Raw genomic sequence first — 56,185 nt, 5'->3', positions numbered from 1 at the left:
TGCTGCGAAGAAAGCGCTCACCCCACCTGTTGCCTCTGTCGTGCCGGAGACGATGGCCAAGCCCGAGAATGGCGCCGCTCAGACAGCGGTGTAGCGGGGCGATGACTGGATACGTTCCGCATCGCATTTGAAAGCAAAACGCCCCTCCACTGTGACAGTGAGGGGCGTTTTTACGGGCCGTGCCCGATGCAAAGCGCGGCGTCCTTCTTCACGGTAGGCGTCCTGGCTTCTTTCGCAACAGCAGTGGCGGTTTTTTTCGGGCCCGTGGCGATTGCCAACGGGCGCCCACATGCGCTCCAGAATCAGCGGTTGCCGCAGCAAGATGGCGCTGATCTGCCACCGAATAACATCGGATGGTCCTCCGAGGTTGCTACGACTCCACCACCACACGCGGAATACGGTGAAAGTTTCGTCCGAAGTAAATCAACGCATCGCCATCGTCGCGCATGCGAATGACGTCGGGTTGAACAAACATCACCGAATGCGATCCCACGTCCTTCGCCTCGACGATGCTGCCTTGCAGGCTCGCCAGCGCATCGCGCAAGACGGGCACGCCATGCAAGCCTTCATCCCATAACGGCAGCGAGAAACGCTCTGCCATCGACAATTGCGTGAGACCCGCAAAATGCTGCGCGATTTCTTCGCAATGACCGGGCAGGACATTGACGCAGACACGGCGATTGCGAACGAACGCGGCGTGCATTGCGCTCGAACGGTTCAGGCACACCAGCAGCGTCGGAGGGGCGTCGGTCACGGAGCACACGGCACTCGCCGTGATCCCGCACCGGCCGGCCGAACCGTTTGTGGTGATGACATTGACGGCTGCGCCCAGATGCGCCATCGCCTGGCGAAACTGTTTGCGGGTAGGGTCGATCTCGGGGCGTGCGGCTTCATGATGCGTGGCGGACATAGGGAGGTCTCCGGTTCGATGCTCGATGTGTACTAATGCTATCTGTCACGTTGCGGTTCAAGCGTACGCGTCGTAACAGACGAATAAAATCCGCATGATTCGCCCTTGCGCCTGGCATCGTCACCAAGCGCACTAAAGGATTTACCGACTGCGAAGCCATGAAAGGGACTTTCCTCGTCCGTTTCGGCTGGTTATCATGAAGTTCCAGAAGAATGACGACCTGGCCGCGCGACTGCGAACCCCACGGGGCGCGTGGTCCCCGCGAGCCTGTACTGAAAGAGCCATCGCAATGAACTCTCCCGCTCCGGTGGTGTATATCGTCGATGACGACAATGGCATGCGAACCTCGCTCGCCTGGCTGCTCGAATCGGTGGGTGTGAAGTCGGAGGGCTTTGCGAGCGCGGCGGAGTTCCTGAGCGCGTTCGACGTGAACACGCCCGCTTGCCTCGTGCTCGACGTGCGGATGCCCGAATCGAGTGGCTTCGACGTGCAGTCGGAACTGAATCGCCTCGGCGCGACCTTGCCGATCATCTTCGTGAGCGGACACGGCGACATTCCGATGTCGGTTCGTGCCTTGCAGCACGGTGCGATCGACTTTGTCGAGAAGCCTTACAACTCGCAGCAGATGCTCGAGCGCGTACAGCGCGCCATGAAACTGGCAACGCAGCGCCATGCGAAGGATAAGCGCCAGCGCGAGCTCCGCGAACGCGTAGAGTCGCTCACGGCGCGCGAGAAGGAAGTGCTGCGCGGCGTGATCGAAGGAAAGGGCAGCAAGCGCATCGCCGCCGATCTGTCGATCAGCGTGAAGACCGTGGACGTGCATCGCGCGAGCATCAAGGAGAAGCTCGGTGCGGCGTCCATCGCGGCGCTCGTGCGGGACGTGCTCGAAGTGTGGAGTCCGCCAGGCGACAATCAGGCGTGATGCGTCAGCGCATGTAGAGGCCGCCATTCACGTCCCAGCATGCGCCGTTGGCAAAATACGCATCGGCCGAAGCGAGCAGCACCGCGACGTCGGCGATGTATGCAGCCGAGCCGAGCTTGCCCACGGGAATGCCCGCGATCACTTTCTGCAGCTTGTCGGCGGGCACGCTCTCGTGAACGATCGGCAGATCGAGTGGCCCCGGAGAGATGGCGTTGACGGTCACGCCGTGTGGCGCGAGATCGCGCGCGAATACTTTGGTCAGCGTGATCGCGCCGCCCTTGGCGGCGGCATAGTGCGCACCGGTGGCCGAGCCGCCGTTCTGCCCCGCGAGTGAAGCGATGTTGACGATGCGGCCCGCGCCGCGACCGGCGAAGTACTGGCCGAACACCTGGCAGCCGAACAGGACGCTGCGCAAGTTGATGTCGATGACCTGATCGAATTGCTCAGCCGTGATCTCCATCACGGGGATGACCTTCGACGCTCCCGCGTTGTTGACGATCGCATCGATTGCGTCCCAGCGTTCGAGCAACGCATCGCGCGCTGCTTCAAAGTCCGCTTTTGATGAGACATCGAGCTTGATTGCACATGCGCTCGTCCCATCCTCGCTCAATTCGCGCGCGAGCGTCTTCGCGGCCTCGACGGCGATATCGGCCAATGCGACCTTGTAACCCGCCTCATGAAAGCGCCGGGCGACGACAGCGCCCAGGCCGCGCGCAGCACCCGTGATGAGCACGACTCTATTCGACATGACTGACAGTTCCTTTGGGCGTGTTGGTTTTCATGCAGCAAGCGCCGCTTCCAGATGAGCGGCGACGGAGCAGACCTTCTCGTCTGCGCCCTTGCGCCCGACGATCTGCAAGCCCGCCTTGAGCGCGGATCCTGCAACCGGCACCGGAATGCTCAACGCCGGATGGCCACTGAGATTGAAGGGCCGAATCAGTGACGACATCGCGATGACCGACGTGCCCGCGCGCGCCGCTTCCAGGGTGATCGGAAATGCGGGCAGGGTCGGCAGCACGAGCACGTCCAGGTCTTCGAGCGCGCGCTCTACCGCCGCCGTGAACGTTCGTTTAACGCGCTCAGCCGCTTCGAGATCGGTGGACGTGGTGTTCGACGCTGCGCGCAGCCGCGCGACGAGATCCGCACCGAGCTTGCCCGTGTCGACGAGATGCCCGAACGCCCGCCAGGTCTCCGCATTGATGACGGCGAGGCCCGCGGCGAACGCGTCCGTCATCGCATCCAGTTCGACCTTGCGCGAGACGAAGTCGGCGCGGTACACGGCTGATTCGATCGCGTTCGGGATGCCCGCATCCGCCTGCACCTCAACGATCCCGACTGTGGACTTCGAAGCATTCGCGCGTGCGGTGCGTGTATCGAACGTGGGATCGATGGCCGTCATTACGTCGATCAGCACGCGCATCTCGCGCGCGAACGGGCCGACGCAGTCGAGGGTTGTCTCCTTCGGGGTGATGCCGTCGCGCGACACGCGCCCGAACGTCGGTTTGAAACCGGCCACTCCGCAGCATGCGGCCGGGCCGCGCACGGAGCCGCCCGTATCCGTGCCGAGCGCGGCGTCGGCGAGACGGAGGCCGACGACGGAAGCCGAACCGCTCGACGACCCGCCGGGGATACGTGCGGCGTCTTGCGGATTTTTCGGCGTGCCGGTGAAGCCGTTGATGCCCGTCATGCCGAACGCGAGTTCGTGCATGTTGGTCTTGCCGTTGATGCGCCAGCCCGCATCGAGCAATCCCTGCACGACTTGGGCATGCGTAGCGGCCACCGGCTGGTCCACGAGCGCGCGGCATGCGGCCGTGGTCGCATAGCCCGCGATATCGATGCTGTCCTTGATGGCGATTGTCGGCGCATCGGCCGCCGCGCGCGTGTGCAGATCGAATTCGCTGATGAATGCGCTCATGCAGTGATTCCTTTTCGTGGGTTGACTTGCCAGGGCGCGTCGAAGAGCCGCTCGGTGCGGAAGTGCCGTATCAGCCATTCAGGGCCTCGGTCGTGCGGCGCCGGTGCGAAATCGACTTCCAGGCGCGCGGAAATCAATTCCGCTTTCCCGTCGACGTAACCCGAGGCCTGGAGCATGATCCAGCGGCCCTTCGCCGTGCCGCCTTCGACCTCGATGTGCTCGGACGTCAGGAAGTGCACGTTGGTGGCGAAGTGCGGCGTGGGCGGAAGATACCGCTGGAACATCTCGACGATGCGCTCCGGCCCTTCCAGGCGGCCGAACTTGTGCGCGTATTGCGGACCGATGCCTTCCCACACGGCATCTTCGGTGAAGAGCGCCGCGAGCGCTTCTCCCGCAAGCGCATGTGCGGGCACGTCGCACAGCGCCATATAGCGGGCGATGGTGCTGCGCACCGCGTTCTGTGCTTCCAGCGCGGCGACGCGGGCCTGCAACGCCTCGATGATCGATGGCCTCATGACGTCACGCATTGCTGGAGACGGCGGGCGGAACGGTCAACGCGCGGCCCACACGCGCTTCGATCTTGCCATAGCGCCACAGGTTGTACTCGCCGACAGGCGTCGTGCGATACAGATTGCAGACGGCCACGGCGGTGTCGAAATCGGCGACGTCCGCCATCATGTAGAAGGTCCACGGCGCGCCGTCCGACTGTCCGACGACGAGCCGGTCGTCGTCCATCACGCCCAGCAGGCGCACGTTGTCCATCGCTTCGACGGCACTGAGCATCTTGCCGTACGCTTGCCACACCTCGCCGATCTGCTCGCGCGGCAAGTCAAAGAAGTTCTGCGTGACGCCGCAGCAGAACAGCACGCGCAACGGAAGAGTTCGATTGTCGCTCATGAAGTAAGGTCCTTTTCATGCAATGGAGAGGGCTTAGAGATAGCCCGGAATCGGTGGCACACCGACGAACACGGCGCCCGCGCCGTCGTAGTTGCCTTCGCCGAGGAATGCGTGCTGCGTGACGACCATGGCGTCGCGCATGAGGCGTTGCAGCGGATGGGTGCGATAGATCGCAATCGTGCCGCCCAGGCGATAAGCGCGGTTCACCACGTCCGCGCCTTCACGCGCGATCTGCGTGGCCGACAGGCGCAACAGGCTCACTTGCTCGGAGGTCACGTCGTTGCCCGCGAGGATCGACTGCCATACGGTGTCGGTGGATTCGTAGAAGAACGCCCGTGCGGAGCGCAGTTGCGCCTCGGCCTTCGCAAGTTCGATGCGGTAGTACGCGCGATCGGCGAGCTGCGGTGCGCCAGTCGTTGTCTTGCGCCCGCCCGCCATGTGGTTCGCGACATCGAGCGCCGCGCGCGCGAGACCGAGGTTCACCACGGCAAGCACTTGCGCCGCGTAAGCGATGGTCGGATAGCGATAGAGCGGCTCATCGACCGTGGACGCACCGCCGCGCACGAAGGTCCAGTCCTCGGCGACGAACTGGTCCGTCACGCGCAGATCGTGACTGCCGGTGCCCTGCATGCCGACCACGTTCCAGTCCTCGACGATCTCCACCTGCTCGGGTCTGAACACCGCGGTGCGTGGCTTTCCCGGGGCCTCACCGGGCTTTCCAGTGCCGATCCCCACACCGAGCCAGTCTGCGCCCTTGCAGCCGCTTGCGAACCTCCACGTGCCGTTCACGCGATAGCCACCCGGTTCGGGCGCGGCGTTCTGCACGGGAAAGAGTCCCCCTGCGAACACCTGATCGGGTCCGCCCGCGTAGATGGCGGCCTGCGTCGCGAGCGGCAGGGCGGCGAGATAAAGATTCGCCGACCCGAAGCTCGCGACCCATGCGGCAGAGCCGTCGGCCGTTGCGATGCGCTCGATCATCGCAAGGAATTCCCCGGGTGCGCGCGCATCGCCGCCGAAGCGCCTGGGCGTAGCCGCGCGATAGATGCCCGCCCGCTTGAGTTTGGCGATGACGTCGCGCGGAACGTGCGACAGGCGTTCGAATTCCTCACGGCGCTGCGCGATTTCCGCGATGACGTCGTCGAGCGCGAGCGCGTCGGTTTGAATGGCGTAATCGTCGTTGCGGGCGAGGGCGGTTGCGGACATGAAGACGTCTCCTGTTTGTTCGAATGGCGGCAATGAAGGGATGGAGTGCGTTGCATTGCACACGTCGATGCCAGTCTAGAAGCACGAAAAAAGCGAAACAATTGGGAAGGAGAGCGTGTTCTTCAGTGAAGCATCCCGACTCGCTAAAGAAATCTTTAGGGGCGCGTCGTGCGCGCCGATGCTATGGTTAGGTCTTGAATTCATGTGCGCTCCGCTTCCGATCATGGAATTTCCCGCCGAAGCCGATTTCCGCCTCCTGCTCGATGCGCTCAATCAATGCGTCCTGCTGCACGATGCGCGCACGAAAGCCATCGTGTGGGCCAATCGCGCGGCGTGCGTCGCGCTGGGTTTTACGGTCGACGAACTGCTTCCGCTCAAGGCCCACGACATGACGCGCGACGACCTCAGGTACCGGCGGGAGATCGCCGTGAGCGCGATGGATCGGTCGATCACACAAGGGCCGCAATCGTACGAATGGTGCTATCGCTCGCGCGCGGGCGTCGACATGCTTTCGGAAGCCGTCGCTACGTTTGTGCCGCTGTGCGAGCGCGCGGTTGTCATGGTGCAGTTCCGCGACATCAGCGCGGAGGACGCGATGCGCCATAAGCTGCGCGGCTACGAGACGCGCTTGCGCGAATACATGCAGGACCTCGGCGAGGGCGTCGCCGTTATCACGCCGCGCGGCAAGGCCGGCTACATCAGCGAGTCGGGGCGGCGCGTGCTCGGCCTCGCGCCCGGTGCTTGGCTGGGCACGGCGCTCGACTATTGCATTCCAGCGGATCGAGACCGCCTCGTTGCACAGTTGCGCGGTGCGACAAGCCGCCATTCGACACCAGCGCAGCGCTATCGCATCACACGGCGCGACGGCGTGGAGCGCTGGCTGCGCATCACGTGCAGGCGCGTCAATATCGACGACGAGCTGAACGGCGTGCTCGTGCATTTCCGCGATGTCAGCGACGAGATCGCGATGGAGGAAGCGCGCCGCGTCGAGGCCCGCATGCTCGAATACGCGGGCCGCTACAACGCGATGGGCGAAATGGCGACGGCTATCGCGCACGAGTTGAGCCAGCCGCTCGCGGCGATTCGCAACTTCATCGAAGGCGCGATCCAGCGCCTGAATCAGCCGAATGCGGTCGAGAGCGCGATCTGGGGCCTGCGCGCCGCGGATCGCCAGGCGGAGCATGCGGCGCATGTCATCAAGAGCGTGCGCGAGTTCATCGTGAAGCGCAAACCCGCGGAAACGCAAGCGGACTTGCGCGACGTGCTGGCCGATGTCGCGTATTTCATTGAACTGCGCGCGCGCGACGAGGACGTGGCCGTCAAGATCGAGCAGTGCGACAAGCCGTTGCCGATACGTTGTGAGCGCGTGCTGATCGGCCAGGTGATACTGAATCTGGCCTTCAACGCGGTCGAAGCGTTGACCGGGGCGAAGACGACCGGCGGCACCGTCACGCTCGCTACGTCGATGAACGGCGTCGCAGCCGAAGTGCACGTGATCGACAACGGCCCAGGCGTGCCTGACGATGCGCTCGAACGCCTGTTCGACGGCTTCTCTTCGTCGAAGGCTGGCGGCAACGGCATCGGCTTGTCGTTGTGCAAGAACATCGTCTCGCGCCATGATGGGCGCATCTGGGCACGGCGCCCCGAAACGGGCGGCCTCGAATGCTGCTTCGCCTTGCCGCTCTCGCCGCGCCCGTAAATGCATGCTGAGTCAGCGGCCGAGGGCGCGCGCCGTCTGACCGCCGATGCCGAAGTCCGTGTTGGGGATTTCCTTGATCATCACGCGTGTGGCATCGAGCGGTGTTTCGAGTATCGACGCGCTCGTCTCCGACAAATGCGCGATGAGGGCTTCCTTCTGCGCACCGGTGCGGCCCGCGATCAGGATCGCGATGATGACCGGCAGCGCGGACGGCGTTTGCTTGCCCCCAAGGCCGATGTTTGCTGCGGGCAGCTCGGAAAGCAGAATGCGCACTGATTCGGCGGGCGCTCCGATGGCGTCGACGGTCGCCCGGGTAAGGCCGCTGATCAGCGTTGCCTTGCGTTCGTCGGCATGACCTTGAGGCAGGTGGACTTCGAGTGTCGGCATGATGGCGTGTCACCGGGAAACGCACATCGGCGCTCGCAAGCACCGATGTGCGATTGAACATCAAAGCAAAAAGCCGATCGCGCTCAGTGCTTCGGTCGAATCGATCAGGCGGACGACCTTCTCGACGAGACGCGGCTCGCCGCTTGCCACGCTGATCTTGTGCGCGAGATCGGCGGCGAAGATGGTCGACACGCCACGCTTGTACGCGATGATGATTTGCGAGGACTTTACTTCGACGAGGTCCGCGCTATCGCTCGACAGCGTGAAGCGCGACACGGTCCGCACTGTGCGCGCTGCATCGGACGCCGACGCCGAATAACCTGATGTCATGCGCTGCACGCGCTTTTCGCGCATGTCGTGATCGTCGTACGCGTAGTTCAGCGTTGCCGCGAAGTCGGTCGTGTTCGGGTCGATCGGCACGACATAGAAGCCCGACGGCTCCCACAAATCGAGCCACGCACGATAGTCGCGGCGATCGAGCAGCTCGGCCTCGCGCCAGATGAACTCGATCGCGCGCGCGAAGGTCTGCTGGGAAAAGAGTGCGTTGAGGTTATCCATCATGCCTGCTCCATCATTGCGCGCCATTGCTTGTAGGCTTCGCGCATGCCGGTTTCGTCCGTGGCGTGCGCGGTCTTTTCTCCGTTCGGAGCGGTGGTTTCGCGATTGAGGCCGCGATTCACGAGGATCGGCACATCCGGCCCGGCGTGCGAGCCGCGCTGGACGCGTTCCCAGGCCTCCGCATCGTCGGGGCTGCCGAAGCCGAACGGGCCCTGGAAATGCTCGTGAATGCGCAGACGCACGCGATTCGCTTCCTCGGGGCCGCCGTCCATCGCGAGCGCGACGTGGCGAATCTCCGTCTCGTCCGCCGAGATGGGACGCAGCACGCGGAAGAACGCCATGGAAAGCGCGAGGTTCGGAAAGAGATTCAGGTTGAAGCCGACGCCCATCAGCGAGCGCACGATGCGGCGCACTTCTTCCTGCGTGTGCTGTTCGGCGAGTTGTGCCGCCAGTTCGTTGAAGCGCTCGGGCAGTGGTGCGCCGTCGTCCTGATCCAGATCGACGATCTCAGGGACCAGCACCGCGAGGCTATGACCGTTGCCGAGCGAGCGGCAGAAGGCCTGATCGCTCGTCATGAAACTCGTGATCGCCGCGGCGGTTTCATCGTCGATGGATTTCATCCACGACTTGTGGACCACCGGGAAGTGATAAAGGTCGGTGGTGTTCTCGAGCTGAATCTTCCAGTTGCCCTTGAACTTGAACTTGTGCTCGCCGTTGGCCTTGATCGGATAGCCCGCGCCTTGCTTCATAAAGAGATCGATCCACGGCTTCGCACCGCCGAGAAAATCCTCCAGCGGCTCGATCGTCTCGTTGAAGCTCGCGAAGATCAGGCCCTGGTAGACACCGACGCGCAACTTCTTGAGCGGCAGATCGCCTTTCTCGCAGACGCCTTCGTAGCCGTCGCCGTAGGGCAGCGCACGCAGGGTGCCGTCCAGTGCATAGGACCAGCTATGGTACGGGCACGTGAAGCCCTTCGCGTTGCCCTTGTGCTCTTCGCACACGGTGGCGCCGCGGTGTCGGCAGCGGTTTTGCAGCACGTTCACCGCGCCGGTCTTGTCACGGACCACGATCACGGGCTGGCGGCCGATGGTCGTCGTCACGAAATCGCCGGGCTTCGGCAATTCGCTTTCATGGGCGACCCATATCCACGTCTTGTAGAAGATGCGGTCGAGTTCGACCTCAAACAGGTCGCGGTCGTAATAAAGGGAGGGCGCGATTCGGTCGGCCTGCGCGCGCTTGCCGAGCGCGCTCGTATCGATGGCTTGGTAGGTCGGCGTACTCATTTGTCGATGTGGGGGTAGGTTGATCGGCGCAACACGAGGATGGCAGTCAACAGATCAGCACATCCTCTCGTTGACATCAGTCTCGCTTTACGAAGATCATGCGTCAAATCGATTAAAAAACGTCTGCGCGATAAATTCGACTGATATCTCGAGAGTTTCACCATGACTTCCATCGACCACGTCGACCTCAATCTGCTGCGCGTGTTTCAGGCTATCGTGGAGGAGCGGAGCCTCACCAAGGCGGGCGAACGCCTGGCGTTGTCGCAACCCGCGGTCAGTTATTCGCTGGGACGCTTGCGCACCTTGTTCGACGATCCGCTCTTCATCCGCACGCGCACCGGCATGCAGCCCACGCCCGTCGCACTGGAGCTCGCGGGAATTGTCGGCCGCGCGCTCGATACGGTGCGCGAAGCCTTGCGCTATGCGGAACGCTTCGATGCGGCGACGAGCACGCGCACCTTCCGCCTGTCGCTTTCGGACGCAGGCGAAATGGCGTATTTGCCAGCGATCTGCGCCGCCCTGCACGATGCCGCGCCGCGCGTGAAGCTCTTCGTCGAACCGCTACCCGTGGAGGAAATCGAAGAAGCGCTCCGCTCCAGCCGACTCGACTTCGCCATCGGCAATCTGCCGTCGCTATTGCCGCGCACGTGCCATGCGCTGCTGTTCGAGGAAGCGTACGTATGCATGACGCGCAAGCGCAAAGGCCTGCCCGCCGGCAGCACCATCGGCCTCGATCAGTTTCTGGCCGCGTCGCACGTGCAGGTGCGCTCGCTGGAACATAGCCATCATGCGCTCGACGATGCACTGCGCGCGCAGGGCGTGGGGCGCAATATCGCGCTCGCGCTGCCGCATTTCGTCGCGGTGCCCGGCGTGCTCGCCGTCACGGATCTAGTTGCGACGCTGCCTGAAAGGCTCGCGCATATCCTCAATCGCGGCGACGCGTTTCGCATCTATGCGCTGCCCGTGCCGCTGCCGAAAGCAGCCGTGACGATGCACTGGCACGAGCATTTTCACGAAGACGAAGGCATTGCGTGGATGCGGGGTCTCATGACCGACATCCTCGCGGGCTTCGAGAAGATGTGAGCTTGCTGGTGCGTCAGAGGTCGAGCACGAGCACCGGAGAGCGCGAACGCGAGACGCAGCAGCAAATCACGCTGTTGCTCGCGCGTTCCGCGTTGCTCAGGCAATGGTCGCGATGCTCGGGTTCGCCGCTGACCACGTCGACCATGCAGGTGCCGCAGACCCCTTCGCCGCAAGAGGTATCCACCTCGATACCGATGGCGGCGAGCGCGTCCACGATCGATGTGTTCGCATCGACATGCACGGTCTGTCCGGTGCTCGCGAGCTGCACGTCGAAGCTTTCCGGCGAGGCATTGGCGGCGGGCGTGTGCTCGGCCTTGAAGCGTTCCAGATGAATGGCATCGGCGGGCAGGTGCGTCTGCGCGGTTTCGACGACCCGATCCATGAACAGGGCGGGGCCGCAGGTGTAGACATGCGCGTTGGAGCTTGCTTCGCGCAGGCAGGCGTCGAGTTCGGCTTGCAGTTGTTCGCGCTTGACGCCGAAATGAAGCTTCACATGCCGGTCGAACGGCGCTTGCGTGAGAAGCGTCATGAAGGCTGCATGGGCCTCGCCGCGCGCAAAATAGTGCAGCGTGAAGTGCTCGTTGCGTGCCACGAGCCGATACGCCATCGACAGCAACGGCGTGATGCCGATGCCCGCGCCGATCAGGATGTGCTCGCCCGCGCTTTCCTCCAGCCGGAACAGATTGCGCGGCGCGCCGATGGACAGTTCGGTGCCGACGCCCACATCGTCGTGCAACCAGCGTGAGCCGCCGCGCGACTGAGCTTCCTTCTTGACCGCGAATACATGCGAATCACGGCACTCGGGATCGCCGCACAGCGAGTACTGACGCGTGATGCCGGACGGGCCCACGACATCGATATGCGCTCCAGGCTCATATCGCTCGAACGGCAGACCGTCGAGACGCGAGATGCTGAATGACCGGACGCCGTGCGCTTCCTCGCGCAAGGCGTCGACCCGGACTTTTAGGGTTTGAGCTTGCATGGTGCCTTCCAGTATGTATCTTGGGGACGATATATCGAGGTTAGCGCCGTCGATCGAATAAGTTAAATCGATTAAAAATCGTGGGGTACATCGGCGCAGTTTATTTACTGTGCCGCTTGCGTTGCACGTGGCAGAGTCGCTTCCGGCGTTTCCGGCGTTTCCGGCGTTTCCGGCGTTTCCGGTGCTTCCGGCGCTTCCGCGGTTTCGGCGCTCACACGCGAATGACGCTCTTCGCGTTCGAGACTCGCGCTGAAGTGCCTGCATCCGAACAAGAGCAGCACGGCAGCGAGCGAGGTCGCAAGCGCGTTCACGGCCGTCATCGAATGGCCGACCGCCAGCGGCGAGCCGAACACCTTGTCGGTGATGAGCGCGACCACGGTCGTGCCGAGCCCGAGCCCGATCAGATTGGAGACGAGGAGGAACAACGCCGAGACCTGGGCGCGAATCTGATTGGGGGCGAGCATCTGCATTGCCGTGGCCGACGTGGGCAACGGGAACGACGCGAAGAACATTGCCGCGACGAGCCACGCGAGCGAAGCGTTGAGACTCGTGGTTTGCGCGAAGGCGATCGCGGGTACGAACATGAAGGCGGCGCCGATGCAGGCTGCGCGCATCGGGGCGTCCGCGCGGCCGCGGCGCAGCAGCCAGTCGCTGTACCAGCCGCCGCAGAACACGCCCGCGGTGTTGGCGACGAGCATCACCGTGCCAAGCGTATAGCCGGCTTCGACGGGAGAGAGGCCGAACCGGCGCATGTAGAACGCGGGCGTCCAGCTCATCAGGCAGTAGAGCGCCATCGCGTAGAAAGAAAAGCCGAGGTAATGGCAGAAGAACGTTTTGCGATGGGACGCGAGGAAGCGCAGCGAATCGCCCATCGACACGCGCTTGACGTGCCCGGTACCGTCTTGCGCGAGACCCTTGCGCGCCGGATCGTGCACGGTCAGCTTGAAGACGAGCGCGATGAGAAGGCCCGGCAAGCCGACGATGAAGAACGTGATCTGCCACGCGCGCACGTCGCCGAGCACGGGCAGCGTAAAGACGGTCGCGTGCTTGAGCAGTGCGATCACGTAGCCTCCGACGAGAAACGCGATGCCTCCACCGATGAACGAGCCGAGAGAGTAGATGCCCACCGCGCGTCCCAGCTTTGATTTCGGAAAGAGGTCCGCGAGCATCGAATACGTTCCCGGCGAAAGAGCCGCTTCGCCCACGCCCACGCTCATGCGCGCGACGAACATGTGCGCAAAGCTCTGACTCGTTCCGCACGCGGCGGTGGCGAGACTCCAGAGCGCGATGCCGCCCGCAATGATGCGCGGACGCGCGAAGCGGTCCGCGAGATAGGCGAGCGGCATGCCCATCACCGCGTAGAAGAGCGAGAACGCGAAGCCGTGGAGGAGGCTGAATTGCGTGTCCGTGAGATGGAGGTCACGCTTGATCGGCTCGATCATCAGCGCGAGAACCTGACGGTCGATGAACGAGAACACGTACGCCAGCATGCAGATCAATACGACGTACCATTCGTAGGCGTAGCGCTTGCGTTCGGGCTTCACTGCGTTCGGCGGATTCATCCTTTGTCTCCGGTATGGGTGCGCGAAAGCACTCGCGCTGGCAACCCCTGCGCGAATGCAAGTAGTCGGGTCAGGGGGAAAGAGGAAGAGGCGGTTACTTTTGACGCGTTTCGTGCGTGAACTTCAACGTCACCACGGTGACGAGGCCGAGCGCGATGAGGAACAGCGACACCGGCCAATAGGCGTGATAGCGCGACAGCAGTGCCGTGGCGATCAGCGGAGAAAGGCCGCCTGCGAAGATCGACGCGACTTCATGACCGAGCGCCACACCGGAATAGCGCACCTCGGTGCTGAAGAGTTCGCCAACGAGCGCCGGCAGCGTGCCGATCATCGCGCCATGGCAGACGGCAGTGCCGATTACCAGTGCGAGCCAGATGAGCGGCGTGGAATGCGTGTTCAGCAGCCAGAAGAACGGGAAAGCCATCACGACCAGCGAAACCGCGCCGATCATGTACACGGGCTTGCGGCCGATGCGGTCGGAAAGCTTGCCCCATGCGAGCATCGCCGCCATTTCGACGATCATCGCCAGCATCACGCCGATGAGCATCGTCGAGTTGGGGATGCCGGCGAACTTGCCGTAGACGAGCGAAAACGCGAGAAAGATGTAGGCGCCGCCGTTCTCCGCGACGCGCAGGCCCATCGCCATCAGGATTTCCTTCGGGTGGCGTTTGATCGCTTCGATGACCGGCATGTGCGACGTCTTGCACGCTCGCTCGGCGGTTTCGAAGTCGCGGCTCTCGGGCAGGTTGTGACGGATATACACGCCGAGCGCGAAGATCAGGATGCTGGCGAGAAAAGGCAGACGCCATCCCCATGAGATGAACTGCTCGTGCGGCAGCGCCTGCACGGCGAGGAACGCAGCCGCCGAAAGCACGAAGCCGCCGCCCACGCCCAACTGGCTCCATGCGGCGTAATAGCCGCGCTTCTCGGGCGGTGCGTTCTCGCTGATCATCAGCACGCCGCCGCCCCATTCGCCGCCGGATGCGACGCCTTGCAGGAGCCGCAGCGCGACGAGTGCGGCCGGTGCCCACAGTCCGACATGGTCGTAGGTTGGCAACAAGCCGATCCCGAAAGTCGCGAATCCCATGATGAGAAGCGTCCACACGAGCGACGCGCGCCGCCCGTAGCGGTCGCCGATATGCCCGAATACGATGCCGCCGAGCGGCCGCGCGACGAAACCCATTGCGAAGGCCGCGAACGCACCGAGCGTGCCGATGAGCGGGTCGGCGTTGGCGGGAAAGAACAACTGTCCGAACACGAGCGCCGCCGCCGTGCCGTAGACGAAGAAGTCGTACCACTCCATCGCATTGCCGGCCACGGAAGCAACAACGATTCGATTGAGGGCGCGATCCGGGGTCGCCACGTTGCGCTCAACGGAGGTCGAGGAATGAACGGAAGCCATGTGTGCTCGCATTGAAGGGGACGGGGCTGTGCGGCCTCATGCAAAAGGCTTCGCACGGCAGGCAGTGTCGATGCGACAGGTTTCGGCGTCAAATTCGCCGAAAAGCAGGGCCGTTATCAGTGCGGTGGATATCCGTCACGCATGGATACGCGCCATGCGCAGCAGCCGGATAAGTCGCGCTTATCGACACCCACGCTTTTGGCTGATTTGTCGCACCGAATTCGTGACCTCAGACTTGCGCCCATACAAAACCATCCCCGCAATGGCCCTCATTGCGCCATTCAATCAAAAAACGCTTAAGAAAAGGGAATCGGACGTATGAGACTCACCATGGGTGCATCGATCGCACTGCTGGCGGTGGCAGGCGCGGCACAGGCACAGAGCGCCATCACGATGTACGGTATCGTCGACGATGGCTTCAACTGGACTTCGAATGCCGGCGGCCACAATCTCTTCAACATGTCGAGCGGCGTGATGCAGGCGAGCCGCTGGGGCTTGCGCGGCAAGGAGGATCTCGGCGGCGGCCTCGCGGCGTTGTTCGTGATCGAGAATGGCTTCGATCTGAACAACGGCTCGCTCGGGCAGAAGAACCGCGGCAGCACGGAGGGGCTGATGTTCGGCCGTCAGGCGTATGTGGGCCTGTCGAGCGCGTATGGTTCGGTGTTACTCGGTCGGCAATACGATTCGGTCGTGGACTACGTCGGCCCGTTCGAATCCGGCACGCAGTGGGGCGGCTATCTTGCCGCGCACCCCGGAGACCTCGATAACCTCAACAACGCGTATCGCGTGAATAATGCGATCAAGTACGCGAGCAAGAACTACGGCGGCTTCACATTCGGCGGCGTGTACAGCCTCGGCGGTGTGGCCGGCGACGTGTCGCGCAATCAGGTGTGGTCGCTCGGCGCGGGCTATGCGAACGGTCCGCTGACCGTTGGCGCGGGCTACCTCAACGCACGCAATCCGAACGTAGGCTTCTTCGGCGATAACGGCGCGAGCACGGCGGCGGCGGCCGGCGCGAACTTCATTTCATCGCCGGTGTACAGCGGTTACGCGTCGGCGCGTACGTATCAGGTGGCGGCGGCGGGCGCCGCATACTCGTTCGGCGCGGCCACGCTCGGCGCAACGTATTCCAATATCCAGTTCAGGAACCTCGGCGACACGGTCGCCTCCGGACCGAATCCACGCGGCTATACCGGCAATGCGAACTTCAACAACGTCGAAGTGAATTTCAAGTATCAGCTCACGCCGGCGCTGTTGCTCGGCGCGTCTTTCGACTATGCGAAAGGCAGCGATGTGGAGTCGGCCAGCGGCACGAATCCGGGCGCGAAGTATTACCAGGGCGCGATCGGGGCGGATTACTTCCTGTCCAAGAGAACGGACGTCTATTTGATCGGAGTGTATCAACAGGCATCGGGCACGGATTCGACCGGCACGGCGGCCGTGGCCGCGATCAACAACCTGTCGCCGTCCACGAGCGACAGGCAGAGCACGGTTCGCGTGGGGATCCGGCACAAGTTCTAAAGCGGTCATGTAAAGAGCACGCGGGCGTTGTTCATACACGCTCGCGCACATTTCGCAATCGTGCATGTGAGTGTCGCGCGCGGTCGTCCGGAGAATCGCGCTTACAGGCAGTCGCGTCGAAGCGCCGAAGACGCCATCGAGAGCGAAGCGCATCGCAAGGAGAGGCCATGTACGTGAGCCATGAAACTTTTGAGGATGCTGATCGGCATGCGTATGCGTTGTCGGGCTGGGATCAACGGTACGACCAGGTCGGTGCTGGCGCTTTTCATAGCACCGTCAAGCAGGTCTCGGCAGACGGCGTGCAGGTCTTTCAGGAATCCGCGAGTGTTCGTGTGGTTCAGCGCGGACGATTGCCACCGGGCCGCGCCACATTCGGCCTCGTGCTCGGCAGCGGCGCGCCGTTGTCGTTTCAGGGCGTGAAGATCGATCAAAGCGCGTTGATCTTCAGCGGCGGTGCTGGCGAGTTTCTGCTTCATTCGCCACCGGATATGTCGTTGCTCGGGATCGCCATCGATTCGGGTCTGCTCGCGACGATCGCGGATGCACAAGGCTTTGACTTGCCGGGCGACGCGCACGCTCAACAGGTTCTGGCCATTCCGGCAGCAGTTGGCGCGCGAATGGGAAGGCGCATCGTGGGGGCCGTGGAAGCGGTGCTCGCAAGCCCCACGGAACATGCCGGTCCCGAGGCCGAGCATCGCTTCGCGAATGCGGTGGCCGAGAGCCTTCTGGAACTGCTGACACTCCACGTGCCAGATCGTGAGGACCGGTTGACCCACGCCTGTCGGTCCGAAATCGTGAAGCGTAGCCATGAGCTCGTGCTTTCGCAGCCCGAGCAGCCGGTGTCCATTATGGATCTCTGTGCGACGCTGCGCGTGAGCCGGCGCACGATACAGAACAGCTTCCAGTCAGTCACTCAGATGAACCCCATCGCTTATCTTCGTGGGGTGCGGCTCGCGCAGGTTCGCCGGCTGCTCACCACGACATCGCAACGTGACGTCCCGGTGCGCGAAGCGGCCATGCGCTGGGGATTCTGGAACCTAGGCCATTTTGCGAGCGACTACAGAAACCATTTCGGCGAGCTTCCTTCGCAGACTTTGCGCGCTCGCTAATCTGTAAAGCTCGACTTATGCCGTCTACCGCGTCGCGGCCACTTTTTTCTGAATTCGATCGCCTGTTAAATGCTCTTGTTCACGCGCACCGCGTTATATTGCGTCGCGGTCATGCAGGAAGCGACGGGCCCGGGAATGAGCTTTGATCCCCTAAGCGTGGTGGCTACCTAAGCGCGGATTCGCAATTTGCCTCATTCCACTAGCGACGGGCAATTATCCGTGGCGCGCCGAATCAGTCAAACCTTCCAAGCCCGTCCGTCGAGGCCCTGACCTCGCGAACCTACTTCGCGTGCAGGCGCTCTTTGGTTGCGTCGAGTCACTTTTCCCAATGACCGGGGAGCAGTCGGTCTTCGATCGCTCTTAAGCTGCCCCATAAGCACGCGCGACGCCAAAACGCATTGGACCCCTCCGTTATTTCCTCGAGGCTTATCCGACGCTTGCCCGCACGCACCGCGGCGCACTCAGGGTCGCATGAATGGGGGCAGGCATCGTGACCCTAAGCGACAGCGGTGCGTGAAAATCCCAGCCCGTCCGGTAGTTTCCCTGACGATCAAGCGCGATGTTCGCCTCCTTCGCGGAAGCATGTCGATCTCCGGCGATCTGCGGATTTATTCGAACGCGGACGCCATTCGATCGCCCGGCGCGTAAGCATCTCACGGGTGAGATGTTCAGAAATACTTGTTGCGCTTCTCATTTTTGTCGTTCTAAAGTCCATTCGTCGGTGGCTTACAGATATTCTGTGAGCACCTCACGATTTGCTAATCCTGATATGCGCGTTGACCTTGTTCACGATGCGCAATTGCGTTGGGGCCGAAGTCGACCGCAAGTTGATTTTATATATGCTTAGGTATCCGATTGGTAACATTCACGCGAACTCGAATCCGTCATGAAAAATCCGGTCTTGGCTTGTTCCGCAGTAGTCGTTGCACTAAGTGCCGTTCTTGCGACGCCTGCAAGCGCTGAGGTGACGTTGTACGGGATCCTCGACACATACGTGGGATATACAAACGCAGGCGGAAAGGGCGCGCAGACCGCCATGCAAAGCGGCGGCCTCTCTGCGAGCCGCGTGGGGATAAGGGGAAGCGAGGACCTTGGCGGGGGTATTCACGCTACCTTCGACCTTGAGAATGGCATCCTCACGAATTCCGGTGCGGCGACGGACCCTACACTCGCGTTCAGCCGTAACGCGTGGGTCGGGCTTGGTTCGCAGTATGGTGAAGTGCGCCTGGGGCGCCAAAACTCGACACTCCTGCTCATGCACGGCAAGTTCGACGCGTTTTCTGGCGGCACGTATGGCTCGTTTCTCCACAACGCGTCGACCTTCGCTTTTCGCTACGACAACATGATCACCTACTGGTCGCCGAACGTAGCAGGATTTACGTTCTCCGCCGGGGTCAGCCTGGGAGGAAAGACGTCACCGCACGACGCGCTGAACGCGTACGTGGGATCCATCGAGTATCAGCGCGGTCCCCTGTACCTCGGCGTCAGCCATGCGGAGCAGAACGGCGCGAATGGCGAGATCAACACGAAGACGACATTCGCGGGCGGCAGTTACCAGTTCGGTGCAATGACGTGGTACTTCGGCTATTACCGCGGTAACAACCTCGGCTCCAACACGGCGACCAACGTCGAGGGCAAATACCACAGCGTCTACGAGCTGTCCGCAGGCTACCGCTTCACGCCCGCGCTGCGCGTGGTTGGAGGCGTCGGATACGCGCAGGATAGTTCGGGTCAGCAGAACAACGCAGGCGAAGTCAGCCTCGGAGCGTTCTACAGCTTGAGCAAGCGCACGCTCTTATACGGGACAGTTGAGCGGCTCGTCAATCGCCATGGCGCCACCTACGCGTTGATGGCCAACGGTCCGATTACGCCCAACACGCCTGCGCGTGGAGAGGGGGTAACTGGTGCTCAGATCGGAATTCAGCATTCGTTCTGAAGGCGGGTGAGTCGAACGAAATCGAGGATCCAGCGCGACGAGTCGTACCAACGTCTTGACTGAACAGCCCAGGAATATAGATTTTTTTTCGTGCATTTTTTTAATGGCTGCTCTAAGTTTACTCATCGCCTGCCCACGACTAACACCGTGAGCAGCTTACGAGACTAAGGAGAGGTGTCGTGAAGGATCCAGCAGCTCCGGCGGTGGAATTGATCGACTGTTCTAACGAAGCGAAACTCCTCAGCGAGCGCGCATGTTCTGCAATCCGTCAGGACATCCTGTCCTGCGCGCTGGAACCGGCCGCGACATTGACTGAAAGCGCGCTGACCGCCAGATACGGTATCGGCAAGGCGACTTGCAGGGTCGCGCTTCAGCGTCTTGCACAGGAAGGGTTCGTGCGCATCGTGCCACGTCAGGGATACGTGGTGACCCCCATCACGCTCAAGGACGTCGAAGAGGTCTTCGCGCTTCGCTTGGAACTCGAACCCCTGTCGGCACGTCTTGCCGCGGGCAAGGCGAACATCGAACTGCTGGAACGACTGGAGCGCGCGTGCCGCAACGACGACACGTCGCTCGGCATCAGCAGCCGCATCGGCATCTTTATGGATGCGAACGCGGCGTTCCACATGGCCATCGCGGAGTGTTCCGGTAACACGCGACTGGTCCGCATGCTAGGTGGGCTGCTCAACGAGATGGCGCGCCTCGTTGCGCTGGGCTTTGGTGTGCAGAACACCAAGCCGGAGATTCGGCACGATCACACGTCGATGATCACCGCGCTGGCAAGCGGTGACGGCAAGCGCGCCGAGCAGATCGCGCACCGGCATGTGGCCACGTTCCGCGATATGACGATGGAGAAGGTGATGGCAAGCCTCAGGGATACGCACGCTGGTGCGCCGATCGTTCCGCTGCGAGGCACGCGATGAACGCGATTCTCACTCCTGCCATGCTTGCCAAACCACCATTTGTGCGCAATGCGGTGGAAGTCACGCACGTATCGAAGCACTTCGGGAAGCTCGCGGTGCTCGAAGACATTAGTCTCACGGCGCCGTCCGGTTCGGTGCTCGCGATTGTCGGCGCGTCGGGCTGCGGAAAGAGCACGTTGCTCAACATTATCGCGGGGCTCGCAAGGGCGGATCAGGGCGAGGTTCGGATAGACGGCGTTGCGAGCGAGCCGTCCCTCGACACGCGCGTGATCAGCTACATGTTCCAGGAAGATCGCCTGCTGCCATGGCGCACGATAGTGGCGAACACGGAGTTTGGTCTGGAGGCCGGATCGCTCAGCGCCGCCGCACGGCGAGAACGTGCGCTCGCCGCGCTCAAGATGACAGGTCTCGAGGGTTTCGAAAGCGCATATCCGCACGAATTGTCCGGCGGCATGCGCAGCCGCGTGGCCCTTGCACGGAGCCTGGTCGTCAAGCCTTACATCCTGTTGATGGACGAGCCGTTCTCCAAGCTCGATCCGCAGATGCGCTCGCAGATGCATGAGGAACTTTTGAGGATCCGCGAGCAGTTGAAGATGACCGTTGTGTTCGTCACGCACGATGTGGAAGAAGCCATCGTGCTGGCGGACAAGATAGTCGTTCTTCGCCCGAGGCCCGGGCGTGTTCGCGAGTCGCTCGTGATCGATCTGCCGCGGCCGCGTGATCCACTTGCGGCCGAGGTCGCCGAAACGGTGCGCCGCGTGCGCGCCTTAATTTGAGGAAGATGTTATGGCTTCACTCCCCGCCACGAGTACTGGCTTTCTCGCGCGATCCGGTCGCATGAACGGCTTCGCGAGGATGGCCGGACAACGTCTTTCGCTCCTCGCTGTGTTCCTGCTGCTGTGGTGGCTGGCGGCTCAACGCGTTCCCGCCTTCATTCTTCCGGGACCGGGTAAGACTTGGAGCGCACTGACCGAACTGATCGCCAACGGGACCTTTGCCGAGGATCTCGGCATCACTTTGTATCGCGTCGTCGCGGGCTTTTTGCTGGCGGCGATCGTCGGCACACCGCTCGGCATCCTGCTCGGCTCGAACCGGCGGCTCGGTAACTACTTCGAACCGGTGTTGTCTGTGGTCAACACCGTGTCGGCCGCCATCTGGGCCATCTTTGCGCTGATCTGGTTCGGCATCTCGAACGGCACGACGGTCTTCGTCGTATTCATGGAGGCGATGCCGCTGATTCTCACGAACGTATGGCAGGGGGCACAGAGCGTCAACGCCGAATACGTCGAGCTGGCGCGCAGTTTTCAGATGTCGCGCGCCAAGGTGATGGGCAAGATCTATCTTCCCACCGTGCTGCCGTACTTCTTCTCCGGCGCGCGTCTTGCCTTCGGCTTCGGCTGGCGCGTGTCGCTCGTGGCGGAGACGATCGGTTCGTCGAACGGCGTTGGCTATAGGCTTCGTCAGGCCGCGGACCTCGTACAAACCGATCAGGTATTTGCATGGACCCTGACGATGGTCGTGCTGATGGTGATGCTCGAATACGGCATCCTGAAGCCGCTCGAGAACCATCTTTTTCGCTGGAAGAGGCGTGCCTGAATTGCATCGCGGCGCGTCGATGTCGATGCCGCTATCTGAATGATTTTGTCAAATGCTTGAAGCAGTGGTTTGTTTTTACAGTTATATAAAATAGGAGTACATATGAGTAGCATGATGAAAGCATTGGTCCTCTCCGAGCACGGTGACGTCGATAAGCTTCATGTCGGCGAGCGGCCGATGCCAAAGGCGACGCCCGGCCATGTAGTCATTCGGGTGCGCGCGTCGTCGTTCAACTATCACGACGTTTTCACCGTGAAGGGAATGCCCGGTATCAAGGTCCCGCTTCCCGTCATTATCGGCCTGGACATGGCCGGAGAAATCGTGGAACTCGGAGATAACGTCGAAGGCTGGTCGGTCGGCGCGCGCGTGCTCGTCAATCCGCTCAACAAGAAGAAAGGCCTGATGGGCGAAATGCTCGACGGTGGCATGGCCGAGTATTGCCTCGTCAGCGCGGATCAGTTGATCGCCATGCCGGATGGAGTGACGTTCGAGGAAGCAGCGTCGCTGCCTGTTGCATACGGCACGGCGCACCGGATGCTGGTCACGCACAACACTATCAAGCCCGGTGATCGCGTGGTGATTCTGGGCGCGAGCGGTGGTGTCGGGACCGGGTGCGTGGTGCTCGCCAAGATGCTTGGGGCGGAAGTGATCGCGGCCGCAGGCAGCGCCGACAAGGCGGAGCGGCTGAGGGCGCTCGGCGCCGATCACGTCATCAATTATCGGGACACGGATTTCTCGAAGTGGGTGATCGAGAAATACGGCAAGCCGCAGCGCCGAAGCTATGAGGGCGGCGCCGACGTCGTGATCAACTTTACCGGTGGTGACACATGGGTGCCGTCGCTCAAATGCATCAAGCGCGGCGGCAGTCTGCTGGTGTGCGGTGCGACCGCCGGACACGACCCGAAGGAAGACCTGCGTTACATCTGGAGCTTCGAGATCCGCGTGATCGGCTCGAACAGTTTCTATGACGACAACCTGGCCGCGCTGATGGAACTCATCCGCACCAAGAAGATCGCGGTGCAGATCGACAAGGTACTGCCGCTGGAACAAGCCGCGGAAGGGCTGCGCATGATTCGCGACCGCGAAGTGCTTGGCAAGATCGTCGTCACCCCTTAAATGAAAACGGAGACTTGAATGGCTGAAATGGAGCAACTTACCGCTGAGCAGGTTCAGGCGATGCTGACGCGCGGTCCGTACCATCAATGGCTCGGCTTGCGTGTTCTCGACGTACGCGACGGTACGATCGAGATAAGCGCGACGTGGCGGGAGGAATGGGTCGTCAATCCGGAGCGCCGCTACACACACGGCGGTATTCTTGCCGCGCTCGTTGACCTCACTGCGGACTGGGCACTCGTGTCGAAGACCGGTCGCGGTGTTCCGACGATCGACTTGCGCGTCGACTATCACCGCGCCGCGATGCCCGGGGACCTCACGGCGCGCGGCAAGGTTGTGAAGTTCGGCAGCGCGATCTCCGTGGCGGAGGCGCATGTCTATGACCAGTCCGGTGCGCTTCTCGCGAGCGGCCGGGGTGTCTACTCGACCGCGCCAGCGCCTGCGCCAAAGGCATGATGAGAACAGCGACCTCGACGCTCGACCATGTCGTCGTCAACGCGATGTTCGAAACCGATGCCGCGGCGTCGTGTTTCGAAGCACTTGGTTTCGCACTGACGCCGCGCGGCTATCACTCGCTGGGCTCGGTCAACCACCTGATGATGTTCGACGGGCACTACCTCGAACTCGTTGGCTTGCCGCCCGGCGCGACTACATTGCGACGTGAAATTCTCGAAAGCCGGCTTGGTATCGATGGACTCGTGTTCAGGACAGACGACGCGCAAGCGGCGCATGCGCGGCTCACGGGCGTCGGCGTGCGTGCAGGTGATCCTCAAACCTTCACGAGACCGGTCGATATCGACGGTACCGAGCAGATCGCACGCTTCAGGACTACGCGACTTGAGCCCGGCGAACTGTCCGCGGGACGCGTCTATTTTTGTGAGCACGTGACGCCCGAGTGGGTCTTTCGTCCTGAGTGGACGAAGCATCCGAACGGTGCGATCGGACTGAAGGAGTTGGTCGTCGTTAGCGGTCATCCGAGGCAGGACGCACAACGGTACGCGCTGATCGCCGGAAATTCAGATGCCGCTGCGTCGGCGAAATATGAAACCCGGATCGCGCTCGGTGATTTCGAACTGGTTTTCATCGAAAGCGCCGAGTACGAAGCGCGGTACCGCAGTCTCGTGAGCAACCCGGCCGGACGCGAGAGCTACTTCGGCGCGCTCGTCGTGGAGGTGGACGACATCGCATTCACACGTGCTCGCCTCGATGTGCTCGCGGAACGTTTCGACGAAAGCGTTGTGCGCTTGATGCCGTCCACACACCCAGGCAGCAATGCGCCGTCCGTTGCCGTGCTGCTAGGCGAACTCAATGCCGTCATTGAATTTATCGGAGCAGTTGAACATGCGCACGCCTGAGAATCTCGGCGACCTGATCGACACCAGTGTCGATCCACACAAGCTCGCGTTGATCGCGCTCGGGGAACCGGACGAAGCGGGCGCCTCGCAGGATGCACACGTGACCTTTGGCGAACTCGACGCACTGGCGGACGGCGTCGCGCGTTCCCTGGTTCGCGCGGGGCTGAAGCTAGGCGAGCGCGTCGCCATTCTGTCGGCGAACTGCCCTGAATATGTAGCGGCGTTGCTTGGCATCATGCGCGCAGGAATGGTCGCGGTGCCGGTCAACTTCCGGTTTCCTTCTGCGTTGTCGACGTTCGTGATTCGCGATAGCGGCGCGCGAATGGTGTTCTGCGATGTCGCACGGCTTGCCGATTGTCCGGACGACCTGCCGAAGGTCGTATTCGATTCAGCAGGGAAACAAGGCTTTGCCTCGTTTGTCGATCCGGGACTGTTCGAGACTGTCGTACCCGCTCCCGATGCGGCCGCGATGTTCCTGTATACGTCCGGCTCTACCGGGAAGCCCAAAGGCGTGATGCTTTCGCACAGAAGTCATCTTTGGGTTGCGCGCACGCGGGCACGCGCACAACCGCCGGAGACTCATCGTTTCCTCGTGGCTGCGCCCATGTACCACATGAACGCGCTCACGCTCGTGCTGATGTCGCTGTATGGCAGTGGCACGGTCGTTCTTCTTCCGCAGTTCACCGCGCGCATGTACATCACGGCCATCGAGCGTTACGGCGTCACCTGGCTTACGTCCGTTCCTCCGATGATTGCGATGATGCTTCGTGAAAAGGATCTGCTGGCGCGCACGGATCTCTCGTCGGTACGCTTCATCCGGATGGGTTCGGCGCCTGTCAGCGAAAGCTTGCTTGCTCAAATCGCCGACGTTTTGCCGAATGCGAAACTCACGAACGTCTACGGGACGACCGAGGGTGGACCGATCGTGTTCGGCCCACATCCTGACCGGCATGAACCGCCGTTGCTGTCGGTCGGCTATCCGCATCCTGAAGTCGCCGTGAAACTGATCGACGCGTCGCAGGCGGGACCCGCAACCGGCGTGCTGGCAGTGAAGAGTCCCGCCGTGATGCTCGGTTATCACAATCGGCCGGACCTGCCGCTACCCGTCACGAGCGATGGGTTCTACGTGACTGGCGACGTGTTTCGGCGCGACGAACTGGGCTTCTATGCATTCGTCGGCCGCGCGGACGACATGTTCGTGTCGGGTGGAGAAAACATCTTCCCCGGCGAGGTCGAGCAGGTGCTCGAAACGCATCCGGATATCGCGCAGGCGTGTGTGGTGCCGGTCGACGATGACATCAAGGGAACGAAGCCGGTCGCATTCGTCGTGCGGCGCGCGGATGCGGCGCTGAACGAAGAGGACGTGAAACGGCACGCGCTCATGCACGCGCCTGCGTACCAGCATCCGCGGCGCGTTTGGTTCATCGACGCCTTGCCGCTTGCCTCCACCAACAAGATCGATCGTGCCCTGTTGAGGGCCATGGCGGTTGCATCGCTGCAGGACAGCGAGACCGCGTAGACAGATCGATACCACTGATACCCAAGGAGTTCAGCATGAAAGAGAACTTTCGCGAGTTTCTCGCACGGTTGCGCACAGCGGGGCAACTGATCGATATCCGTCAGCCCGTCGATATCCGGCATGTGGGAACGCTCGTCGACCAGAGTGACAAGGCCTTGCTGTTTCATGACGTGATCGGCTATAGCGTGCCGTTGCTCTCCGGCATCATCCGCACGCAGGAGCGGGCGATGATGGCGATGGGCTGCGATAGCTACTTCGAGATCGAGAAGATGCTGGAGCGTGGCATCCGGAATCCGATTCCTCCGACATATGTCGCCACGTCCGCGACGAAAGAGGTGATCTACAAGGGTGACGACGTCGACCTGTTTCGTTTGCCGATTCCGATGTCGTCGATCTTCGACGGCGGGCCGATGATCACCGCGGGTATCGTCATCTCGCGCGATCCGGAATACGGGCTGAACAGCGGCATCTATCGATTCATGGTGAAGGAGAAGGCGCTGACCGGCATCGATATCGTGACGCCCAACAACATGCGGATGTTCGCGCAGCGCGCTTACGAGCAAGGCCGTCCGTGTCCAATCTCCATTTCGATCGGCAACCACCCGATGGAAATCATGGGCGCCGGCTACCGCGCGCCGATCGGTGTCGACGAAATGGCGATCGCCGGCGGCATTCGTGGGGTCCCGGTCGAACTGGCGCCGTGCGAGACCGTCGATCTGCCGTATATCGCCGACTCGGAAATCGTGATCGAAGCGGAAATCCTGCCGACGGGCTGGACACAGCCGGAAGGGCGATTCGGAGAATTCACCGCGCTGATGGGCGGCCTGCACTGGAACCCGGACGTGCGTATCAAGGCGATCATGCATCGGCGCGACGCCATGTACTACTCGCTGCACATGCCTTGGGAAAACACCTGGCTCGCGGCGCCCACCCGTTATCAGGCCATCCGCAGCGCACTGCGCACGGCCGGCGTGCAGGTGAAGGACATCAACGTGACGCTCGGCGGCCGCGCGTTCTGGCATGCGGTCATTTCGATCAAGAAGCAGGCGGGCGAGGGCAAGAACGCGCTGTTGGCTGCGTTGTCGGTGATGGACCTGAAGCATGTGGTCGTGGTGGACGATGACATCGATGTGTTCAACGGCGAAGAGGTCGAATGGGCGATTGCAACGCGCGTGCAGGGCGATCGCGATCTGATCGTGATTCCCGGCGCACGGGCCAAGCCGCTCGATCCGAGCCTGCCGGTGATGCCCCCGGGCATGGTGCCCACGGGTGCGAAGGTCGGAGTCGACGCGACGATTTCGGAGGGCATACCGCACGAGCGATATGAGCGCATTTCGTATGCGTATGCGGATACGGCGAAGATCGCCGACTACGTTGGCGGCAAGGCCGACACGGTGCTCGTTTCGGACCCCCGCAAGGTGCAGGAAGCCGCCGCGGATGCCCTGGCGCTGGTCGGCGATGTGCCGCTCTACTACACCGAGCTCGCGGAGCGGCTATCGAAATATGACTTCCAGACGCTGGCGCGGGCACTCGGCGAACTCCACGAGCGCAAGCAGTTGTGGAAGACGGCGGAAGGCAAGCTGTGCGTGCGCGGCTCAGCGTTCGATGCGGTCCCCCCGACACGCCGGTGATCCTCGCGATGTCTTCATGCGAGCTGCGCGTGAGCGCAGCGCCTCTCACTCCCTTCGATGAGCAGACATGATGCAACCTTCCATGCGTGCCAGGCGTGCCCTTCTTGCCGTCGCGATGTCCATCCTCACACTGTCCGCGCATGCCGCGACGCTGCGTATCGGCTACTGGACGAGCGGTGTGAGCCTGGGTCTCGGCGCGGTGCTGGAGACAGGCGATTTTCTGAAGAAGGCCGGCATCGACGATGTGCGCTTCGTCCACTTCGCCGAAGTCAACGCGCCGGCGAGCGGGCTGGCCGCGAACGTGATCGACGTCAGCTTCAGCGTGGCGGGCGCGAGTGCGTTCAGCATCGCGGCAACAGGGGTGCCGGTCAAGATCTTCGGTGCGACCGCGCCGGCCGATGTCACCTTCGTCGCGCCAGCCGGTTCGGGCATCAAGTCGCTCGCCGAGTTGCGCGGCAAGAAGATCGGCATGTCCCCCGCCGGAAGCTCGGTTGCATTGATGACGGCCGCGGTCCTGCGTGCCAATTACGGCTTGAATGCCGGTGACTACTCGCTCGTGCCTGGCAATGAGGCACGTCTTGCGCAATTTCTCTCGCAGGACCAGGTCGACGCGGCCGCGCTGCGTTCTGTCACCGTCGCGCAACTTGCGGAAGTGAAGACGCGACGACTGGGCACGCTCGTCGAGGAATGGCACAAACTGACGAAGTCGGACGCGATGCCTTATCTTGGCGTAGGCGCTGCGCGCACGGAGTTGATTCAGAAGGATCCGCAGACCGTAGCGAAGCTGATCGTCGCGATTCACGACGCAATTGCGTGGGGCAGTGCGCATCCCGAACAGGTTGCGGCAACGCTGCAGAAAGTCGCCAATCTGCCCGCGAGCGATGCCCGGATCTACGCGGCGCATTGGGCCGAGCTGAACAGCATTTCGTTCGAATCCGCCGATATCGATACGCTCAGGCGCGAGCAGCAGATCTTTGCGGCGAGCGGCGCTATCAAGGGCACACTCCCGCCGGACGTATTCGTCACGGGCCCGTATGAAATGGCAAAGAAAATGATGGCTGGGCGAAAGCCATGACGCGCCCGGATGCAGAATATACCGGCCGGACAAGCAGAGGAGGTGGAGCATGACTTCGCGATCAGGAGGGCCGCGGCGCATCGTGGTCGGTATCAGCGGGGCGTCGGGTGCGATCTATGGCGTGCGGCTGCTTCGCTTGCTGCGGCAACTCGAGGTGGAGTCGCACCTTGTGGTCAGCCGGTCGGCGCAGGTGACGCTCGCGCAGGAAATGCATATGAAGCTCGCCGATCTGCAAGCGCTTGCGGATGTCTGCTATCCGAACGCCGATATCGGTGCAGCGATTTCGAGCGGGTCGTTTCGCGTGGACGGCATGATCGTCGCGCCGTGTTCGATCAAGACACTCTCGGAGGTTGCCACCGGCTGCACCGGTTCGTTGCTGTCGCGCGCAGCGGACGTGATGCTGAAAGAGCGCCGCCCGCTCGTGTTGATGGTGCGCGAGACGCCGCTGCACGCGGGTCATATTCGCAGCCTGGCAGCGGTTACCGAAGCAGGCGCGATCGTGTATCCGCCCGTACCAGCCTTCTATGCAATGCCGGAAACGCTCGAGCAGATGGTCGATCACACGCTTGGCCGCGTGCTCGATCTATTCGATATCGATTCAGGAACCATACGCCGCTGGAGCGGAACCTCGGGGTGAGGTTCGCCTGTTTGTGGCCTGTTTACTTCCAGATAGGCATCTCCTAGAATGGTGAGGTGCCTACAGCATTGCGTAAGCATAATACCAAGGCACTCCTGGAACGAGGTACAGGTCAATATGGCAGGAAAAGTGATATCTGCGGATAAGGCGGCAACCGAAGGCAAGTTGTTGGGCGAGTCGACTTATCTGGCTATCCGGCAGGCGATCCTGTCGTGTTCGCTGAGACCCGAGAGCATGCTGACGGAGGCGGCGTTGATGGAGCAGTACGCGGTTGGCAAGTCCACATGCCGACTGGCGCTCGCACGTCTCACGCATGACGGGCTCGTGCGTTCGGTGCCGCGTCACGGCTATATCGTCGTGCCGGTTACGCTGAAGGACGTCGAGGAGGTGTTCGCGCTGCGGCTCATCCTCGAGCCCGAGGCCGCGCGGCTTGCTGCCGGCAAGGTGGACGCGAAGGCGCTGATGCGGATCGATCGCGCTGCGCGGGCCAATACGGCGTCGAAAAATCACGGCAACCGTATCGACTTCTTCCTCGATGCGAACCGGGAGTTTCATCTGATGATCGCGATGGCGTCTGGCAATGAACGTCTCGTTCGCAGCATCGCGGTGTTGTTCGACGAAATGACGCGGCTGGTGGCGCTCGGTTTCAGCGGCGAAGACGACAGTCCCGAAATCGCGGACGATCACCGTCTCCTGGTCGAGGCGTTGACGGCCGGCGACGGCAAGGCGGCCGCGCGCATTACGCGCCGTCACATCGAGAAGTTCCGCGACATGACGATGGAACGCGTGCTTCGAAGCATGAAGCAGGACTTTGAACATGCGCCGCTGATGGCGATTGGAAGGTAGGCCGGAATAGAGAGGTTCCGTCATATTTTCGGATTCTCTTTATTGAATAGATTGTGCCGCGCATTTTGTTTTGATAGTAAAAGTTAGTATTCCTCCTGGAAGACGCTAACACAAGCCGATCGCATCCACACTTCGGGCGGAGCACCATGAAGCCATTGCGTACCGTTATCAAGGTTGTTCTCGCGCTTTCTATTATTGCTTGCAGCATTACGGGCGCGTATGCAACGACGCTGCGTGTCGGCTACTGGACGAGCGGCATCAGCCTTGGCTTCGGTGCCGTTCTCGAGGCGCAGAAGTTCTTCGAGAAGCAGGGGCTGCAAGTGCAGTTCATTCACTTTCCGGATGTGAACGGGCCTACCACGGCGCTTGCGTCCAACGCTATCGATCTGGCGTTCGGCACGAGCCTTGCCGGGGCGCTCAGCCTCAGTCAGCAGGGCGTACCCATCCGCATGATCGCCGCTACGCAGATGATCGACGCACAGATTGTCGTGCTCGCGGATTCGCCGATTCGCGCGCCGTCGGAGTTGCGTGGAAAGAAGATCGGCATGTCGCCAGTGGGCAGCGGGACGACAGGTGTCGGCACCGCCGTGCTGGACGGAAACTATGGCCTGAAACTTGCCGATTACCGTCTGGTCGCAGGTGACGAACCGCGTCTCGCGCAATTCCTCCTGCAGAAGAACGTCGACGCGGCGGTCATGCGACCCACCACAGTGGCACAGGTGCCGGACAGCAACCAGAAGCTGCGCGTGATCGCCACGCTCTCCGATCAATGGAAGCAGATGACCAGGGCCTCCACGCCGCCGTACATCGGCGTCGCGGTCATGCGCAACGAATGGCTGGAACAGAATCCCAACGATGCCGCAAAGGTCATCACGGCCATGCGAGAGGCGCTCGCCTTCGGCGCGGCTAATCCTGCCGCAGTGGTGGCGATACTCAGGAAGGCCGCCAGCATGAACGACCAGGGCGCCCGCTTCTACAGTGACCACTGGACAGCCATGAATACAGTCTCGTTCAAACAGACCGATGTCGACACACTCAAACGAACGTTCGAGGTATTCAAGGCTGGTGGCACGCTGAAGGGCGAATTGCCCGCGGACCTCTTTTATCAGAAACCCTATCTCGACTCCGAGGCAGGCAAATGACGACTCCTGGCACGAACAAGTGCCGAGGGTGGCCGGCGCCCGTTGCAGCGTGCCGGTTTTAACGGGAGCAGTGACATGACGGACAAATGCGACGCCATGGTCGCAAGCATTGCATGGCCGGCGAGCAGAATCCGCTGGCCGGAAGAGGGAATTACACGCGTGCCGCTGCGCGTATTTTCCGACGCGGCAACCTACGAGCGCGAACAGGACGCGGTATTTCGCGGGCCGACGTGGAGCTTCCTGTGCCTCGACGCCGAGATTCCGGAGGCAGGCGATTACATCACGACGAAGGTTGGCCAAACATCGGTCATCGTCGTTCGCGACAAGGACGGCACAATCCACGGGCTCGTGAACAAGTGCGTGCACAAGGGATCGGTGCTCTGCTACGAAGCGCAAGGCAACCGCAAGCGGCCGAACTTCGTCTGTCCTTACCACAACTGGGTTTACAACTTCGACGGCGAGCTCACGAGCGTGGCGTTCGAGAAGGGTGTGCAGGGCAAAGGCGGCATGCCGGAAGATTTCGACAAATCGAAGCACCGTCTGAAGAAGCTGCGCGTGGAGACCCTACGCGGGTTGGTGTTTGGTTCATTCTCCGATGACGCACCTGTGCTGAAGGACTATCTCGGGCCGACGATGGTGCGGCACATCGAACGCACGCTCTACGGCCGCGTGAGAATTCTTGGCCGGTACAGCCAGGTAATGCACAACAACTGGAAACTCTACGTCGAGAACAGCCGGGACAACTATCATCCGAGCCTGCTGCATGCATTTTTCTCGACGTTCAAAATCAACCGGTTATCCGCGGAAGGCGGCACGTTGCAGGACGAGGACAGCCGCCACCACATCACCTTCACGAAGCGCTTCACCGACGTCGGCGACCAGGTGTACGACTCCGGCGTGATCCGCGCGATGCGTGACGATTTCGGCCTTGCAGATCCATCGCTGATCGATCAGTGGATGGAGTATCCCGACCAGATCACTAACGCGATCCAGAGCATTTTCCCGGGCTTCGTGCTGCATCAGATCATGAACTCGATTGGCGTTCGTCAGGTCGTGCCGCTTGGCGTAGACCGGTGCGAACTGATCTGGACAATACTCGGCTTCGAAGAAGACACGCCGGAACAAACGCTCATCCGCCGCAAGCAGAGCAACCTCGTCGGCCCGGCGGGTTACGTGTCGATGGAAGATGGCACGATCGGGGCGTTCGTTGAAAAGGGCATACGGGGCGATCTCGACGATGCCGCAGTGATCGAGATGGGCGGCAAGAGTGTCGGCCCCATGGCGACGCGCGCGACCGAAACGTCGGTGCGCGGATTCTGGAAATTTTATCGGGAACTGATGCATGTCTAGCACTACGCGTTTCCTCGAAGTGGAAGTCAGCACGCAGACCCGCGCCTGTATCGACCGACTGATGGCCCACTATTGCAGCTCGATTGACAACGGGGACCTTGATTGCTGGCCGGGCTTCTTTGCCGACGACTGTACCTACCGCATCCTGACACGCGCGGACTTCGAAGCCGGACGTGATTTCGGCATCTGGTTCTGCAACACGCGCGGCATGCTGCAGGATCGCGTGAGTTCGATCAGGTCGGTGAACGTGTTCGAGCCTCATGTATACCGCCACGTACTCGGGCCGACGGAAATCGTCAGTGTTGACGACGGTCTCATCAACTGCGAAACGAGCTACATGGTTGTGCGCACGGGCTATGAAGGGACGATGATCGTCTTCAGCGCGGGGCGCTACGTCGATACGGTGGTTGTCGAAGCGGGGCGTGCGCTGCTGCGGGAGCGCACGGTCGTGACGGACTCATGCCGCTACGACACGCTCGTCGCGCTTCCGATATGAGGGCGCCATCCCGATGACCGATCCCGCTCGCCGATACCGGCTGCATCTGGAGAGCCAGCGACGGCAATCGCCAGCTTTCCATTTCGACGAGACCGTGTGGCAGACCGCTTGCGAGCGACATCCCGGTCTCGCGCAGCGGATCGATGTCTCGTTCGGATGGGACGGTGAACGCTTTTTGCGTCCACTCGATGACGTCGATTTCTTGCTGGCGTCAAGGTTTCCGCATGCGGTTGTAAACGACGCGCCGCGCCTGCGCTGGATTCATACGACGGGCGCTGGCGTCGATCAGCTGATGCCCCTCGAACGCCTTCGCAGCGATCTGATTCTGACGAACAGCAGCGGTATACATAGCGACAAGGCCGCCGAATTTGCGCAGATGGCGCTGCTGATGCTGAACTCGCAGATGCCTCGTGTCCTTCAGGCGCAGCGCGAGCATCGATGGGAGCCGCGGCTCACTACGCCGATTCGCGGCAAGACGGCGCTAGTGATCGGCTTTGGCGATCTGGGAATGGCTGCGGCTCGTGCCGCGCACGCGGCGGGGTTGCGCGTGATCGGGCTGAACCGCAGCGGGTCGGCTTCCGGTGCGACCGATGCCGCGCACGTGCTCGCACCGGTGGACGCGCTCGACGAGTGGCTGCCCCAAGCCGACTTCGTCATCGTGACCGCGCCGCTCACTCCCGCCACTCGGAATCTGCTTTCCGCGCAGCGGCTGGCGCGCATGCGGCCGGGTGCGGGGATCATCAACATGTCGCGCGCCGCGCTGATCGACTACGCGGCCTTGTTCGAGCGTCTGCGCTCGGGTGCCTGCAGCGGCGCGATTCTCGACGTATTCGATCCCGAGCCGTTGCCTGACGACAATGCCGCGTGGGACGTGCCGGGGCTTGTCGTGACGCCGCACATATCATGCGATGCGCCCGACTACAGTGTGCGGGTGCTTGAACTCTGGTTCGGCAATTTTGCCAGATTGCTTCGCGGTGAGCCGCTGATGAATGTCGTCAGCCTTGCACGTGGGTACTGATCAGAGTGCGCTGTGGGTATGAATCTAAAGATCACATGCGAGCCGTCGCGCGGGTGCGCATGGTTCGGATTCAACCGGTCGATGCAACACGCGCGAGCACTCGAAGACTCAATCCCAGCGGATTAAGGCATCGCGCATGAGGCCGCTCGCGTTCAGACGCGGAATTCGGCCTGCGTAATGACGATCAGCCCGACTGACGCATCCTTTGCCTGGCGAGCCACGACTTCCTTGATCGCGGGTTGTCCAAAGGCGAACGCTTCACGCCGGGAAACGATGTGATCGATGCCGGCGGCAGCGCCCAGCGCATGTTCCGTCAGGACGCAACTGATCGTGACGCCGTCAACGATTGCATCAAAGCATATCGGGCCTTCGCCTACGTAAATGCTGTCAATGTGTGGAAACAGAATATTCATTTCAATCTCGATAGATGAAGCAGCGCGGACAGGAGCTGCAAAAGCCGTCTTTCGTGTCGCCCGGTCAAGCCATCTGCATGGCGAGCGTCTGTGCGACGAACGCCGGCTTGTCCTCGCCCGCGATCTGCAACTCGTTTTCGGTCTTCACGACGGTCTCGCGTGTGCAGGTAGCCATGCGTGAGCCATGGCGTGCGTACGACGACCTCGCCTGCAGCTGCTGGCAGTGGCCGCAGTGACGTGGCGATACATCGCCGACTTGCGCCGAAACGCTTCCATCAGAGAAAACTGGCACGAGCGCACGTCGGATCACCTAGCAAGACTACATAAAGGCTTCGAATAGAACCCCTCTCGCGACGGGAGGGACAGGGGAAACGTGGAGGCCGGCAGTGCGGCAAAGCGATGGCGAAGCCGCTTGCACGATGGTGCCCTTTAATTTTCTGATAGGAGACCGGCGTAGACCATCCTGGTGAATTGATCGCCGTTAAAAACGAAATTTCCCCATTTGGCGTCGAAGGCAGCGGTCGGCTTTGCGGCAACAATTTCGTCGAGCGACTTGCCCTGTTGTTTCAGGGCAGCCACGTTGTTTCGCACCGTGACCAGCATGTCGCGGAATTCAATCAGTTGATCGCGGGTGCCCACAGCGCCGTGGCCAGGAATGACGATGGTGTGATCCGTAGTGCGCGCGACAGCTTGGTTGGCCCACTTGATCGCGCCATCGATACTGCCGCCGTCTTCATTGTCGATATACGGGTAAATGCCATTCCAGAAGGTATCTCCCAACGCCAATACATCCGCGTCCTTGAAATAGACCCACAGGTCGCCGTCGGTGTGACCGCCGCCGAAATTTTCAACTTCGATCCTGGTCCCTGCGAAAGTGAATGTTTTTCCCTTATTGACCAGCAGGGTCGGGCGTGCTCCTGCGGGCACAGGATCGAAGGTCCAGTTCCAGGCATCCACGTGCGTTGTTTCGGTCAAATGCTTCAAAGTATTCCTGTGAGCAACGATGGTCGCGCCGGCCGCATGCATCCATGCATTGCCATCGGTATGGTCCCAGTGCCAATGCGTGTTGACTACGTATTTCAGCGGCGCAGGGCTGATATTACTGAGCACAGCCTGCAATTTTTTCTGCGATTTACTAATGCCGGCATCCACCACGAATTTCCCTTCTTTTCCCGACAGGACGGTGATGTTCCCTCCGGAACCCATTATCACGGTGATATTTCCGCGGAGGGACTCCACGACGAGATCCGAGTCGGCACGTCGCAAATAACGCGCGCCTGCACCGGTATGAAAATAATCGTCTTGCGCAACGTACGTGCTTTGAGGAGGCTGATTAACGGAATCCGCAAACGCAGCGCTAGAGGCATACAGACCGCCGGACGCAATGGAAACCATTGCCAATAGTGCTGGCAGTACGCGAGCTTTCTTGATGATCGTTCCCAGCTTGACGAGTGTATTCACTTTGCTATTCCTTGGTTCAGGGCACTAAATCGTGCGCCTGCATGAAAATTATGGGGATAGCAAATGAACTTCGATACACGAGTGTGAAGGGAATTCCTGCCAAGTTGAAGTTGTTTTCTGCCAAAAAAACAGACGGAAATTCACTCGCCGGAAGCGTCCGATAGAAGACACGTTTTCAACAATGCCCGGATGCGGTCGACGTCTACGTTTCGTGTCGATTAATCGTTACGTTGGCACCATTCTTCAAAGTGCGTCAGCGGACTCCAGGACGGGATGCCCGGTCGCTTATGCACGTCAGTGCTGGGCTCTGATGTATTCTGCCGTTTGGTCTGTTATAGAGTGCATCGTCACGGGTTGGCGTTCCGGGGCAGAAGCGTTAAGGTAGTAGCAATATTCCGGTCAAACGATGAAGCGAGTGCCTCATATCATATGGAATGGACAAACACACGACCCACCACCCCGGGTTACTACTGGTTGCGCTTCGTCGACGACCGATCGCCCCAACAAACCATCGCGGAAATCTCCGAGGTGCCGGGCAATGGGATGGGCGAGTACGTCGTAATTCTGATGGGAGACGACTCCATCATGGAACTCGACGACGCGTTCTTCGACGGCGGGCTGTTCGCTGGACCGATCGAGCCACCGTTGATCGAGAACCGACCGTAACCAGACTGACCGCCCGACTAGTCGCGCGGCGGTTTGAGGTTACCGTGCGAGACTGTCGGTTTTAATGCCAACTGCGAGCGTGTTATGAGCCGTCTGGTGGTCGTATCAAACCGCACTTCCGATCCTCGCAAAGCGGCGGCAGGGGGCCTCGCGGTCGCTCTCCGGGAAAGCCTTGAACAGACTGGCGGCGTATGGTTCGGCTGGAGCGGCAAACTTGCCGAAAGGGCGGACGGTGGAGCGGCCGACCAGCACGGTCTTCAGGTTCACACGTCCGGTAATGTGACGCTCGCGACGCTTGACCTGAGTCGCGAGGATCACGACACCTATTACCTGGGCTATTCCAACGGCGTTCTGTGGCCAGTGTGTCACTACCGCCTGGATCTCGCGAATTTCGATACGCGCTTCGCAAAAGGTTACCGGCGGGTGAACCAGTTGTTCGCGCGCAAATTGCTGACACTGTTGAAGCCAGATGACATTATCTGGGTCCACGACTATCACCTGATCCCGCTGGCTGCGGAGTTGCGTTTGGCGGGCTGCAACAATCGTATCGGCTTTTTCCTGCACATTCCGATGCCGCCGCCGCTGATCATGGCGGCGATTCCCGAGCACGAATGGCTGATGCGCTCGCTCTTTGCCTACGATCTCGTCGGCTTCCAGGCCCAGTCCGATGTCACGCACTTCTCTCACTACGTCGAATCGGAGGCTCGGGCAGTCCGCCTGGGACCCAATCATCTACGCGCGTTCGACCGCACACTACAGGTCGGGGCCTATCCGATCGGCATCGATGTTGAGGAGTTCGTCCGCCTCGCTCAGGCCAAGGAAGGGCGCGACATGTTTGCGCGCATGCGTGAAGAATATTCGCGGCGGCGCTTGCTTCTCGGCGTTGATCGACTTGATTACTCGAAAGGGCTGCCGCAAAGGATTCACGCTTTTCGGCAATTGCTGGAGCGCTATCCGGAAAATCGCGACAGTGCAACGCTGATCCAGATTGCGTCGCCGAGCCGCGAGGATGTCGGCGCATACGATGACCTGCGCCGCGAGATGGACAGCCTGTGCGGAGCGATCAACGGCGACTTCGGGGAATTGGACTGGATGCCGGTCCGCTATATCCATCGCAATGTGGCTCGCAAGCGGCTGCCTGGTCTCTATCGCGCCAGTCGCGTCGCGCTGGTGACACCGTTGCGCGACGGGATGAACCTGGTGGCCAAGGAGTTCATCGCGGCTCAAGACCCGGCTGATCCGGGCATGCTGGTGCTTTCGCGTTTCGCCGGTGCCGCCGAGCAGCTGAAGGAAGCGCTGCTCGTCAACCCTTACGATACACAAGGCACAGCGGACGCCATTCAGCGGGCATTGGTCATGCCGCTGGATGAGCGCATCAATCGACATTCAGCGCTCTTGAACCGGGTGCGCAAACAGGACGTTCACTGGTGGTCGGAGACCTTTTTGAAGGCACTCGCGGAGGCGGAGCCGGTTTCAGCGCAGATGAGTTGAGGTAAATGCGTTTCGCGCCACAGGGACTTCCGATCAGGCGTCACGCATCATGGCGCCTGTATTTATCATCGATAGGTTGCTCTTGCTATCGCCCCGCGACGTAACGAGCCTGCGTCGCAACAGCGTGGCGATTCGCAGGCCGCGGAAGCCCGAGATTCTCGCGCAGCGTGCGCCCTTCGTATTCCGTCCGAAAGAGCCCGCGCCGCTGCAATTCCGGCACCACGAGTTCCGCAAACTCGATCAGTCCTCCGGGCAGCCAGGGCGACATGATGTTGAAGCCGTCTGCGCCGCCTTCCTCGAACCACTGCTGCAACCGGTCGGCGATGCTTTGCGGCGTGCCGACCACTTGCTGATGGCCGCGCGCCCCTGCGATGCGCAGATAGAGATCGCGTATCGTCAGGTTCTCGCGCCGTGCCAGGTCGAAGAGAAGCCGCTGACGACTTCTGCCGCCATTGGTCTCCGGCAGCTCCGGCAGGGGGCCGTCGACGGGGAACTGCGAGAGATCCACGCCACCCGACATGTTCGACAGCAGTGACAACCCAACGTCCGGATGGATGAGATCCTGCAATTGCTCGAACTTCGCGCGCGCTTCGGCTTCGGTCCTGCCGATCACAGGAAAGATTCCGGGCATGATCTTCAGATGGTCTGCATTCCGCCCATAACGCGCGAGCCTGCCCTTCAGGTCGCGATAGAACTCCTGTGCTTCTTCGAGCGTCTGGTGCGCGACGAACACGACCTCGGCGGTAGCGGCGGCGAGCTCCTTGCCGGCCTCCGACGCACCCGCTTGCACGACGACGGGCCAGCCCTGCGGCGAACGCGCGACGTTGAGCGGCCCGCGCACCTTGAAATGCCTGCCGCGATGGTTGAGCAGGTGCAGCTTGTCCGGATCGAAATAGACGCCGCTTGGCTTGTCGCGCAAGAACGCGTCGTCTTCCCAGCTGTCCCACAGGCCTGCCACCACGTCGTAGAACTCGCGCGCGCGCTCATAGCGCACGGCGTGATCGGGATGTTGCTCGAAGCTGAAGTTCAGCGCCTCGGATTCGGTGCTCGACGTGACCAGGTTCCAGCCCGAGCGGCCGCCACTCAGATGATCCAGCGACGCAAACTTGCGCGCGAGATTGTAGGGCTCGTTGAAAGTGGTCGATACGGTCGCGATCAGCCCGACGTTGCGCGTGACGACCGACAGGGCCGACAGGAGCGTCAGCGGCTCGAAGTGATCGGCGCGTGCGGTGCGCGAGAGAGATGGAAGGTGCGTATCGCGGACACCGACGCTATCCGCGAAGAATATGGCATCGAACTTTGCGCGCTCGGCCACTTGTGCGAGCCGTGCGTAATGTGCGAAGTCCAGACCACCGTGGGCGTCGGCATCGGGGTGACGCCATGCGGCGATGTGATGCCCGGTTTCCATCAGGAACGCGCCCAGATGCATTTGCCGCTTGGGCTTCTGTTGTTGTTCGTTCTGGCTCATTGTATGTTCAGTCGGATAGGGCGCCACGACAAGCGGAGCGCGAGCAGCCGCCTTGTGTATTGCGCGTTTCGTTGGCTATCGAAGCTTTGTTCGGGCTTGCCGTGTCAGCGGACGTCTGACGGAGCGACGTCACTCTGCAACTGCCCCAGCTCCCCCAGTATTTCATCACGCAGTACGACGAACCGCGCATCACTGCGATCGCGCGGCCTAGCCAGCCCGACGTCGATCACCTTGCCGATCCGCCCCGGGCGAGCCTGCATCACGACAACGCGGTCGGCGAGAAACACGGCTTCATCGACGTCGTGCGTGACGAGCACCATCGTGATCCGCTCGTGTTCCCAGATGCGTTGCAGTTCGCGCTGGAGGCGAGCCCGCGTGAGCGCGTCGAGCGCACCGAACGGTTCGTCGAGCAGCAGCAGGCGAGGGCGGTTCACGAGCCCGCGCGCGATGGCAACGCGCTGGGCCATCCCGCCCGAGAGCTGATGCGGGAAATGATGCTCATAGCCGCGCAGTCCTACGAGCGCGATATGTTCGGCGACCGCGCGACGCTTCTCGTCGCGAGAGAGCCGCGCGTTCTTCAGCGCGATCGCGATGTTCTGTTCGACGTCGAGCCACGGAAACAGCCGGTGGTCCTGGAACACGATGCCGCGTGCAAGATCGGTCGTGCGCACGGGCTCGCCTGCGAAGTCGATTGAGCCGTCGAAGTCGCCGTCGAGACCTGCGATCAGGCGCAGCAGCGTCGACTTGCCGCAGCCGCTCGCGCCGACGATGCTCACGAACTCGCCGCTCGCGATCGAGAGGTCGATGCCGTCGAGCACGGGCCGCGCGGTGGCGTCGCCCGCGAAGCGCTTGCTGACCTGGCGCAGGTCGAGCCTGCTGTCGGAATCCTGGATGACGGTCGACACGATGAAGCTCCTATTGCGTGAGGCGCGCCGCTTGCGCGGCATGAGTGAACCAGCGCCGCTGAACAGCGCGCGCGAGCGCGTTGAGCGCCCATCCCGTCACGCCGACCACGATGACCCCGAACACCACGAGATCCATGCGGAACTGCTCGCTGCCATCCACGAGCGTATTGCCGATCCCGCTTCCCGCCACCAGCAGATATTCGGCACCGAGGGTCGCGAGCCATGAATAGATCAGCGCGAGGTAGATGCCGGTGAACAGCGAGGGCAGCGCCGCCGGCAGCACGACATGAGCGACGGTCTGCCACTTGCTGTATCGGAACACGCGGGCGACCTCGAGCAAGGCCGGCGACACCGCGCGGATCCCGTCGTTCGTATGGACGACCACTGGCACGAGTGCCGCGAGCGAGAGGAACACGACCTTCGCGACGTCGCCGAGGCCGAACCAGACGGAAATGAGCGGTATCCACGCGAACAGCGATACCTGCTTGAACGTATTGAAGCTCGGGCCGATCGCGCGGCTCGCGATCTTCGAGACGCCGAGCAGCGCGCCGAGCGCCAGACCCGCGATCGTGCCGATCGTGAAGCCGGTCAGCTCGCGGGTGAGCGACGCGGACATCGCACGCCATAGCGCGCCGCTCTCTGCCTGCGCAATCGCGGTGTGCAGCACCTGCGCGGGCGACACCATGATGCCTTGCGTGCCGCTTGCGTTGCGAGAGACGTACCACCACACGGCGAGCGCCGCGAGCGGCAGCACCCAGCCGCGCCATCTTCCGGCCGGCTGATCGATGCCGACCTCGCGGCCGGCTTCGAGTTCGAGTGAGCTGTCAGCCATCGTGCCCTCCGTCAGCGTGGGTTGCCGCGCTGCAAGCGCGCTTCGAGCAGTGTGAGGATGCGGTCGGCGAGATACCCGATTGCGCCGACCACGAGCACCGAAGCCAGGACGAGATCGAGCTGGAACAGCTGCCGCCCGTAGACGATCAGGTAGCCGAGTCCTTCCGACGACGCGACGAGTTCCACCACGACGAGCGTGAGCCACGCCTTCGTGAAGGCGAGCCGCACGCTCGTGCCGATCACGGGCACGGCGGCGGGAAGGATCACCGAGCGTATGGTTTGCGAGCGCGTGAAGCGGAACACGCGCGCGACTTCCCGGTAGGCATCGGGTGTCTGGCGGAAACCCTGCAAGGTGCCGAGCGTGACGGGAACGAGCGCCGCGTGTGCGATCAGGAGGTACTTCAGCGGCTCGCCGATCCCGACGACGATCATGAGGAACGGAAGCCAGCCGAGCACCGGAACCTGCACGATCGCGTTGAACGCGGGCAGCAGATAGGCTTCCGCCGTGCGCGAAAGCCCGAGCATGCCGCCGAGCAGCAGGCCCAGCAACACGCCCGCGCCGAAGCCCACCGCGACCCGCGAAAGGCTCGCGCCGACGTGCATCCACAACTCGCCGCTGCGGACCATGCCTGCGAGCGTATCGAAGACGAGCGAGGGCGGCGGCAGCACTTGCGCCGAGATCCAGCCGTATCGCGAGCCGAGCGACCACAGCGCGGCACACACGGCGGGCAGCAGCCAGGGCAGCGCGATCCAGCCGGCCGAGCGGCCCGTGTTCAGCAGCGAGGCGCGCGCCAAAGGGCGCGCATCGCGCACGCCGGTATCGAGCGCGGGATTGAAATTGCGTGCGAAACCGTTCGCCATCGTCGAGTCTCCGGGAACCGGAACGGCCAGCGTTCCGGCGTGTAAGGGATCAGCATGCGATCGGCTTGCCCGATGCATCGAAGCGCGGCCAGTAGCTCTGAAGCTTCAGCGTTCTGAGGGCCTCATCCAGGTATTTCGGCTCGAACCAGCCGTTCACGCTCACCGGCTGGCGGATCAGGTTCAGGCGCAGGGCGTCGTCGGCCACGGCCTGATAGCGGGCGATCAGAAACGGATCGATCAGCGGCGAACTGCGGTCCTTCAACTGCTGGTTCGCATACTCCGCCTGCCACGATTGCGCCGGCACTCCGCTCTTCGACCACAGTGCGAACAACGCATCGCGATTGGCTTCATCGGACGACCACTGCGACGCCTGCACGACCGACGTCACGACCTTCTGCACGATCTCCGGATGCGCGCGCTCGAAGTCTTCGAGCACGAGCAGATGCGCCTGCCGCGTGAACTGCAAACCGCCGTCGCGCGATGCATAGACGATCTTCGCGAGCCCTTGCCGCTGGAGCTTGAAGAGGTTGTAGTCGAGGAAGACGGCATCCACGCCCTTCGATGCGAGCGCAGCCTGCGATGCCGCTGAATCGAGATTGATCACGCGCAGGTCGCGCTCGCTGAGGCCGTGCTCCTTGAGTACGTTGTCGGCGACGAGTTGCAGGTTGGTCCCCCGGAAGATGCCGACGCGCTTGCCCCTGAGGTCCTTCACGCCCTTGATGTCGGAGTCGGGAGGCACCGCGAGGTAGACCCCCGCGCGCACATTGGATGCCAGCAGCAAGTGCGTCTTGAGTCCGTTCGCCCGGCCGAGCACGGAGGGCAGGTCGCCCTGATAGGCGAAGTCGATCTGCTTGTTCGCGAGCGCCTCGTTCACGGCCGGCCCCGCGCCCTTGAAAAAGATCCACTCCACTTTAGTGCCGTCGGTCTTCAGCGAATCTTCCACGCGATGCTGCAATTGCGCGGTCGCGGCAGGTGAGCCGCCGAACACGGGCGGGTCGCCGGTGCCCTGTTGCGCGACGCCGATGCGCACGACGTCCGGCGCGGCGGCGAAGGCGGTTGTGTTGACGATCACGCCGAGCATGACGGTCGACGCGCTGAGTAGATGTCGTAGTCTCATCGTGTATGCGGGGAAGGACAGGGGAGGCCGGACGAGCGTCCGGACCCGATCTCGAAACGGGTTACGCGCGCGTGGTGCGCGAGACGGTGCGGCTCGTGCGGCCATCGACGCCTACGGGCACGTCGCCGCTCACGGTCGCGCGGCGTACGACGCGATGCGCGTCGGCGTAGTCGGCGACGGCATAGTGCTGCGTCGCGCGGTTGTCCCAGATCGCGACGTCGCCCTGCGTCCAGCGCCAGCGCACGGTGTTTTCGAGGCGCGTAACGTGGTCCTGGAAGAGTTCGAGCAGGCGATCCGAGTCGCGCTGCGACAAGCCGGCGAAGCGCTGCACGAAGTGCCCGAGCACGAGGCTGCGTTCGCCCGTTTCCGGATGCACGCGCACGACCGGATGCTCGGTTTCGTAGAGCGTCGAGGTGAACTGCTCGCGATACGCGAGTTCCGCATCGGTGACGGGCGTCGAACGGTTTGCCGCGTAATCGTAGGCGTTCGAATGGACGGCCCAAAGCGTGTCGGCGAGTGCGCGCAACGGTTGTGGCAGATGTTCGTATGCCGCGACCGTGTTGGCCCACACGGTGTCGCCCCCCGCTGGAGGAATCACGACGCCGCGCAGGATCGATATCTTCGGGTAGGCATCGACGAAGGTGACGTCCGTATGCCACGAATTGGCGCGCGTGCCGTGCTTCGAGTCCAGTTCGAGCAGGCGGCTGCCGCTCGCGACCGAGTTCACGGTCGGATGCGCGACGGTCTCGCCGAAGCGCGCGGCGAAAGCTTCCTGAGCGGCGTCGTCGAGGTGCGACTGGCCGCGAAAGAACAGCACCTTATGCTCGAGCAGCGCGGCGTTGATCGCGCCGATGGTGGCGTCGTCGAGCTCGGCACCGAGCGCCACGCCGCGTATCTCCGCACCGATCCGCCCGCCGACCGGACGTACCTGTAGCTCGGCATGCGCAACCGTGCGTGGCGCTGTGGACGGATGCGAAAGAGTGGTTGTGCCGGTCATGCGAATCTCCCGTGAAGTCGGTTTGATTGGGTCGACGAATTGAAGCATCGTCTGCGATGCGAACCAACGAAGCGATTCGACTTTGCTTTTCATGCGTGCGGTCGATGGCATTGCAGGATCCCGAAGAAAGGCGCGTTTCCGGACGCCGGGTGAAAGCGTCGTCACCAATGGGAGGCTTTGGCGCGTTAACGCCGCTGCTCCCGCGCCGGCAACCGCTGCTATCTTTCGATAACCGCTGCTGACACGCGTCGATGCGTCGTTGAGAGCGACGCGATGGGCACGCGACATATCGTTATCAAGTTTGCTTCGTTGCACCACGCCGCGCGGCGAACTTAAGCTTGCCTACTTTGCCCTGACATCCGACTTCATGACGACCCAGCCGCTCACCAGCGCCGACCTCGACGCCCGCTTTTCCGAACTCTTCGATCGCATCGCGCAAGGCAGCATTGACCGCGAACAGAACCGCACGCTGGCCCACGAACCCGTGCAATGGCTGAAAGCCTCGGGCTTCACCTCGCTGCGCGTGCCGCGGCGGTATGGCGGCGGCGGGATCACGCTGCCGCAGTTCTTCGCGTTGCTCACGCAACTCGGTGCGGCCGACTCGAATCTTCCGCAGATCCTGCGCGCGCACTTCGGCTTTATCGAGTATCGGCTCGAAGGGCGCGATGAAACGTTGCGCGAGCGCTGGCTCACGCGTGTCGCGAAGGGCGAGACGGTGGGTGCGGCGACGTCCGAGCGGTCCAATTCCACGCACAACTCCGTCGCGCTTGCCCGCGACGATGCGACCGGGCGCTTCAGGCTCGACGGAGAGAAGTACTACAGCACCGGCACGCTCTATGCCGACTGGGTCAGTGTCGCGGCGCACGACGCTGACACGGACATCAACGTGATCGTTGCCACCCATGCGCCGGGCGTCACCCGCAGCGACGACTGGGACGGTTTCGGGCAGCGCCTGACCGCGAGCGGCACGACGCGCTTCGATGGCGTGCTGGTGGCGGAGGAACAGATCGTGTCGCGCTACAAGGCCTCGGAGCCGCGGCGCGACTCGTTCATGACGGCGTTCTTCCAGACCGTGCATCTCGCGACGCTCGCCGGTATCACGCAGGCGGTGCAGCGCGATGCCGTTGCCTTCGTTCAGGCACGCACGCGGACCTTCGGCGTGCCGGGCCGGTCGAGCCCGCGCGACAATCCGCTCGTGCATCGCGTGGTCGGGCGGCTCGCGAGCCTCGCGTATTCGACGCAGAGCATCGTCGCCTCACTGTCGGCATCGCTGCAGCGGCTTCGTGAGGCACGCCAGGCAGGCCACGCCACGACCGACGACTACATCGCCGTCGATATCGAAGCGTACAAGGCGCAACAGATCGTGATCGAGCAGACACTCGAGGCGTCGACGCTATTGTTCGAAGTCGGCGGAGCGTCCGCGACAAGCGAAGCGAGACAGCTGGACCGGCACTGGCGCAACGCGCGTGTGATCGCCTCGCACAATCCGGCGACGCAGCGCGAGGCCGCGGTGGGCCGCTATCACGTGAACGGCATTGCGCCCGACGAACGCTTCAGCCTGCCGCATGAGGCACAGGCGGCGCGAACGGACGCAGCGCGCGCCGATCTCGGCGAATCCGTGCAATAAGGACGCATCCGACGTCATGCGCCCGATGCCGCTATGCAGAGCACGATCGCTGCGTTGCCAAATTCGGTTTCGGCGCTTGCGATGAAGCGCAAGCGCCGGAAATGCGCGCATAACGGATGGCGCGTGGGACGTCATCGATGGCATTCAGTCAGCGGCCGCATGGGCCGCTTCGATCTTCGACAGGAACTCGTCACATGAAAGCAACACGACTCGCGCTCGGGGGCGCGACGGTTATCGCATTGAGCATCGCGCTTGCGGGCTGCAACAAATCCGAACCGGCATCGCAGGCGCTGGCTTCCGCGGCCAAGGCAGTCACGGGCGGCGCGCTGACCTGGGGCGTGACGACCGAGCCCGCGTGCTTCGACCCGCATCGCTCGTCGCAGCAGAATTCGTTCTGGGTGATCCGGAACTACATCGATTCGCTGATCTCGAAGAAGACCGACGGCACGTACGCACCGTGGCTCGCGAAGTCGTGGAGCGTGGCCGACGACGGCAAGAGCTACACGTTCAACCTGCGTGAGGACGTGAAGTTCACCGACGGCACGCCGTTCGACAGCGCCGCGGTCAAGGCCAACTTCGACTACATCCTGAAGAACGTGAGCACGACTTCGTCGTCTGCGTCGCTGCTGGTTCACTTCGATCGCGTGGAGGTCGTGTCGCCTTCGGTGGTCAGGCTCGTGATGAAGCAGCCCGACTCGACCACGCTCGAATCGCTGTCGAGCGTCAAGCTCGGTTTCATCTCGCCGAAAGCGCTCGCGGAAAACAAGGACTTGTGCGGCGGCGGGCCGGGCATCGTCGGAACGGGGCCGTTCGTGTTCAGGTCGTATCAGCGCGGACAGCAGGCGACCTTCGAGCGCAACCCCGATTACCACTGGGCGCCCGGCAATGCTCAGCATCAGGGGCCGGCCTATCTGGACCGGGTCACGTACCGCTTCCTGCCGGAAGCCGCCGTGCGTACGGGTGCGCTCGGCTCGGGCCAGGTCGATTTGATCGAAGGCGTGCAGCCGACCGACATCGCCGTCTTCGACAAGGTCGACGGCTTCCAGTATGTAAGCGGCCCGTCGGCCACCACGTCGTTCACGCTGAACATCAATTACACGGTCGCGCCGGCGAGCGACGTGCGCGTGCGCCGCGCGCTGCGCGACGGCTTCGATCTCGACGCCATCGTGAAGAGCGTGTATCTCGGCACGGTGCGGCGCGCGTGGTCGAACATCGGCCCCGACAATCCGGACTACAACGCGAGCCTCAAGGACTCGTGGGGCAACAACGTGGCCGCCGCGAACAAGCTGCTCGACGAAGCAGGCTGGACGCAGCGCGACAGTGAGGGCTTTCGCGTGCGCGACGGGAAGCGACTATCGATCGAAGTCGGCTATCCGCAACCATATGTGCGTGACAGTCGCGACGTGCTGATCCGCGCGGTGCAGTCCGCGCTGCGGCAGAACATCGGGCTCGACCTCGGGCTTCGCATCACCACGGCGGGGGATTTCGCCAACCAGAAGGCAAGCGGCAACTGGACCATCTATCCGAACACGGACAACCCGTCGGACGTCGCGATGGAACTGTGGGACATGCTCGGAGACAAGGGCTTCCTCTACAACGCGATCGCCTCGCCGGATGCGGCGATCGTCGGGCAAATCAACCGTGCGCGCGTGCTGCCGGTGGGCGAAGAACGCCGCAAGCTGCTCGGCGACATCCAGAAGCGCGCCGTCGACGAGGCATTCATCGTGCCGCTCTTCGCGCCGGTCTACCAGCTTGCCGCGAAGTCGACCGTGCATGGCATTGGCTTCGAGCCGCAGCTCGACGGTCCGGCGAGTTCGTACGACCTGTGGGTCGACAAGCCGGGAGCGTGACATGCCGAGAAAGATCGCGACCCGGATGATGACCGGCCTGCTCGTGCTGTGGCTCGCGGCCTCGGTCGCGTTCGTCGCGATCCATGCGCTGCCGGGGCGCATCGAGGATGTGCTGGCGGGCGACCTCGCGTATCCCGGCTTGCGCGAGGCGATCGCGGCGCAGTGGGGCCTCGATCGCAGTCTTCCCTGGCAGTACGGGCAGTTCCTGCTGCGTCTCGCGCACGCGGATCTGGGCACGTCGTTCGTGATGCAGCAGCCTGTGCTGGCCGTCTTGCAGAGCCAGCTCTGGCCGACCGTGCAGCTCGCCGGATCGGCGGGGCTGCTCGCAATCGCGCTGGCGATCGTCGTCGCGACAGCGACAGCGGGCTTGAGCGGCACGCGCGGCGCGTGGGCGGTGCGCGTGGCATCCGTGCTCGAACTCACCTTCACTTCGACGCCCGTATTCTGGCTGGGCATGCTGTTGCTGATCGCGTTCTCGTTCCAGTTGCGGCTCTTTCCGGTGTCGGGCGCCGGAGGCTGGCGCGCGCTTGTCCTGCCGGCCGTCACGCTCGCGCTGCCGACAGCCGGCATCCTTTCTCAAGTGATGCGTGAGTCGCTCGAAGCGGCGCTCGAGAAGCCGTTCGTGACCACCGTGCGCTCGCGCGGCGTCCCGGAGCTCACGCTGCGCGTCACCCACGTGCTGCGTCACGCGCTGCTGCCGGTCGTCACGCTGGGCGGATGGCTGATCGGCAGCCTGCTCGGCGGTGCGGTGATCACCGAGAAAATGTTCGGCCGGCCGGGCATCGGCAGCGTGACGCTCAACGCGGTCACGGCGCAGGACGTGCCGGTCGTGCTCGCAGTGGTCCTCCTGGCGGCGTTCGTGCATGTCGTGATCTCGACGCTGCTCGACATCGCTTATCTCTTCATCGATCCGAGGCTGCGCAGCCGATGAGTCACGTCGATCAATTTCCGCTCGGGCTGCGCGCGCGTCTGCGCTGGCCTCGCTCGATCCCGGCCGCCGTGCTGCTGGCAGCGGCCTTCCTCATCGCGCTCGCGGCGGCGATGGCCTTCCCGCGCTTCGTCACGCCGTACGATCCGCTCGTGAGCGACGTCGTGCACGCGCTGCAGCCGCCCGGCGGGGAACACTGGTTCGGCACCGACCGGATCGGCCGCGACGTGCTCTCGCGCGTGATCCACGGCGCGCGCTATTCGCTTCTGATCGGCCTTGCGAGCATGCTCGTCAGTCTGGCGGTGGGTCTCGTCATCGGTTTGAGTGCGGGGCTCGGGAACCGGCTTGCCGACGAGTCGGCGTCGCGGGTCTTCGACGTGCTGTCCGCCTTCCCGCCGATCCTGCTGTCGCTGTTCGTCGTGACGTTTCTTGGGCAGGGCATTGTCAACATCGCGATCGCGGTCGGCATCGCGGGAATCCCGAAGTTCGGGCGCGTGCTGCGCAGCCAGGCGCTTGTCGTGCGCCGCGCGGACTATGTCACGCATGCGCTCAGCTACGGGCTGTCGCGCGGCGGGATCTTCATGCGCCATGTGCTGCCGAACGTGCTCGTCGCCGTGCCGGTGATCGCAACGATCGATATCGGCAGCGCGATCATCGCCGTGTCGGGCCTGAGCTTTCTTGGCCTGGGCCCGCAGCCTCCCACGCCCGAATGGGGTGTGATGCTCGCCGAGGGCCGCGACGTACTGCGCGTGGCGTGGTGGCCGAGCGTCTTCCCCGGTATGGCGATCACGCTGACGGTGCTCTCCTTCGCCGTGATCGGCAAGTTCCTGCAACGCAAGTACGAGGTGCGCGCGCGATGACCCATCCCTCCAACTCGCAGAATCCGCTCGTCGATATTCGTGGGCTGAGCATTCGCTTTCCTCATGCGAATGGCGGTGCGCCGCTCGTGCGCGGAGTCGATCTGACGATTCGCCCCGGCGAGTGCGTAGCGCTTGTCGGCGAGTCCGGTTCGGGAAAGAGCCTGACGGCGCGCAGCCTGATCGGCCTTGCAGGGCCCGGTGCGCAAGTCGATGCCGCACGCTTCGAAGTCGGCGGCCGCGCAGCGCTGAACTTTACGGTGCACGAATGGCGCGCGTTGCGTGGCACATTCGCGGGCCTCGTGATGCAGGACGCGCTCGTCTCCCTCGATCCGTTGCGCACGATCGGCGTGGAGATTGCCGAGGTGCTCAAGCATCATCGCGTGCTGCGTTCGCGCCGCGAGCGGCTCGCGCGCGTGAGCGCCGTGATGGGCGACGTCGGTATTCCCGAGCCGGCGCGGCGCGCGAAGCAATACGCGCACGAGCTGTCCGGGGGCTTGCGCCAGCGGGCGCTGATCGCGTCGGCGATTGCGGCGGGTCCGGCACTCGTCATTGCCGACGAGCCGACGACCGCGCTCGACGTCACGGTGCAGGCGCAGGTGCTGGCGGTGCTCAAGGCGCGTCTCGAACTCGGCGTCGGCGTATTGCTGATCAGCCATGATCTGGGCGTTGTGTCCGGCATCGCGCACCGGGTGCTCGTGATGTACGACGGCAACGTGGTCGACAGCGGCGCGACCGCCGACGTGCTCAACCATCCGACTCATCCGTACACGCGGCAACTGCTCGCCGCACAGCCGTCGGCGCAATCGCGCGGACATCGCCTGAGTTCGGCGCGTATCGTGCCCGCGTCGCGCGAAGAGGGCCATGTGCCGTCGATCGTGCGCGATCCGCTGCCGCCGAGATTCGGCGGCTCTCAGCGGACTGTGCTGCGTGTAGATGGCATCGGCAAGACGTACCGGCGTCGCGGCGGAGACGGCGAGCAGCGCTTCACCGCACTCGACGGCGTGTCGTTCTTCGTGCGCGAGGGGGAGGTACTGGGGATCGTCGGCGAGTCGGGATCGGGCAAGAGCACGTGTGCCAACATCGTGCTCGGGCTGCTCGCACCGGATGCGGGCAGCGTCCATTTCGTCGATTCGCGCTGGAACGGCCGCGACGTGAAAGAGCACGAGCGGCGCGCATTGCGGCCGCGTCTGCAATACATCCCGCAGGACCCGCTGAGTTCGTTCGATCCGCGTCACACGGTACGGCAACTGCTCGAAGAGGGACTGTTTTATCAAAGGCTCTCGAAGTCAGGGCTGCTCGCGCGCAGCGTCGAGTTGCTCGAGCAGGTCGGGCTCGGCGCGGCGTTTCTCGAGCGGCGTCCGGTGTCGCTATCGGGCGGGCAAAGGCAGCGCGTCGCGATCGCGCGTGCGCTCGCGCCCGAGCCTGCGCTGATCGTCTGCGACGAGCCGGTGTCCGCGCTCGACGTCTACGTGCAGGCGCAGGTCCTCGATCTGCTGGCCTCGCTTCAGGCAAGGCTCGGCACGTCGCTATTGTTCATCTCGCACGACCTGGATGTGATCCGTCATCTGAGCGATCGCGTGCTGGTGTTCAAGGCCGGACGAATCGTCGAGGAGGGCGATGTGGAGCGCGTGTTCGCACGGCCGCAGCATGCGTACACGCGGCTGCTGATGGCTTCGACGCCGGCGCTTCATGGACGTGAACGCGAACAGCGGGGACGGGCAGAACTCGTCTGAAGAGGAAGCCCCGGTGTTCGCCGTCGCTTCGGACATCAGGCCGTTTCTCGCAGCGCGCCCGGGGTGTTGGCGGGCCGCGTCAATCCCAGGTGATCGCGCAGGGTGCTGCCCTCGTATTCGCTTCTGAACAGCCCGCGCCTGCGCAGGATCGGCACAACGCCATCGACGAAATCCTGCAGACCACCCGGCAGCGCGTCTGGCATCAGGTTGAATCCGTCCGCCGCCCCGGCGTTGAACCAGTGCGTGATGTCATCGGCAATCTGCTCCGGCGTGCCGACCACGACGCGGTGTCCGCCGCCGCCTGCCAGTGCGCGGATCAGCTCGCGCGCCGTGTAGCCGTGACGCCGCGCCTGCGCGAGCGTCGCGTTGAAGAAGGTGTGATTGCCATTCCCATTCGCCGGAAGCGGCAAGTCCCCGGGCAGGCGCTCATCGAGGCGCAAGCGGTCCGCCGTGACGCCGAGGGTGCCGGCAAGCCGGTTGAGGCTGTAGGTCCACGGAATCATGTCCACGAGTTCATCGCGGCGTCGGAGTGCTTCGGCCTCGGTCGCGCCAACGATTGTCGTCAGCCCCGGCAGCACGCGAATCGCATCGGGACCGCGACCGCAGGCCTGCGCGCGCGCCTTCAGCTCGCGGGCATACGCGGCCGATTCCTCTAGCGACTGCGAGGCCGAGAACACGGCCTCCGCATGGCGCGCGGCGAGCTCGCGGCCGTCCGGCGACCCGCCTGCCTGCACCAGCACCGGATGTCCCTGCGGCGAGCGCGGCAGATTGAGCGGCCCCTGCACCGAGAAATGCGCGCCGCGATGCGCGATCGGGTGGACCTTCCCGACATCGATGAAGCGGCCGCTTGCCTTGTCGGCGACAAGCGCATCGTCTTCCCAGCTGTCCCATAGGGCCTTGACGATATCGGCGAACTCCGACGCGCGTGTGTAGCGCTGGGCGTGGTCCGGCACGGCATCGCGGCCGAAGTTGCGGGCCGATCCGATATCCGCGGTCGTGACGATGTTCCAGCCGGCGCGGCCGCGGCTCACATGATCGAGCGACGCGAAGCGCCGCGCGAGGTTGTACGGCTCGTTGTAGCTCGTGGACGCGGTGCCGATGAGGCCGATATGCGTGGTGGCGGCCGCAATGCTTGCGAGCAGCACGGTGGGCTCCAGTGCGGTAATCGGGCGGAAGTCGATCTGGTCGGCAATCGACGCGTTGTCGGCGAGGAACACAGCGTCGAATTTCGCGGCCTCGGCGATCTGCGCGACGCGCACGTAATGCGCTGCGTCGATGAATGCCAGCGGGTCGGCGTCCGCAAGCCGCCATGCGCTCGGCACGAAGCCGGAATGAAGGATGTTGACGTTCAGATGCAGAAGGCGCGGCAAGCGTTGATTCATGGTGATCCGAAGAGGGAGGGTGCGTTACGTGGCCGTTACGGCATGACGGATCGATTCGCTGCCTCAGTGGCAATACAAATCGTTCTCTGCGTTGAACATGTCGAATGCGAGATGGCTGGCCTGATCCTGCCGGACCGTGGCAAGCCAGCGGTGGCGGTGCCAGTCGCGCACGGTGTCGTCGATGAAAGCGGCAGTGGCGACGTCGCCGCCCGCCGATGCGATGAATGCAGGCGACGGCGCGATCGTGCCCGGCAGCGCGCGATAGTAGGTCCAGCTTACCTGTTTCAGCAAAGCGCGGACGACGAGTTCATCATCGACGAGCGCCGTGCATTCGCCTGCCTGGAACGCGAGCAGTGCGTCGAGCGGACGCTCGAAGCTTTGCAGAGTCGCGTGATGGGACTGGGCGGCGCGCGTCGCGAACGGGCTTCCCCGCGATGCGCAGATCGAGCGGCCGCGCAGGTCGTCCCAGCCTCTCACGCTACTGTGTCTCAGGACGAGCGCCATGCCTCGCCCCGTCGTGTACGCCGTCGGCGCGAATGCAACCGACGCATCGGGGGCGAAGGGCAGGGCGGCGATCGCGACGTCGGCCTTGCCCGATTGCACGGCCGTTCGCGCTTCACGCGTTCCGGCCAGCAGAAACTCGACGGGCAGGCCTGCGCGGCGCGCGAGATCGGACGCGAGGGCCGCCGAGTACGCATCGGGCACGCGCGACGTGCGATCGACCGGGCCGACGTTCAGCGCGGGCGCAGGCCGCGGCGAAACCGCGACGATCAGGGTGCCGCGCGCGATGGCGGCCGCGAACGGACCCTCTGCCTCGGGCCCGCTTTGCATCGCGCCACCGGCCAGCCACCACGAAAGCGCGCACAGCACGGCAAGTACGACCGCGAATCCTGCCGGCCGCCACCGGACGCCAGCCTCGGTACTCGCGCTCGCGGCCCTAGCCATTCTGCGCAAGCCCCACGCGCCAGCGCAGAAGCCGTCGCTCGAGCAGGGACAGCCCCTGGTTGATCGACAGGCCGAAGAGCGCAAGCAGGACGATGCCCGCGTACATGTCCGGAATCTGGAACGTCTCCTGCGAATTGAGCGTATAAAAACCCAGCCCCGAGCGCGCGCCGATCATCTCGGCCGCGACCAGCGCGGTAATGCTGTACGCCCCCGCGATCCGGATGCCCGTCAGGATCTCGGGCAACGCCGCAGGCAGGACGACCTTCGCGAAGATGAAGCCTTGCGACGCGCCCATCGAACGCGCGCCGTCGATGAAGATGCGCTCGACCTGCTTGACCCCCGAGATGGTGTTGAGCAGCACCGGCCAGAACGCGGCCCAGACGATGATCGCGATCTTCGATGACTCGCCGATCCCCAGAAACAGCATGAACACGGGAAAGAGCGCGAACGCGGAGACCTGGCGGAGCAACTGGTAAAGCGGATCGACGATGCGCTCGGCGCGGCGAAACCATCCAAGCGCAAAGCCCGACACCACGCCGCCTGCGATAGCGAGCAACAGGCCGCTGATCGAGCGGATGGCGCTCGCGCTCAGATGCTTCCACACCTCTCCGTTCCCGAAGAGCCGGACGATCGCGACGGCCACGTCCGAAGGCGGGCTCAGATAAGCCGCGCTGACGATGCCGAGTCGCGGCAACAATTCCCACAGCACGACGAAGCCGACTAAAGCAACGCATCGTTCGAACGCCACCGAAAGGCGAGCCGGACTTCCGGGGAGCCGCGCGCGCCCGGCATTGACGGAAATGAGCATCGGCAGGTCGCGGGCGCTGGTCTCCTCACGCATGTGGCTCTCCCGCGTAGATTTCGGCGATGGAGTCGCGCGCCGTCCGCACGGGCGGCGCATACGAATGGCTATGCGCGTGCGCGAGTTCCGTGCTCAGGCTTTCCCACGCTCTTTGCCTCAGCGCGATGAACGCCGCGCAATGACGCAGCGATGCGTCGCGCGGACGCGGCAGATCGACGTCGATGATCTCCTTCACGCGTCCCGGCCCGCGCCCCATGACTGCCACGCGATCGGAGAGGAAGATCGCCTCGTCGATGCTATGCGTGACGAACACCACGGTCTTTGCGCTCTTCTCCCAGATGCCAAGGAGTTCCTGCTGCAGCGATTCGCGCGTCTGGGCGTCGAGCGCGCCGAACGGCTCGTCCATCAGCAGCACTTCCGGTCCATAGGCGAGCGCTCGTGCAATTGCGACGCGCTGCCGCATGCCGCCCGACAACTGGTGGGGATAGTGATCGGCGAAATCGAGCAGGCCGACGAGCCGGAGATAGTGCTCCGCCTCCGCTCGCCGTTGCGCGCGGCTCACGCGCCGGATTTCGAGGCCGGTCTCGACGTTCTTGCGCACGGTGCGCCACGGAAAGAGCGCGTATCCCTGGAACACGACGCCGAGCTTGTGCCGCGCCGCGCTGACCGGTTCGCCGTCGACACGGATATCGCCCGAGCTCTGCGGCACGAGGCCCGCTAGGATGTTGAGGAAGGTCGACTTGCCGCATCCGCTGGGCCCGAGCAGTGAGAGGAATTCGCCATCGCGCACGGATAGATCGAACCCCTTGAGCACCGCATGACCCGAGTCCGATGCCGCGTTGGGATACGAAAGCGCGAGATCGCGCGCGACGATCTTGTCGGGCAAGTGTTCTCTCGCGGTCATGACCGGCTCCCGGTCTCGTTCGCTGTCGCGTTCGCCTGTGATTGCCTGACGGCGAGCGCGTTGTACTCGTTGGTATAGACGTCCTTGACCGCGACCTTGCCCTTCGGAATCTTGCCGGCCTGCTCGAGGATCTCGATGTAGTACTGGATCGGCGGCTCGGTAACAACGAGATCCTTCACGTACGCATAGCGCTCGACGAGGTTCACATCGATGCCGAGCCGTTCCGCGGTGAGCTTGCGCGCTTCGTCGGGATGGGCGTTCACCCAGTTGCCCGCCTTGGCGATCGCGCTGACAAAGTCCTTCACGGCCTGCGGATGAGCGCGCGCGAACGCGCCGTTCACGCTGTAAGGCGCCATGCCTCCGAGTCCGCGGTCCTCGTCCCAGTCGCTCCACAGCTTGTGCAGTTGCGGATCGGCTTCCGCCGCGCCGGAGAACGGCGGGTGAATGATGGCGATGTCCACGTTCCTGGTGACGAGCGCCTGCTGCGACTGGTTATCCGGCACGACGAGCCAGTTCACCTTCGATACGTCCACGCCATGCTGAGACAGATATTTCTTCGTCACGAACTCGGCGCACGCGCCAAAGCTGTTGAAGGCGACCGTCTTGCCTTCGAAGTCCTTCGGCGAGCGGATGCCGGAATCCTTGCGGGAGAAGTATTTCATGTGCGGCGCATCGGGCAGCGTTTCGCCGCCGGCCGACACGACCTTGATGTCCGCGCCGCTCGCGATCGCCGAGATGACGAGCGGCACCATGCGCGTGCCGAAGTCGATTTCGCCGGTGCCGACGAGCGGAATGATCTGCGGCGCCGACACCTTGCCGACGTACTTTGGTCGCGTGCTCGTGTTCTCGAAGTAACCGAGCTTGTCGGCGAGGT

Annotated in this window: 53 protein-coding genes (1 of these 53 running past the window's edge); 28 read left to right on the top strand and 25 right to left on the bottom strand. The window is 63.0% G+C overall.

Annotation, left to right across the window (positions count from 1 at the left end; translation table 11 throughout):
• Positions 1 to 370 precede the first annotated feature (370 nt).
• Positions 371 to 910, bottom strand: coding sequence for a 4-hydroxyphenylacetate 3-monooxygenase, reductase component (gene hpaC / locus BG61_RS12510; protein WP_035925658.1), 540 nt, complete (start codon positions 908 to 910; stop codon positions 371 to 373).
• Between the two features lie 289 nt (positions 911 to 1,199).
• Here hpaC and BG61_RS12505 point away from each other — a divergent pair, with 289 nt between their 5' ends.
• The gene (locus tag BG61_RS12505) at positions 1,200 to 1,832 is read left to right on the top strand and encodes a response regulator transcription factor (protein ID WP_035925661.1); all 633 of its coding nucleotides are present in this window, start codon (positions 1,200 to 1,202) and stop codon (positions 1,830 to 1,832) included.
• A 4-nt stretch (positions 1,833 to 1,836) separates the two neighbouring features.
• On the opposite strand, the gene BG61_RS12500 is transcribed toward BG61_RS12505, so the two are convergent.
• The 5 genes from BG61_RS12500 to BG61_RS12480 are packed head-to-tail and all read right to left on the bottom strand — an operon-like array spanning position 1,837 to position 5,847.
• A complete protein-coding gene (locus tag BG61_RS12500) occupies positions 1,837 to 2,580 on the bottom strand; it encodes an SDR family NAD(P)-dependent oxidoreductase (protein WP_035925663.1) in 744 nt (247 codons plus the stop codon).
• A 30-nt stretch (positions 2,581 to 2,610) separates the two neighbouring features.
• A complete protein-coding gene (locus BG61_RS12495) occupies positions 2,611 to 3,747 on the bottom strand; it encodes an amidase (protein ID WP_035925666.1) in 1,137 nt (378 codons plus the stop codon).
• Positions 3,744 to 4,262, bottom strand: coding sequence for a nuclear transport factor 2 family protein (locus BG61_RS12490; protein ID WP_035925861.1), 519 nt, complete (start codon positions 4,260 to 4,262; stop codon positions 3,744 to 3,746). The genes BG61_RS12495 and BG61_RS12490 overlap by 4 nt, the downstream gene beginning before the upstream one ends.
• Positions 4,263 to 4,266: 4 nt before the next feature.
• Positions 4,267 to 4,644, bottom strand: coding sequence for a hypothetical protein (locus tag BG61_RS12485; protein WP_035925668.1), 378 nt, complete (start codon positions 4,642 to 4,644; stop codon positions 4,267 to 4,269).
• Positions 4,645 to 4,677: 33 nt separating this feature from the next.
• Positions 4,678 to 5,847, bottom strand: coding sequence for an acyl-CoA dehydrogenase family protein (locus tag BG61_RS12480; RefSeq protein WP_035925671.1), 1,170 nt, complete (start codon positions 5,845 to 5,847; stop codon positions 4,678 to 4,680).
• Positions 5,848 to 6,070: 223 nt separating this feature from the next.
• Between BG61_RS12480 and BG61_RS12475 the strand changes: the two genes are divergently transcribed.
• On the top strand, positions 6,071 to 7,546 hold the full coding sequence (locus BG61_RS12475) for a PAS domain-containing sensor histidine kinase (RefSeq protein WP_035925674.1): 1,476 nt from the start codon (positions 6,071 to 6,073) through the stop codon (positions 7,544 to 7,546).
• Between the two features lie 12 nt (positions 7,547 to 7,558).
• On the opposite strand, the gene BG61_RS12470 is transcribed toward BG61_RS12475, so the two are convergent.
• The 3 genes from BG61_RS12470 to BG61_RS12460 are packed head-to-tail and all read right to left on the bottom strand — an operon-like array spanning position 7,559 to position 9,774.
• Positions 7,559 to 7,933, bottom strand: coding sequence for a tautomerase family protein (locus tag BG61_RS12470; protein ID WP_035925677.1), 375 nt, complete (start codon positions 7,931 to 7,933; stop codon positions 7,559 to 7,561).
• A gap of 60 nt (positions 7,934 to 7,993) precedes the next feature.
• Positions 7,994 to 8,494 (bottom strand): aromatic-ring-hydroxylating dioxygenase subunit beta, encoded by a 501-nt coding sequence (locus BG61_RS12465; RefSeq protein ID WP_035925680.1) that lies wholly within the window; start codon positions 8,492 to 8,494, stop codon positions 7,994 to 7,996.
• Entirely contained in the window at positions 8,491 to 9,774 is a 1,284-nt protein-coding gene (locus tag BG61_RS12460) for an aromatic ring-hydroxylating oxygenase subunit alpha (protein ID WP_035925682.1), read from the bottom strand. Before BG61_RS12460 ends, BG61_RS12465 begins: the two co-directional genes overlap by 4 nt.
• Before the next feature lie 162 nt (positions 9,775 to 9,936).
• Here BG61_RS12460 and BG61_RS12455 point away from each other — a divergent pair, with 162 nt between their 5' ends.
• Positions 9,937 to 10,857, top strand: a complete 921-nt coding sequence (locus BG61_RS12455) for a LysR family transcriptional regulator (protein WP_035925685.1) — start codon at positions 9,937 to 9,939, stop codon at positions 10,855 to 10,857.
• Positions 10,858 to 10,870: 13 nt separating this feature from the next.
• On the opposite strand, the gene BG61_RS12450 is transcribed toward BG61_RS12455, so the two are convergent.
• From BG61_RS12450 to BG61_RS12440, 3 genes are all read right to left on the bottom strand, one after another.
• A complete protein-coding gene (locus BG61_RS12450; RefSeq protein ID WP_035925688.1) occupies positions 10,871 to 11,839 on the bottom strand; it encodes a PDR/VanB family oxidoreductase in 969 nt (322 codons plus the stop codon).
• 104 nt (positions 11,840 to 11,943) lie between these two features.
• Entirely contained in the window at positions 11,944 to 13,401 is a 1,458-nt protein-coding gene (locus BG61_RS12445) for a spinster family MFS transporter (protein WP_051672456.1), read from the bottom strand.
• Positions 13,402 to 13,495: 94 nt separating this feature from the next.
• On the bottom strand, positions 13,496 to 14,803 hold the full coding sequence (locus BG61_RS12440; protein ID WP_035925691.1) for an MFS transporter: 1,308 nt from the start codon (positions 14,801 to 14,803) through the stop codon (positions 13,496 to 13,498).
• A gap of 318 nt (positions 14,804 to 15,121) precedes the next feature.
• On the opposite strand from BG61_RS12440, the gene BG61_RS12435 reads away from it, so the two are divergent.
• From BG61_RS12435 to BG61_RS12350, 18 genes are all read left to right on the top strand, one after another.
• On the top strand, positions 15,122 to 16,324 hold the full coding sequence (locus tag BG61_RS12435; protein ID WP_035925694.1) for a porin: 1,203 nt from the start codon (positions 15,122 to 15,124) through the stop codon (positions 16,322 to 16,324).
• 167 nt (positions 16,325 to 16,491) lie between these two features.
• On the top strand, positions 16,492 to 17,433 hold the full coding sequence (locus tag BG61_RS12430) for a helix-turn-helix domain-containing protein (protein WP_035925697.1): 942 nt from the start codon (positions 16,492 to 16,494) through the stop codon (positions 17,431 to 17,433).
• An 886-nt stretch (positions 17,434 to 18,319) separates the two neighbouring features.
• Positions 18,320 to 19,369, top strand: a complete 1,050-nt coding sequence (locus BG61_RS12425; RefSeq protein WP_035925699.1) for a porin — start codon at positions 18,320 to 18,322, stop codon at positions 19,367 to 19,369.
• A gap of 179 nt (positions 19,370 to 19,548) precedes the next feature.
• Positions 19,549 to 20,292 carry a GntR family transcriptional regulator gene (locus BG61_RS12420; RefSeq protein WP_035925702.1) on the top strand — a complete coding sequence of 248 codons (744 nt, stop codon included), beginning with the start codon at positions 19,549 to 19,551 and terminating at the stop codon, positions 20,290 to 20,292.
• A complete protein-coding gene (locus BG61_RS12415) occupies positions 20,289 to 21,068 on the top strand; it encodes an ABC transporter ATP-binding protein (RefSeq protein ID WP_035925704.1) in 780 nt (259 codons plus the stop codon). Before BG61_RS12420 ends, BG61_RS12415 begins: the two co-directional genes overlap by 4 nt.
• A gap of 10 nt (positions 21,069 to 21,078) precedes the next feature.
• Positions 21,079 to 21,888, top strand: coding sequence for an ABC transporter permease (locus BG61_RS12410; protein ID WP_035925706.1), 810 nt, complete (start codon positions 21,079 to 21,081; stop codon positions 21,886 to 21,888).
• Positions 21,889 to 21,990: 102 nt separating this feature from the next.
• Positions 21,991 to 23,004 carry a zinc-binding dehydrogenase gene (locus BG61_RS12405; protein ID WP_035925709.1) on the top strand — a complete coding sequence of 338 codons (1,014 nt, stop codon included), beginning with the start codon at positions 21,991 to 21,993 and terminating at the stop codon, positions 23,002 to 23,004.
• 18 nt (positions 23,005 to 23,022) lie between these two features.
• Positions 23,023 to 23,457: a PaaI family thioesterase gene (locus tag BG61_RS12400; RefSeq protein ID WP_035925711.1), complete on the top strand. Its 435-nt coding sequence runs from the start codon at positions 23,023 to 23,025 to the stop codon at positions 23,455 to 23,457.
• Positions 23,454 to 24,356 carry a VOC family protein gene (locus BG61_RS12395; RefSeq protein ID WP_035925714.1) on the top strand — a complete coding sequence of 301 codons (903 nt, stop codon included), beginning with the start codon at positions 23,454 to 23,456 and terminating at the stop codon, positions 24,354 to 24,356. Before BG61_RS12400 ends, BG61_RS12395 begins: the two co-directional genes overlap by 4 nt.
• Entirely contained in the window at positions 24,343 to 25,875 is a 1,533-nt protein-coding gene (locus BG61_RS12390) for a class I adenylate-forming enzyme family protein (protein WP_035925717.1), read from the top strand. Before BG61_RS12395 ends, BG61_RS12390 begins: the two co-directional genes overlap by 14 nt.
• A gap of 35 nt (positions 25,876 to 25,910) precedes the next feature.
• On the top strand, positions 25,911 to 27,506 hold the full coding sequence (locus BG61_RS12385) for a UbiD family decarboxylase (protein ID WP_035925719.1): 1,596 nt from the start codon (positions 25,911 to 25,913) through the stop codon (positions 27,504 to 27,506).
• 67 nt (positions 27,507 to 27,573) lie between these two features.
• Entirely contained in the window at positions 27,574 to 28,581 is a 1,008-nt protein-coding gene (locus BG61_RS12380; RefSeq protein WP_232255971.1) for an ABC transporter substrate-binding protein, read from the top strand.
• 49 nt (positions 28,582 to 28,630) lie between these two features.
• A complete protein-coding gene (locus BG61_RS12375; protein WP_035925722.1) occupies positions 28,631 to 29,218 on the top strand; it encodes a UbiX family flavin prenyltransferase in 588 nt (195 codons plus the stop codon).
• Positions 29,219 to 29,386: 168 nt separating this feature from the next.
• A complete protein-coding gene (locus BG61_RS12370; RefSeq protein ID WP_232255972.1) occupies positions 29,387 to 30,064 on the top strand; it encodes a GntR family transcriptional regulator in 678 nt (225 codons plus the stop codon).
• A gap of 146 nt (positions 30,065 to 30,210) precedes the next feature.
• The gene (locus BG61_RS12365) at positions 30,211 to 31,206 is read left to right on the top strand and encodes an ABC transporter substrate-binding protein (RefSeq protein WP_035925727.1); all 996 of its coding nucleotides are present in this window, start codon (positions 30,211 to 30,213) and stop codon (positions 31,204 to 31,206) included.
• A gap of 75 nt (positions 31,207 to 31,281) precedes the next feature.
• Positions 31,282 to 32,556, top strand: a complete 1,275-nt coding sequence (locus tag BG61_RS12360) for an aromatic ring-hydroxylating dioxygenase subunit alpha (protein WP_081868052.1) — start codon at positions 31,282 to 31,284, stop codon at positions 32,554 to 32,556.
• Positions 32,549 to 33,052 carry an aromatic-ring-hydroxylating dioxygenase subunit beta gene (locus BG61_RS12355; RefSeq protein WP_051672455.1) on the top strand — a complete coding sequence of 168 codons (504 nt, stop codon included), beginning with the start codon at positions 32,549 to 32,551 and terminating at the stop codon, positions 33,050 to 33,052. Before BG61_RS12360 ends, BG61_RS12355 begins: the two co-directional genes overlap by 8 nt.
• A 13-nt stretch (positions 33,053 to 33,065) precedes the next feature.
• The gene (locus BG61_RS12350) at positions 33,066 to 34,070 is read left to right on the top strand and encodes a D-2-hydroxyacid dehydrogenase (RefSeq protein WP_035925730.1); all 1,005 of its coding nucleotides are present in this window, start codon (positions 33,066 to 33,068) and stop codon (positions 34,068 to 34,070) included.
• A 152-nt stretch (positions 34,071 to 34,222) separates the two neighbouring features.
• Here the strand turns inward: BG61_RS12350 and BG61_RS12345 are convergent, their stop codons facing one another.
• A complete protein-coding gene (locus tag BG61_RS12345) occupies positions 34,223 to 34,483 on the bottom strand; it encodes a hypothetical protein (protein WP_035925734.1) in 261 nt (86 codons plus the stop codon).
• A gap of 429 nt (positions 34,484 to 34,912) precedes the next feature.
• Entirely contained in the window at positions 34,913 to 35,944 is a 1,032-nt protein-coding gene (locus BG61_RS12340) for an MBL fold metallo-hydrolase (RefSeq protein ID WP_232255973.1), read from the bottom strand.
• Positions 35,945 to 36,373: 429 nt separating this feature from the next.
• On the opposite strand from BG61_RS12340, the gene BG61_RS12335 reads away from it, so the two are divergent.
• Positions 36,374 to 36,610, top strand: a complete 237-nt coding sequence (locus BG61_RS12335; RefSeq protein ID WP_035925739.1) for a hypothetical protein — start codon at positions 36,374 to 36,376, stop codon at positions 36,608 to 36,610.
• An 84-nt stretch (positions 36,611 to 36,694) separates the two neighbouring features.
• Positions 36,695 to 38,101: an alpha,alpha-trehalose-phosphate synthase (UDP-forming) gene (gene otsA / locus BG61_RS12330; RefSeq protein ID WP_035925741.1), complete on the top strand. Its 1,407-nt coding sequence runs from the start codon at positions 36,695 to 36,697 to the stop codon at positions 38,099 to 38,101.
• Positions 38,102 to 38,186: 85 nt separating this feature from the next.
• Here the strand turns inward: otsA and BG61_RS12325 are convergent, their stop codons facing one another.
• The 6 genes from BG61_RS12325 to BG61_RS12300 form a co-directional block, all read right to left on the bottom strand.
• Positions 38,187 to 39,569: an LLM class flavin-dependent oxidoreductase gene (locus BG61_RS12325; RefSeq protein WP_035925744.1), complete on the bottom strand. Its 1,383-nt coding sequence runs from the start codon at positions 39,567 to 39,569 to the stop codon at positions 38,187 to 38,189.
• Between the two features lie 104 nt (positions 39,570 to 39,673).
• Positions 39,674 to 40,477, bottom strand: coding sequence for an ABC transporter ATP-binding protein (locus BG61_RS12320; RefSeq protein WP_232255977.1), 804 nt, complete (start codon positions 40,475 to 40,477; stop codon positions 39,674 to 39,676).
• A gap of 7 nt (positions 40,478 to 40,484) precedes the next feature.
• Positions 40,485 to 41,306, bottom strand: coding sequence for an ABC transporter permease (locus BG61_RS12315; RefSeq protein WP_051672454.1), 822 nt, complete (start codon positions 41,304 to 41,306; stop codon positions 40,485 to 40,487).
• An 11-nt stretch (positions 41,307 to 41,317) separates the two neighbouring features.
• Positions 41,318 to 42,166: an ABC transporter permease gene (locus BG61_RS12310; RefSeq protein WP_035925747.1), complete on the bottom strand. Its 849-nt coding sequence runs from the start codon at positions 42,164 to 42,166 to the stop codon at positions 41,318 to 41,320.
• 49 nt (positions 42,167 to 42,215) lie between these two features.
• Positions 42,216 to 43,283: an ABC transporter substrate-binding protein gene (locus BG61_RS12305; RefSeq protein ID WP_035925749.1), complete on the bottom strand. Its 1,068-nt coding sequence runs from the start codon at positions 43,281 to 43,283 to the stop codon at positions 42,216 to 42,218.
• Positions 43,284 to 43,344: 61 nt separating this feature from the next.
• On the bottom strand, positions 43,345 to 44,280 hold the full coding sequence (locus BG61_RS12300) for a TauD/TfdA dioxygenase family protein (RefSeq protein WP_035925889.1): 936 nt from the start codon (positions 44,278 to 44,280) through the stop codon (positions 43,345 to 43,347).
• A gap of 367 nt (positions 44,281 to 44,647) precedes the next feature.
• Between BG61_RS12300 and BG61_RS12295 the strand changes: the two genes are divergently transcribed.
• The 5 genes from BG61_RS12295 (at position 44,648) to BG61_RS12275 (ending at position 51,278) form a co-directional block, all read left to right on the top strand.
• Positions 44,648 to 45,907 carry an acyl-CoA dehydrogenase family protein gene (locus tag BG61_RS12295; RefSeq protein WP_035925752.1) on the top strand — a complete coding sequence of 420 codons (1,260 nt, stop codon included), beginning with the start codon at positions 44,648 to 44,650 and terminating at the stop codon, positions 45,905 to 45,907.
• Positions 45,908 to 46,101: 194 nt separating this feature from the next.
• Positions 46,102 to 47,757, top strand: a complete 1,656-nt coding sequence (locus BG61_RS12290) for an ABC transporter substrate-binding protein (RefSeq protein WP_035925755.1) — start codon at positions 46,102 to 46,104, stop codon at positions 47,755 to 47,757.
• A gap of 1 nt (position 47,758) precedes the next feature.
• Positions 47,759 to 48,688 carry an ABC transporter permease gene (locus BG61_RS12285; RefSeq protein ID WP_035925758.1) on the top strand — a complete coding sequence of 310 codons (930 nt, stop codon included), beginning with the start codon at positions 47,759 to 47,761 and terminating at the stop codon, positions 48,686 to 48,688.
• Positions 48,685 to 49,545 carry an ABC transporter permease gene (locus tag BG61_RS12280; RefSeq protein ID WP_051672452.1) on the top strand — a complete coding sequence of 287 codons (861 nt, stop codon included), beginning with the start codon at positions 48,685 to 48,687 and terminating at the stop codon, positions 49,543 to 49,545. The genes BG61_RS12285 and BG61_RS12280 overlap by 4 nt, the downstream gene beginning before the upstream one ends.
• Positions 49,542 to 51,278 carry a dipeptide ABC transporter ATP-binding protein gene (locus tag BG61_RS12275; protein WP_035925761.1) on the top strand — a complete coding sequence of 579 codons (1,737 nt, stop codon included), beginning with the start codon at positions 49,542 to 49,544 and terminating at the stop codon, positions 51,276 to 51,278. Before BG61_RS12280 ends, BG61_RS12275 begins: the two co-directional genes overlap by 4 nt.
• Before the next feature lie 35 nt (positions 51,279 to 51,313).
• Here the strand turns inward: BG61_RS12275 and BG61_RS12270 are convergent, their stop codons facing one another.
• The 5 genes from BG61_RS12270 to BG61_RS12250 form a co-directional block, all read right to left on the bottom strand.
• Positions 51,314 to 52,660 (bottom strand): LLM class flavin-dependent oxidoreductase, encoded by a 1,347-nt coding sequence (locus BG61_RS12270; protein ID WP_035925763.1) that lies wholly within the window; start codon positions 52,658 to 52,660, stop codon positions 51,314 to 51,316.
• Positions 52,661 to 52,723: 63 nt separating this feature from the next.
• Positions 52,724 to 53,605, bottom strand: coding sequence for a type 2 periplasmic-binding domain-containing protein (locus BG61_RS12265; protein WP_075584155.1), 882 nt, complete (start codon positions 53,603 to 53,605; stop codon positions 52,724 to 52,726).
• On the bottom strand, positions 53,598 to 54,446 hold the full coding sequence (locus tag BG61_RS12260; protein WP_370818043.1) for an ABC transporter permease: 849 nt from the start codon (positions 54,444 to 54,446) through the stop codon (positions 53,598 to 53,600). Before BG61_RS12260 ends, BG61_RS12265 begins: the two co-directional genes overlap by 8 nt.
• A complete protein-coding gene (locus tag BG61_RS12255) occupies positions 54,439 to 55,311 on the bottom strand; it encodes an ABC transporter ATP-binding protein (protein ID WP_035925768.1) in 873 nt (290 codons plus the stop codon). Before BG61_RS12255 ends, BG61_RS12260 begins: the two co-directional genes overlap by 8 nt.
• Positions 55,308 to 56,185, bottom strand: partial view of an ABC transporter substrate-binding protein gene (locus BG61_RS12250; RefSeq protein WP_081868054.1) — the 3' portion only. The gene runs 193 nt beyond the window's last position; only the last 878 of its 1,071 coding nucleotides appear in the window; its start codon lies beyond the right edge, outside the window — the gene reads right to left on this strand; it ends in the stop codon at positions 55,308 to 55,310. Before BG61_RS12250 ends, BG61_RS12255 begins: the two co-directional genes overlap by 4 nt.

Source organism: Caballeronia glathei, assembly GCF_000698595.1.
GTDB lineage: Bacteria > Pseudomonadota > Gammaproteobacteria > Burkholderiales > Burkholderiaceae > Caballeronia > Caballeronia glathei.
Note: the sequence above shows the minus strand (reverse complement) of the source record. Positions and strands in the feature narration are given on the sequence as shown.

Bases quoted from the DNA above. Each gene is read 5' to 3' on its own strand.
- BG61_RS12400 (WP_035925711.1), top strand. From the start codon at position 23,023: ATGGCTGAAATGGAGCAACTTACCGCTGAGCAGGTTCAGGCGATGCTG.
- BG61_RS12470 (WP_035925677.1), bottom strand. From the start codon at position 7,933: ATGCCGACACTCGAAGTCCACCTGCCTCAAGGTCATGCCGACGAACGC.
- BG61_RS12385 (WP_035925719.1), top strand. From the start codon at position 25,911: ATGAAAGAGAACTTTCGCGAGTTTCTCGCACGGTTGCGCACAGCGGGG.
- BG61_RS12435 (WP_035925694.1), top strand. From the start codon at position 15,122: ATGAGACTCACCATGGGTGCATCGATCGCACTGCTGGCGGTGGCAGGC.
- BG61_RS12325 (WP_035925744.1), bottom strand. From the start codon at position 39,569: ATGAGCCAGAACGAACAACAACAGAAGCCCAAGCGGCAAATGCATCTG.
- BG61_RS12500 (WP_035925663.1), bottom strand. From the start codon at position 2,580: ATGTCGAATAGAGTCGTGCTCATCACGGGTGCTGCGCGCGGCCTGGGC.
- BG61_RS12430 (WP_035925697.1), top strand. From the start codon at position 16,492: ATGTACGTGAGCCATGAAACTTTTGAGGATGCTGATCGGCATGCGTAT.
- hpaC (WP_035925658.1), bottom strand. From the start codon at position 910: ATGTCCGCCACGCATCATGAAGCCGCACGCCCCGAGATCGACCCTACC.
- BG61_RS12380 (WP_232255971.1), top strand. From the start codon at position 27,574: ATGATGCAACCTTCCATGCGTGCCAGGCGTGCCCTTCTTGCCGTCGCG.
- BG61_RS12305 (WP_035925749.1), bottom strand. From the start codon at position 43,283: ATGAGACTACGACATCTACTCAGCGCGTCGACCGTCATGCTCGGCGTG.
- BG61_RS12415 (WP_035925704.1), top strand. From the start codon at position 20,289: ATGAACGCGATTCTCACTCCTGCCATGCTTGCCAAACCACCATTTGTG.
- BG61_RS12265 (WP_075584155.1), bottom strand. From the start codon at position 53,605: ATGGCTAGGGCCGCGAGCGCGAGTACCGAGGCTGGCGTCCGGTGGCGG.
- BG61_RS12315 (WP_051672454.1), bottom strand. From the start codon at position 41,306: ATGGCTGACAGCTCACTCGAACTCGAAGCCGGCCGCGAGGTCGGCATC.
- otsA (WP_035925741.1), top strand. From the start codon at position 36,695: ATGAGCCGTCTGGTGGTCGTATCAAACCGCACTTCCGATCCTCGCAAA.
- BG61_RS12410 (WP_035925706.1), top strand. From the start codon at position 21,079: ATGGCTTCACTCCCCGCCACGAGTACTGGCTTTCTCGCGCGATCCGGT.
- BG61_RS12445 (WP_051672456.1), bottom strand. From the start codon at position 13,401: ATGAATCCGCCGAACGCAGTGAAGCCCGAACGCAAGCGCTACGCCTAC.
- BG61_RS12405 (WP_035925709.1), top strand. From the start codon at position 21,991: ATGAGTAGCATGATGAAAGCATTGGTCCTCTCCGAGCACGGTGACGTC.
- BG61_RS12395 (WP_035925714.1), top strand. From the start codon at position 23,454: ATGATGAGAACAGCGACCTCGACGCTCGACCATGTCGTCGTCAACGCG.
- BG61_RS12375 (WP_035925722.1), top strand. From the start codon at position 28,631: ATGACTTCGCGATCAGGAGGGCCGCGGCGCATCGTGGTCGGTATCAGC.
- BG61_RS12495 (WP_035925666.1), bottom strand. From the start codon at position 3,747: ATGAGCGCATTCATCAGCGAATTCGATCTGCACACGCGCGCGGCGGCC.
- BG61_RS12335 (WP_035925739.1), top strand. From the start codon at position 36,374: ATGGAATGGACAAACACACGACCCACCACCCCGGGTTACTACTGGTTG.
- BG61_RS12440 (WP_035925691.1), bottom strand. From the start codon at position 14,803: ATGGCTTCCGTTCATTCCTCGACCTCCGTTGAGCGCAACGTGGCGACC.
- BG61_RS12355 (WP_051672455.1), top strand. From the start codon at position 32,549: ATGTCTAGCACTACGCGTTTCCTCGAAGTGGAAGTCAGCACGCAGACC.
- BG61_RS12350 (WP_035925730.1), top strand. From the start codon at position 33,066: ATGACCGATCCCGCTCGCCGATACCGGCTGCATCTGGAGAGCCAGCGA.
- BG61_RS12345 (WP_035925734.1), bottom strand. From the start codon at position 34,483: ATGAATATTCTGTTTCCACACATTGACAGCATTTACGTAGGCGAAGGC.
- BG61_RS12295 (WP_035925752.1), top strand. From the start codon at position 44,648: ATGACGACCCAGCCGCTCACCAGCGCCGACCTCGACGCCCGCTTTTCC.
- BG61_RS12490 (WP_035925861.1), bottom strand. From the start codon at position 4,262: ATGAGGCCATCGATCATCGAGGCGTTGCAGGCCCGCGTCGCCGCGCTG.
- BG61_RS12275 (WP_035925761.1), top strand. From the start codon at position 49,542: ATGACCCATCCCTCCAACTCGCAGAATCCGCTCGTCGATATTCGTGGG.
- BG61_RS12280 (WP_051672452.1), top strand. From the start codon at position 48,685: ATGAGTCACGTCGATCAATTTCCGCTCGGGCTGCGCGCGCGTCTGCGC.
- BG61_RS12365 (WP_035925727.1), top strand. From the start codon at position 30,211: ATGAAGCCATTGCGTACCGTTATCAAGGTTGTTCTCGCGCTTTCTATT.
- BG61_RS12505 (WP_035925661.1), top strand. From the start codon at position 1,200: ATGAACTCTCCCGCTCCGGTGGTGTATATCGTCGATGACGACAATGGC.
- BG61_RS12455 (WP_035925685.1), top strand. From the start codon at position 9,937: ATGACTTCCATCGACCACGTCGACCTCAATCTGCTGCGCGTGTTTCAG.
- BG61_RS12465 (WP_035925680.1), bottom strand. From the start codon at position 8,494: ATGATGGATAACCTCAACGCACTCTTTTCCCAGCAGACCTTCGCGCGC.
- BG61_RS12425 (WP_035925699.1), top strand. From the start codon at position 18,320: ATGAAAAATCCGGTCTTGGCTTGTTCCGCAGTAGTCGTTGCACTAAGT.
- BG61_RS12290 (WP_035925755.1), top strand. From the start codon at position 46,102: ATGAAAGCAACACGACTCGCGCTCGGGGGCGCGACGGTTATCGCATTG.
- BG61_RS12255 (WP_035925768.1), bottom strand. From the start codon at position 55,311: ATGACCGCGAGAGAACACTTGCCCGACAAGATCGTCGCGCGCGATCTC.
- BG61_RS12270 (WP_035925763.1), bottom strand. From the start codon at position 52,660: ATGAATCAACGCTTGCCGCGCCTTCTGCATCTGAACGTCAACATCCTT.
- BG61_RS12485 (WP_035925668.1), bottom strand. From the start codon at position 4,644: ATGAGCGACAATCGAACTCTTCCGTTGCGCGTGCTGTTCTGCTGCGGC.
- BG61_RS12450 (WP_035925688.1), bottom strand. From the start codon at position 11,839: ATGCAAGCTCAAACCCTAAAAGTCCGGGTCGACGCCTTGCGCGAGGAA.
- BG61_RS12285 (WP_035925758.1), top strand. From the start codon at position 47,759: ATGCCGAGAAAGATCGCGACCCGGATGATGACCGGCCTGCTCGTGCTG.
- BG61_RS12260 (WP_370818043.1), bottom strand. From the start codon at position 54,446: ATGCGTGAGGAGACCAGCGCCCGCGACCTGCCGATGCTCATTTCCGTC.
- BG61_RS12475 (WP_035925674.1), top strand. From the start codon at position 6,071: ATGGAATTTCCCGCCGAAGCCGATTTCCGCCTCCTGCTCGATGCGCTC.
- BG61_RS12460 (WP_035925682.1), bottom strand. From the start codon at position 9,774: ATGAGTACGCCGACCTACCAAGCCATCGATACGAGCGCGCTCGGCAAG.
- BG61_RS12300 (WP_035925889.1), bottom strand. From the start codon at position 44,280: ATGACCGGCACAACCACTCTTTCGCATCCGTCCACAGCGCCACGCACG.
- BG61_RS12480 (WP_035925671.1), bottom strand. From the start codon at position 5,847: ATGTCCGCAACCGCCCTCGCCCGCAACGACGATTACGCCATTCAAACC.
- BG61_RS12360 (WP_081868052.1), top strand. From the start codon at position 31,282: ATGACGGACAAATGCGACGCCATGGTCGCAAGCATTGCATGGCCGGCG.
- BG61_RS12390 (WP_035925717.1), top strand. From the start codon at position 24,343: ATGCGCACGCCTGAGAATCTCGGCGACCTGATCGACACCAGTGTCGAT.
- BG61_RS12310 (WP_035925747.1), bottom strand. From the start codon at position 42,166: ATGGCGAACGGTTTCGCACGCAATTTCAATCCCGCGCTCGATACCGGC.